The organism is Yoonia sp. I 8.24 (assembly GCF_022096995.1).
Classification (GTDB): domain Bacteria; phylum Pseudomonadota; class Alphaproteobacteria; order Rhodobacterales; family Rhodobacteraceae; genus Yoonia.
This window is the reverse complement of record NZ_JACXGQ010000001.1, coordinates 287044-342310: the sequence shown is the minus strand read 5'-3', so window position 1 is coordinate 342310 and position 55267 is coordinate 287044. Positions and strand designations below refer to the sequence as shown.

The 55267-nt window shown below is 55.3% G+C and carries 58 protein-coding genes and 1 tRNA gene (2 of these 59 running past the window's edge); 35 read left to right on the top strand and 24 right to left on the bottom strand.

What is annotated here, in order from left to right; all coding sequences use genetic code 11:
* Both ccmD and Yoon_RS01755 read left to right on the top strand, forming a co-directional pair.
* On the top strand, positions 1 to 10 hold the final stretch of the coding sequence (ccmD, locus tag Yoon_RS01760; protein ID WP_238109599.1) for a heme exporter protein CcmD. It extends 134 nt beyond the left edge of the window; the window shows 10 of its 144 coding nt (coding positions 135-144); the start codon falls outside the window, past its left edge; the stop codon is at positions 8 to 10.
* Complete coding sequence (locus Yoon_RS01755) at positions 3 to 539, top strand: DsbE family thiol:disulfide interchange protein (RefSeq protein WP_238109597.1); 537 nt, start codon at positions 3 to 5, stop codon at positions 537 to 539. The genes ccmD and Yoon_RS01755 overlap by 8 nt, the downstream gene beginning before the upstream one ends.
* A 159-nt stretch (positions 540 to 698) precedes the next feature.
* Here Yoon_RS01755 and acnA read toward each other — a convergent pair whose 3' ends face one another.
* Complete coding sequence (gene acnA, locus Yoon_RS01750) at positions 699 to 3389, bottom strand: aconitate hydratase AcnA (protein ID WP_238109595.1); 2691 nt, start codon at positions 3387 to 3389, stop codon at positions 699 to 701.
* Positions 3390 to 3654: 265 nt separating this feature from the next.
* Between acnA and Yoon_RS01745 the strand changes: the two genes are divergently transcribed.
* Complete coding sequence (locus tag Yoon_RS01745) at positions 3655 to 4308, top strand: thioredoxin family protein (protein WP_238109592.1); 654 nt, start codon at positions 3655 to 3657, stop codon at positions 4306 to 4308.
* Here the strand turns inward: Yoon_RS01745 and Yoon_RS01740 are convergent.
* The 3 genes from Yoon_RS01740 to Yoon_RS01730 all read right to left on the bottom strand — a co-directional run bounded on the left by Yoon_RS01740 (position 4305) and on the right by Yoon_RS01730 (position 6847).
* Positions 4305 to 5192, bottom strand: a complete 888-nt coding sequence (locus tag Yoon_RS01740; RefSeq protein WP_238109590.1) for a lysophospholipid acyltransferase family protein — start codon at positions 5190 to 5192, stop codon at positions 4305 to 4307. The two genes, Yoon_RS01745 and Yoon_RS01740, sit on opposite strands and share 4 nt — an antisense overlap.
* Positions 5193 to 5261: 69 nt before the next feature.
* Positions 5262 to 6311: a FliG C-terminal domain-containing protein gene (locus Yoon_RS01735; protein ID WP_238109588.1), complete on the bottom strand. Its 1050-nt coding sequence runs from the start codon at positions 6309 to 6311 to the stop codon at positions 5262 to 5264.
* Positions 6312 to 6358: 47 nt separating this feature from the next.
* Complete coding sequence (locus Yoon_RS01730) at positions 6359 to 6847, bottom strand: autoinducer binding domain-containing protein (RefSeq protein WP_238109587.1); 489 nt, start codon at positions 6845 to 6847, stop codon at positions 6359 to 6361.
* Positions 6848 to 6986: 139 nt separating this feature from the next.
* Here Yoon_RS01730 and Yoon_RS01725 point away from each other — a divergent pair, with 139 nt between their 5' ends.
* Positions 6987 to 7595, top strand: coding sequence for an autoinducer binding domain-containing protein (locus Yoon_RS01725; protein WP_238109586.1), 609 nt, complete (start codon positions 6987 to 6989; stop codon positions 7593 to 7595).
* 126 nt (positions 7596 to 7721) lie between these two features.
* Positions 7722 to 8393 (top strand): acyl-homoserine-lactone synthase, encoded by a 672-nt coding sequence (locus Yoon_RS01720; RefSeq protein WP_238109585.1) that lies wholly within the window; start codon positions 7722 to 7724, stop codon positions 8391 to 8393.
* Between the two features lie 48 nt (positions 8394 to 8441).
* Here Yoon_RS01720 and purB read toward each other — a convergent pair whose 3' ends face one another.
* Both purB and Yoon_RS01710 read right to left on the bottom strand, forming a co-directional pair.
* Positions 8442 to 9749 carry an adenylosuccinate lyase gene (gene purB, locus Yoon_RS01715; RefSeq protein ID WP_238109584.1) on the bottom strand — a complete coding sequence of 436 codons (1308 nt, stop codon included), beginning with the start codon at positions 9747 to 9749 and terminating at the stop codon, positions 8442 to 8444.
* 736 nt (positions 9750 to 10485) lie between these two features.
* A complete protein-coding gene (locus Yoon_RS01710) occupies positions 10486 to 11700 on the bottom strand; it encodes a bifunctional alpha/beta hydrolase/OsmC family protein (protein WP_238109973.1) in 1215 nt (404 codons plus the stop codon).
* Positions 11701 to 11805: 105 nt separating this feature from the next.
* Between Yoon_RS01710 and Yoon_RS01705 the strand changes: the two genes are divergently transcribed.
* A complete protein-coding gene (locus tag Yoon_RS01705) occupies positions 11806 to 12675 on the top strand; it encodes an endonuclease/exonuclease/phosphatase family protein (RefSeq protein WP_238109583.1) in 870 nt (289 codons plus the stop codon).
* A gap of 60 nt (positions 12676 to 12735) precedes the next feature.
* On the opposite strand, the gene glnA is transcribed toward Yoon_RS01705, so the two are convergent.
* The gene (gene glnA / locus Yoon_RS01700; protein ID WP_238109582.1) at positions 12736 to 14142 is read right to left on the bottom strand and encodes a type I glutamate--ammonia ligase; all 1407 of its coding nucleotides are present in this window, start codon (positions 14140 to 14142) and stop codon (positions 12736 to 12738) included.
* A gap of 64 nt (positions 14143 to 14206) precedes the next feature.
* Positions 14207 to 14545 carry a P-II family nitrogen regulator gene (locus Yoon_RS01695; protein ID WP_238109581.1) on the bottom strand — a complete coding sequence of 113 codons (339 nt, stop codon included), beginning with the start codon at positions 14543 to 14545 and terminating at the stop codon, positions 14207 to 14209.
* 171 nt (positions 14546 to 14716) lie between these two features.
* Here Yoon_RS01695 and Yoon_RS01690 point away from each other — a divergent pair, with 171 nt between their 5' ends.
* From Yoon_RS01690 to Yoon_RS01675, 4 genes are all read left to right on the top strand, one after another.
* Complete coding sequence (locus Yoon_RS01690) at positions 14717 to 16327, top strand: NAD(P)H-hydrate dehydratase (protein ID WP_238109580.1); 1611 nt, start codon at positions 14717 to 14719, stop codon at positions 16325 to 16327.
* A gap of 119 nt (positions 16328 to 16446) precedes the next feature.
* Positions 16447 to 16531, top strand: a tRNA-Leu gene (locus Yoon_RS01685).
* A 22-nt stretch (positions 16532 to 16553) separates the two neighbouring features.
* Positions 16554 to 17885: a trigger factor gene (gene tig, locus Yoon_RS01680; protein WP_238109578.1), complete on the top strand. Its 1332-nt coding sequence runs from the start codon at positions 16554 to 16556 to the stop codon at positions 17883 to 17885.
* Between the two features lie 138 nt (positions 17886 to 18023).
* Positions 18024 to 18500 (top strand): hypothetical protein, encoded by a 477-nt coding sequence (locus Yoon_RS01675; RefSeq protein WP_238109568.1) that lies wholly within the window; start codon positions 18024 to 18026, stop codon positions 18498 to 18500.
* 58 nt (positions 18501 to 18558) lie between these two features.
* Here the strand turns inward: Yoon_RS01675 and Yoon_RS01670 are convergent, their stop codons facing one another.
* The 4 genes from Yoon_RS01670 to rpsF all read right to left on the bottom strand — a co-directional run bounded on the left by Yoon_RS01670 (position 18559) and on the right by rpsF (position 21894).
* Positions 18559 to 20517, bottom strand: a complete 1959-nt coding sequence (locus Yoon_RS01670; protein ID WP_238109566.1) for a bifunctional 2',3'-cyclic-nucleotide 2'-phosphodiesterase/3'-nucleotidase — start codon at positions 20515 to 20517, stop codon at positions 18559 to 18561.
* A gap of 145 nt (positions 20518 to 20662) precedes the next feature.
* Positions 20663 to 21274 carry a 50S ribosomal protein L9 gene (rplI, locus tag Yoon_RS01665; protein ID WP_238109565.1) on the bottom strand — a complete coding sequence of 204 codons (612 nt, stop codon included), beginning with the start codon at positions 21272 to 21274 and terminating at the stop codon, positions 20663 to 20665.
* Positions 21275 to 21286: 12 nt separating this feature from the next.
* The gene (gene rpsR, locus Yoon_RS01660; protein ID WP_045996359.1) at positions 21287 to 21514 is read right to left on the bottom strand and encodes a 30S ribosomal protein S18; all 228 of its coding nucleotides are present in this window, start codon (positions 21512 to 21514) and stop codon (positions 21287 to 21289) included.
* Positions 21515 to 21540: 26 nt separating this feature from the next.
* Positions 21541 to 21894, bottom strand: coding sequence for a 30S ribosomal protein S6 (gene rpsF / locus Yoon_RS01655; protein WP_238109564.1), 354 nt, complete (start codon positions 21892 to 21894; stop codon positions 21541 to 21543).
* Between the two features lie 309 nt (positions 21895 to 22203).
* Here rpsF and Yoon_RS01650 point away from each other — a divergent pair, with 309 nt between their 5' ends.
* Both Yoon_RS01650 and Yoon_RS01645 read left to right on the top strand, forming a co-directional pair.
* Positions 22204 to 22737 carry a hypothetical protein gene (locus Yoon_RS01650; RefSeq protein WP_238109563.1) on the top strand — a complete coding sequence of 178 codons (534 nt, stop codon included), beginning with the start codon at positions 22204 to 22206 and terminating at the stop codon, positions 22735 to 22737.
* Positions 22738 to 22847: 110 nt separating this feature from the next.
* On the top strand, positions 22848 to 23423 hold the full coding sequence (locus tag Yoon_RS01645) for a YceI family protein (protein WP_238109559.1): 576 nt from the start codon (positions 22848 to 22850) through the stop codon (positions 23421 to 23423).
* 62 nt (positions 23424 to 23485) lie between these two features.
* Here Yoon_RS01645 and Yoon_RS01640 read toward each other — a convergent pair whose 3' ends face one another.
* Positions 23486 to 24625, bottom strand: a complete 1140-nt coding sequence (locus Yoon_RS01640) for a cytochrome b/b6 domain-containing protein (protein ID WP_370642072.1) — start codon at positions 24623 to 24625, stop codon at positions 23486 to 23488.
* Between the two features lie 218 nt (positions 24626 to 24843).
* Between Yoon_RS01640 and fabD the strand changes: the two genes are divergently transcribed.
* The 3 genes from fabD (at position 24844) to Yoon_RS01625 (ending at position 26956) form a co-directional block, all read left to right on the top strand.
* A complete protein-coding gene (gene fabD / locus Yoon_RS01635) occupies positions 24844 to 25782 on the top strand; it encodes an ACP S-malonyltransferase (protein ID WP_238109555.1) in 939 nt (312 codons plus the stop codon).
* 10 nt (positions 25783 to 25792) lie between these two features.
* Positions 25793 to 26530 (top strand): 3-oxoacyl-[acyl-carrier-protein] reductase, encoded by a 738-nt coding sequence (gene fabG, locus Yoon_RS01630; RefSeq protein WP_238109554.1) that lies wholly within the window; start codon positions 25793 to 25795, stop codon positions 26528 to 26530.
* Between the two features lie 192 nt (positions 26531 to 26722).
* Positions 26723 to 26956 (top strand): acyl carrier protein, encoded by a 234-nt coding sequence (locus Yoon_RS01625; RefSeq protein ID WP_045996352.1) that lies wholly within the window; start codon positions 26723 to 26725, stop codon positions 26954 to 26956.
* Between the two features lie 17 nt (positions 26957 to 26973).
* On the opposite strand, the gene Yoon_RS01620 is transcribed toward Yoon_RS01625, so the two are convergent.
* Both Yoon_RS01620 and Yoon_RS01615 read right to left on the bottom strand, forming a co-directional pair.
* Positions 26974 to 27846, bottom strand: a complete 873-nt coding sequence (locus Yoon_RS01620) for a PilZ domain-containing protein (RefSeq protein ID WP_238109552.1) — start codon at positions 27844 to 27846, stop codon at positions 26974 to 26976.
* Between the two features lie 85 nt (positions 27847 to 27931).
* Positions 27932 to 28537, bottom strand: coding sequence for a hypothetical protein (locus Yoon_RS01615; protein WP_238109550.1), 606 nt, complete (start codon positions 28535 to 28537; stop codon positions 27932 to 27934).
* Between the two features lie 164 nt (positions 28538 to 28701).
* On the opposite strand from Yoon_RS01615, the gene fabF reads away from it, so the two are divergent.
* From fabF to cysE, 19 genes are all read left to right on the top strand, one after another.
* Positions 28702 to 29964, top strand: a complete 1263-nt coding sequence (gene fabF, locus Yoon_RS01610; protein ID WP_238109548.1) for a beta-ketoacyl-ACP synthase II — start codon at positions 28702 to 28704, stop codon at positions 29962 to 29964.
* Entirely contained in the window at positions 29964 to 31121 is a 1158-nt protein-coding gene (gene mltG / locus Yoon_RS01605) for an endolytic transglycosylase MltG (RefSeq protein WP_238109546.1), read from the top strand. The genes fabF and mltG overlap by 1 nt, the downstream gene beginning before the upstream one ends.
* A 151-nt stretch (positions 31122 to 31272) precedes the next feature.
* Positions 31273 to 31599: a hypothetical protein gene (locus tag Yoon_RS01600; RefSeq protein ID WP_238109544.1), complete on the top strand. Its 327-nt coding sequence runs from the start codon at positions 31273 to 31275 to the stop codon at positions 31597 to 31599.
* On the top strand, positions 31547 to 32890 hold the full coding sequence (locus tag Yoon_RS01595; protein WP_238109972.1) for a DNA-packaging protein: 1344 nt from the start codon (positions 31547 to 31549) through the stop codon (positions 32888 to 32890). The genes Yoon_RS01600 and Yoon_RS01595 overlap by 53 nt, the downstream gene beginning before the upstream one ends.
* A gap of 91 nt (positions 32891 to 32981) precedes the next feature.
* The gene (locus tag Yoon_RS01590) at positions 32982 to 34163 is read left to right on the top strand and encodes a phage portal protein (protein ID WP_238109543.1); all 1182 of its coding nucleotides are present in this window, start codon (positions 32982 to 32984) and stop codon (positions 34161 to 34163) included.
* A 192-nt stretch (positions 34164 to 34355) separates the two neighbouring features.
* A complete protein-coding gene (locus tag Yoon_RS01585; protein WP_238109538.1) occupies positions 34356 to 34886 on the top strand; it encodes an HK97 family phage prohead protease in 531 nt (176 codons plus the stop codon).
* A gap of 31 nt (positions 34887 to 34917) precedes the next feature.
* A complete protein-coding gene (locus Yoon_RS01580) occupies positions 34918 to 36099 on the top strand; it encodes a phage major capsid protein (protein ID WP_238109536.1) in 1182 nt (393 codons plus the stop codon).
* Between the two features lie 163 nt (positions 36100 to 36262).
* The gene (locus Yoon_RS01575) at positions 36263 to 36856 is read left to right on the top strand and encodes a head-tail connector protein (RefSeq protein ID WP_238109535.1); all 594 of its coding nucleotides are present in this window, start codon (positions 36263 to 36265) and stop codon (positions 36854 to 36856) included.
* Complete coding sequence (locus Yoon_RS01570) at positions 36853 to 37191, top strand: phage head closure protein (RefSeq protein WP_238109534.1); 339 nt, start codon at positions 36853 to 36855, stop codon at positions 37189 to 37191. Before Yoon_RS01575 ends, Yoon_RS01570 begins: the two co-directional genes overlap by 4 nt.
* Positions 37188 to 37601: a DUF3168 domain-containing protein gene (locus Yoon_RS01565; protein ID WP_113776406.1), complete on the top strand. Its 414-nt coding sequence runs from the start codon at positions 37188 to 37190 to the stop codon at positions 37599 to 37601. The genes Yoon_RS01570 and Yoon_RS01565 overlap by 4 nt, the downstream gene beginning before the upstream one ends.
* Positions 37602 to 37622: 21 nt before the next feature.
* Positions 37623 to 38039, top strand: coding sequence for a phage major tail protein, TP901-1 family (locus Yoon_RS01560; protein WP_238109533.1), 417 nt, complete (start codon positions 37623 to 37625; stop codon positions 38037 to 38039).
* A complete protein-coding gene (locus Yoon_RS01555) occupies positions 38039 to 38353 on the top strand; it encodes a gene transfer agent family protein (protein WP_238109532.1) in 315 nt (104 codons plus the stop codon). Before Yoon_RS01560 ends, Yoon_RS01555 begins: the two co-directional genes overlap by 1 nt.
* Positions 38350 to 38553 carry a rcc01693 family protein gene (locus Yoon_RS01550; protein ID WP_238109531.1) on the top strand — a complete coding sequence of 68 codons (204 nt, stop codon included), beginning with the start codon at positions 38350 to 38352 and terminating at the stop codon, positions 38551 to 38553. The genes Yoon_RS01555 and Yoon_RS01550 overlap by 4 nt, the downstream gene beginning before the upstream one ends.
* The gene (locus tag Yoon_RS01545; RefSeq protein WP_238109530.1) at positions 38546 to 39205 is read left to right on the top strand and encodes a phage tail tape measure protein; all 660 of its coding nucleotides are present in this window, start codon (positions 38546 to 38548) and stop codon (positions 39203 to 39205) included. Before Yoon_RS01550 ends, Yoon_RS01545 begins: the two co-directional genes overlap by 8 nt.
* Before the next feature lie 11 nt (positions 39206 to 39216).
* On the top strand, positions 39217 to 39849 hold the full coding sequence (locus tag Yoon_RS01540; protein WP_238109529.1) for a DUF2460 domain-containing protein: 633 nt from the start codon (positions 39217 to 39219) through the stop codon (positions 39847 to 39849).
* A complete protein-coding gene (locus Yoon_RS01535) occupies positions 39846 to 40727 on the top strand; it encodes a DUF2163 domain-containing protein (RefSeq protein ID WP_238109527.1) in 882 nt (293 codons plus the stop codon). Before Yoon_RS01540 ends, Yoon_RS01535 begins: the two co-directional genes overlap by 4 nt.
* Complete coding sequence (locus Yoon_RS01530) at positions 40724 to 41155, top strand: peptidase (RefSeq protein WP_238109525.1); 432 nt, start codon at positions 40724 to 40726, stop codon at positions 41153 to 41155. The genes Yoon_RS01535 and Yoon_RS01530 overlap by 4 nt, the downstream gene beginning before the upstream one ends.
* A gap of 6 nt (positions 41156 to 41161) precedes the next feature.
* Positions 41162 to 45052, top strand: coding sequence for a glycoside hydrolase/phage tail family protein (locus Yoon_RS01525; protein WP_238109523.1), 3891 nt, complete (start codon positions 41162 to 41164; stop codon positions 45050 to 45052).
* A gap of 361 nt (positions 45053 to 45413) precedes the next feature.
* Positions 45414 to 46223: a serine O-acetyltransferase gene (gene cysE / locus Yoon_RS01520; RefSeq protein WP_238109521.1), complete on the top strand. Its 810-nt coding sequence runs from the start codon at positions 45414 to 45416 to the stop codon at positions 46221 to 46223.
* Between the two features lie 60 nt (positions 46224 to 46283).
* Here the strand turns inward: cysE and Yoon_RS01515 are convergent, their stop codons facing one another.
* The 4 genes from Yoon_RS01515 to pdhA form a co-directional block, all read right to left on the bottom strand.
* Positions 46284 to 46622, bottom strand: a complete 339-nt coding sequence (locus tag Yoon_RS01515) for a carboxymuconolactone decarboxylase family protein (RefSeq protein ID WP_238109519.1) — start codon at positions 46620 to 46622, stop codon at positions 46284 to 46286.
* A gap of 105 nt (positions 46623 to 46727) precedes the next feature.
* Positions 46728 to 48014 carry a pyruvate dehydrogenase complex dihydrolipoamide acetyltransferase gene (locus Yoon_RS01510; RefSeq protein ID WP_238109517.1) on the bottom strand — a complete coding sequence of 429 codons (1287 nt, stop codon included), beginning with the start codon at positions 48012 to 48014 and terminating at the stop codon, positions 46728 to 46730.
* 12 nt (positions 48015 to 48026) lie between these two features.
* Positions 48027 to 49388 (bottom strand): pyruvate dehydrogenase complex E1 component subunit beta, encoded by a 1362-nt coding sequence (locus Yoon_RS01505; protein ID WP_238109515.1) that lies wholly within the window; start codon positions 49386 to 49388, stop codon positions 48027 to 48029.
* Positions 49389 to 49392: 4 nt separating this feature from the next.
* Positions 49393 to 50394, bottom strand: coding sequence for a pyruvate dehydrogenase (acetyl-transferring) E1 component subunit alpha (gene pdhA / locus Yoon_RS01500; RefSeq protein ID WP_238109513.1), 1002 nt, complete (start codon positions 50392 to 50394; stop codon positions 49393 to 49395).
* Positions 50395 to 50647: 253 nt separating this feature from the next.
* Here pdhA and Yoon_RS01495 point away from each other — a divergent pair, with 253 nt between their 5' ends.
* Complete coding sequence (locus Yoon_RS01495; protein ID WP_238109512.1) at positions 50648 to 51073, top strand: heme-binding protein; 426 nt, start codon at positions 50648 to 50650, stop codon at positions 51071 to 51073.
* A gap of 41 nt (positions 51074 to 51114) precedes the next feature.
* Here Yoon_RS01495 and Yoon_RS01490 read toward each other — a convergent pair whose 3' ends face one another.
* The 5 genes from Yoon_RS01490 to pgk all read right to left on the bottom strand — a co-directional run.
* Positions 51115 to 51414, bottom strand: a complete 300-nt coding sequence (locus Yoon_RS01490; protein ID WP_238109510.1) for a septum formation initiator family protein — start codon at positions 51412 to 51414, stop codon at positions 51115 to 51117.
* 118 nt (positions 51415 to 51532) lie between these two features.
* A complete protein-coding gene (locus Yoon_RS01485) occupies positions 51533 to 52462 on the bottom strand; it encodes a class I fructose-bisphosphate aldolase (RefSeq protein ID WP_238109509.1) in 930 nt (309 codons plus the stop codon).
* Between the two features lie 181 nt (positions 52463 to 52643).
* Positions 52644 to 54254 (bottom strand): hypothetical protein, encoded by a 1611-nt coding sequence (locus tag Yoon_RS01480; protein WP_238109508.1) that lies wholly within the window; start codon positions 54252 to 54254, stop codon positions 52644 to 52646.
* Positions 54255 to 54493: 239 nt separating this feature from the next.
* Positions 54494 to 54838: a hypothetical protein gene (locus Yoon_RS01475; protein WP_238109507.1), complete on the bottom strand. Its 345-nt coding sequence runs from the start codon at positions 54836 to 54838 to the stop codon at positions 54494 to 54496.
* Positions 54839 to 54961: 123 nt separating this feature from the next.
* Positions 54962 to 55267, bottom strand: partial view of a phosphoglycerate kinase gene (pgk, locus tag Yoon_RS01470; RefSeq protein WP_238109506.1) — the 3' portion only. The gene runs 873 nt beyond the window's last position; the window shows 306 of its 1179 coding nt (coding positions 874-1179); the start codon falls outside the window, past its right edge — the gene reads right to left on this strand; the stop codon is at positions 54962 to 54964.

Here is a 55267-nt window from a genome sequence, read left to right as displayed (position 1 = left end):
CAATGGCTAAAATATCGCCGCTTGTAATTTTACCGCCGGTCATCTTTGCGGGGCTTGCGGGTATGTTTGCCGTCAGCATGATGCAGGGGAATTCTGACGAGTTGCCATCGACTTTCATCGGGCAGCAAGCGCCTGCCGTCCCATTGGAGGCGGTATCAGGCACCACGCAACTCACCGATGCGGACCTGCGGGCTGGTGAGATCACAATCGTGAATTTCTGGGCCAGCTGGTGCCCACCGTGCCGTGCTGAGCACCCAAAACTGCTAGAACTGGCCGAAGAAGGCTACCGTATCGCAGGCGTCAATTTTCGCGACCAACAGGATCACGCGTCGACATATCTGACCGATTACGAAGACCCGTTTTTCGCCACAGGGTTTGACCTGCGGGGCCGGATCGCAATTGACTGGGGCGTCACCGCGCCGCCGGAAACCTTCATCGTCGATGGGGATGGAACGGTTTTGTTCCGCTTTGTCGGGCCGCTGGTCGGGTCAGATTATGAGCAGCGGTTTTTGCCGGCGTTGATGGACGCGGTGGAGTAGACTTCCTGATCTCCATTTGGAACGTCCCACCCGGACGATAGGCCGGGTAGCGCCCGAACCGCCCCAACGGGCGGGCGCTCTGCTGCCCACCATTCGGTTCTGGCGTTACCGGTCGTGGCTGCATGGCAAGCAAGAAACCACACCCGCTTTTGTGCGTGGTTACGTCGCTTTCGCCAAGTTGCGCAGCACATAGTGCAACACGCCGCCGTTTTCGACGTACTCAATTTCGACCGCCGTATCGATCCGGCATTTGACGGTGATGTCTTTGGTTGAACCGTCGGCCATTGTGATGTTGGCGGTCAATTCTTGCAGCGGTTTAACTGTATCAAGGCCCGTGATAGTGACGGTTTCTTCGCCGGTCAGACCCAGTGTTTTGCGGGTGTCGCCGCCGGTGAATTCAAAAGGTACGACGCCCATGCCAACAAGGTTCGACCGGTGAATGCGTTCAAAGCTTTCGCAAATCACAGCCTTCACGCCGAGCAACGATGTACCTTTTGCCGCCCAATCACGGGACGACCCCGCGCCATACTGTTCACCCCCAAAGATCACGAGCGGTGTGCCAGTCGCCTGATGCGCCATTGCGGCATCAAAGATAGAGGTTTGCGCGCCGTCGGGCCCTTTTGTGTAGCCGCCTTCAACGCCGTCGAGCATTTCGTTTTTGATGCGAATATTAGCAAATGTGCCGCGCATCATGACTTCGTGGTTGCCCCGACGCGAGCCGTAAGAGTTGAATTCACGCACAGGCACCTGACGGTCGATCAGATATTGCCCTGCAGGGGTGGTGTCTTTGAACGATCCGGCGGGGCTGATGTGGTCGGTCGTGACCATATCACCCAACACCGCGAGCACTTTGGCGTTTTCAACATCGGCGATCTTGCCTGCGTCCTTAGACATGCCTTGGAAATAGGGCGGGTTTTGCACATAGGTTGAAGCAGCGGGCCAATCGTAGGTCTCTGACCCGGTTGTTTCCACGGCCTGCCATTTATCGTCGCCTTTGAAGACGTCCGCGTATTTGCTGATAAAGGCTTCGCGAGTGACTGTTTTTTCGACAATCTCGTTGATTTCGGCTGAGCTGGGCCAGATATCTTTGAGGTAAACATCATTGCCGTTTTTGTCTTGCGCGATGGGGTCTTTGGCCAGGTCGATATCCATTGTGCCTGCCAATGCATAGGCGACGACAAGCGGCGGTGACGCCAGATAGTTGGCGCGTACGTCTGGCGAAATGCGCCCTTCAAAGTTCCGGTTGCCTGACAGCACAGATGTCGCGACCAGATCGCCTGTCGCGATGGCATCCGACAGTTCTTTTTGGATCGGGCCAGAGTTGCCGATACAGGTCGTGCAGCCATATCCGACAAGGTTAAAGCCAATTTTATCAAGATCCTCTTGCAGGCCTGCGGCCTCTAGGTATTCAGACACAACTTGGCTGCCGGGGGCGAGCGATGTCTTGACCCATGGCTTACGGTCAAGCCCAAGTGCTGCGGCCTTACGAGCGACCAGCCCCGCGCCAATCATGACATATGGGTTGGATGTATTGGTGCAAGATGTGATTGACGCAATCACAACGTCGCCAGATGAAAGCGTATAATCTTCACCTGCGACAGCGACCTCTTTGTCCATCGGGCGCTGAAAGGTTTCTGCCATTTCTTTTTGGAAAGCCGTTTTTGCGTCAGTCAGGGCGACGTAATCCTGCGGCCGTTTCGGGCCGGAAATCGCAGGAACGATTGTCCCCATATCGAGATGCAATTTATCTGTGTAGATCGGGCTATAATCCGCATCGCGCCAAAATCCGTTTTCTTTGGCGTAAGCTTCGACCAAGGCGATCCGGTCTTCGTCGCGCCCAGTGTTGCGCAGGTAACGCAGCGTTTCACTATCGATTGGGAAAAAGCCACATGTCGCGCCATATTCAGGCGCCATATTGGCGATAGTCGCGCGATCCGCCAACGGCAAACGGTCCAGACCCTCGCCGAAGAATTCAACGAATTTGCCAACGACGCCCAGTTCACGCAACATTTCCACGACCTTGAGAACCAAATCGGTGCCCGTGGTGCCTTCGACCATCTCGCCGGTCAGCTCAAAACCGACGACTTCTGGGATCAGCATTGAAACCGGCTGACCAAGCATGGCCGCCTCGGCTTCGATCCCGCCGACGCCCCAACCTAGAACGGCAAGGCCGTTGACCATAGTCGTGTGCGAATCTGTCCCGACAAGCGTATCTGGATAGGCGACTTCGACGCCGTCTTGGTCGGTATCTGTCCAAACCGTCTGCGCCAGGTATTCAAGGTTAACTTGGTGACAGATCCCTGTGCCCGGCGGCACCACGCGAAAGTTGCTAAACGCGCTTTGACCCCATTTCAGGAACTGATACCGTTCCATATTGCGTTCATATTCGCGGTCGACGTTCATTTGAAACGCACGTGGGTTGCCAAATTCATCAATCATAACAGAGTGATCAATGACCAAATCCACAGGGTTGAGCGGGTTAATCTGCTGGGCGTCCCCCCCAAGTGCCACAATTCCATCGCGCATCGCGGCAAGATCAACAACAGCGGGCACGCCCGTGAAATCTTGCATCAGGACACGGGCAGGGCGGTAGGCGATTTCACGCGGGTTTTTCCCGCCATTGTCGGCCCATTCAGAAAACGCTTTGATGTCATCGACGGATACAGAAAACCCACCGTCTTCAAAACGTAGCAGGTTTTCGAGCACGACTTTCAACGCCGCCGGAAGTTTCGAAAAATCGCCTAAACCCGCGGCTTGTGCCGCTGGAATTGAGTAATAAGCAACGGATTGATCCCCAACGGTAAGGGTTTTACGGGTTTTGGCTGTATCTGCGCCGACTGTGATCGTCATGGCTATCCCTTTCATGGCGGAAGCTGTGTAAGGCTATGAAGATGATTTATGCATCATGGTGTGCTGCGATCAAGAGGGGGGCAGCGGTGATTTTTAGGCGTATACAACCATAGCGTTTTTCGGTTGTTGCAACTGAAACATACATAACAAACTGTTCGCAATTCATTGATTGGTCATTACAGCCGGGCCGGGCTACACCAAATTGCAGATAGTATCGGGATGTAGAATGTTTAGAACTTTATCGGGAATTGCGGTTTGTGGATTCATGTTGGCAGCACCAATTGCTGCGCAGGCGGAACCCGTTGTCATTGAACTCTACACGTCGCAGGGCTGTTCATCTTGCCCGCCAGCTGATGCATTGCTTCATGATTTGGCTAAGCGTAGCGATGTCATCGCATTAGCGTTGCATGTTGATTATTGGGATTACATTGGCTGGGCTGATAGCTTTGCAAACCCCGAATACACCGCGCGCCAACATGCGTATGCGCGCGCTGCACATGCCGCCACTGTCTATACCCCTCAAATGATTGTTGGCGGCGTAGACCACGTGATAGGGTCGCGGCCGATGCAGGTGATGGATCTCATACAAGCGCATAGTCAGAAAGAGTATCCGGTTTCTGTGACGCTCACGCGGGCTGATGATTATATCGAAATTTCTGCGACGGCCAGTCAAGAGGGCGATTATGTCTTTGAAATCGTGCGATATACGCCGCAGGCAAGTGTCGATATTCGTCGGGGCGAAAACGCGGGTAGACAATTGACCTATTCAAATATCGTGACGGATTTTGATCAGGTCGCGGAATGGGACGGGGCGGGCGTGATGACCATTCGTGCGGCAGCCCCAGGCGACGATCCGGTCGCAGTGTTGGTTCAGCGGGCCGGGTATGGGCCGATCGTGGGTGCAGCGCAGCTGCGCTAGGATTTCCCACGCGCTTTCCAACGCCGATGCACCCAAAACCATTGTGCCGGATCTCGTGCGATCTGCGCCTCTAGCCGTGCGGTCATTTCCGTCATCATTTGTTCGGGGCTTGCAAGGGTGATCGGGGCTTCGACCTCAACCGCGAAAGAAAGCCCGTCGGGTTGGCGAATGCCGAAATAGGGGATAACGACTGCGTTCATACGCAGCGCAATATCAGCGGCCGAGGTGGCCGTATGTGCGGGGTGCCCCAGAAACGGCAGGCTGATCCCTTTGGCTGAAACGTCAAACAGCAAAGTTCCCATTCCGCCGGATTTCAGGTGCCGCGCGAACCCCATCGTGCCGCGCCGCCCTTGTTCGAAAACGGGCCCGCCCCATGAGGTCATGGTTTTCGCGTAATGGGAGTTAAAATAGGGGTTTAGCATCGGACGGTAAAGCCCGCCAATCGTGTAGCCCATGTTGGTTAGTACCTGACGCGGGGCTTCGTGGTTGCCATAATGGGCGGTGACAAACATCACTGGGCGTTGATCGGATGCGGCCTTTTCAACCGCTGCCAAGCCCGCTCCAGTGGGTGTTGTTCCCGCCAAACGATCGGAAAACTCTTTCCATGCATAGTTTTCGATCAGCGTGCGCCCAAAATTGTCGCAGCAATCTCGTGCAATCTGTTGGCGCTGACTGACCGTCATTTCGGGGTAAATCATCGCAAGGTTTGCTTCTGCACGTTTACGGTATCCCGCGAGCGGGGCGATTGCACCGCTTAGCGCGCGCCCCATCGCAGGCACCCGTGTTTCATAGGGCAGTCGCAGCAACGTACCGATCAACCCTCGCAGAACACGGTCTGCGACCCAATCGACATTGGTGCCTTGGGAGGATTTGCGCCGAGTCATTTGCGGCCTATAAACGCGTGAGGAATCATCGGGCAAGAATAGGGCTAATCCCTAGGGCCTGTCCACGCGCTATTCATCCTCGTCGTCATCCTCGTCCGGGTCAATCAAGGTAATAACGCCGCTTTCCGCCATTTCGCGGATCGCCGTGGTGATGGCTGACATCGCTGCCTCTGCATCTGCTTTTTTGATGCGCCCCATCTCTTCGGCGTCTTCGCGCATTTGTCCGGCCATACGTTGTGACACGCTGCCAAGAATAAATTCGGCCGAGGCCACGATCGGCGCATCCCCGGCAAGGCCGGCAGCAATGGCGCGCGTCAAGACTTCGGCATCGACAGAACGAATGCAGCTGGGGATATCGGTGGGTTTGACGCGCGGCGCGATGTCTTTAAATGTAAAGATCGCTTTGCGGACATCGCTTGCGAAATCAGGGTCCGTTTCGCCCAGTGAGGTCAGCACATCTTCGCGCGTGTCCGTGATGGTCGAATTCAAGATCGCGCCCAATCGTTGCACGGGGGGTTTTTCAAACGCAGGTTTTGCAGGTTGCCCATAGTCTTGGGCCAGTGATGCGCCAATACGGCGGACGGCATCCGGCGAGATTTCAGATGTCAGCGACATTGCGTAAGTGATCCGCCTTGCCCGTTCACCCGGCGTTTGCGTTAAGACCTCTGCTGCTTTGCCAACCTGTAGTTTTGATAGGGCGATGGCGCAAATTTCGATGCTTTCGCGGGTCATGATATCCACCAGCCGTTCAATCGAAAGTTCGGCGACCGTGGGCCAATGATCACCGTTGCGTACGCTTTCCATCTGAGCGCGCAACCGTTCCGCCAAAGAGGGGCTGAGGTGATCAGACAGGGCTGCAATGGCCCCGTCGCGCGAACCCGGGGCCGACAGACCGATGGCGTCGAGCTGTGCGGTGAATTCAGCCGCGACATCCGCGACCGTATCACGATCAACCAGTTTTATGGCGCCCAACTCGTTCGTTAAAACTTCTTGAAGTGATTCGGGTAGCTGAGACAACGACAGGTTGCCCCCGTCGCTGATCATCATTTGAACGATCATTGCGGCCTTACGTCGGCGGGTTAGTGCCGAAGCGGCAGGGGTATCAAAATGCATACTCATTCCCACACTCTATGGAGTGGGGGTAAATGAAAGGTTAGAAACCCAGCTTACGATCCCGGGTGTGTGAACGAAATCGACATGTTTTTTAGGTCCTGAATGGTCTCTGGCGTTAGATGTGCTTGGTCTGCTGTCGATTTGTGTAAATAGTTGACTTTACTTTGAATAATTTCGATTTCGGCGTCGGAAAATTCCCGGTCTGCGCGTGCGCAGCCACAAATACTGATGCTATCATCAAATTTTACAGCACAAACGAGGCCATATGGCATGCCATGTTCTGAGGCTTTCTTTAGAACACCAGAAGGGTCATCAAGTTCTGACCAGCGACAGCTTCCAGTATTTTCGAATCCCCATGCAACCATTGGATCCGACATGACCAGACCGTTTTGCGAATAGTAGTCCAACCATGCTTTTGGATATGTTTGGAACATAAATTTGGGTGTTGTGTAGGCGATATGAAAACCGAGTGCATAACCAGCAGGCGCGAGTTCACCAAGTTCTTCCAGAACTTCGCTAATTTCATATTGTGTTTGCGACATGATTTAACTCGCTTTCCAGTTGCCAAGGGCTACAATATCGCAATACTACTATACGAAGTACCGCATTTTAGCATTCTACAGATAACAGTGGTGCAGCAACAAGACCTTAAAAAAATAGTTTGAGGCTCGGGGAATAAGAATGTCGACGTTGATGGGGCCAGACGAAATAGAGCAGCTTGCTCCGTCTGGGTATTATATCGCACTTCGGATTGGCTTTGCCTTTCCGATGGAGGAGGTGAATGCATTTCCTGCCGAGTGGGTGCATCACTACACAACCCAAAGGTTTATGCTTTTTGATCCGGCTGTTAGGTGGGCATTCGGCAATACCGGGATATGCCGCTGGAGCGATTTGCCGCTCGATGACCCCAAGCGTATTATTGCGCAGGCTAAGACATTTGGAATGCGTTTCGGAGTCACCGTATCCGTCTTTGATGGGAACATAGATGCCCAACGTTCGTTCGCTTCTTTTACCCGTGGGGACCGTGAGTATAGCGATCTCGAGGCGAAATTGCTCAAGGCGCTGCTTGCCCGCCGGCACAATGAGACCGCCCCACCAACGAATTTGACTCGTGCAGAACTTGAAGCATTGGGCATGGTCAAGGACGGCAAGCGGCTCAAGGAAATCGCCTTTGAGTTGAGTGTGAGCGAGGGCGCCGTGAAGCAGCGTCTTAAAAATGCAAAGCTGAAATTGGGTGCCAAAACAGGCACGCAAGCAGCGGCACTTGCGAACCAGTACGGGCTTATCTGAGTACTACCTGTCGTTTTTTTCTTACTTATATAAAATTTGACGCTAATTTGAAATAGGCACGGCCTTCGTGACAATTAGCAGATGTAATTTGGCGACTAGATCGCTTATCGGTAGAGAGAAAACACCATGGAAAATATTTCGTTCAGTTTCGCGCAGCTTCACCAGTACGGCACAGCATTTTATGAATTTCTTGCGCTGCGCAAGCAATTCTTCGTAGACCAGCTTGGCTGGCAGATTCCACACGATGACACTGTTGAGATGGATCAATATGACAACCCAAATGCACATTATTCACTGGTTTTGCGTGACGGTAAAGTCATCGGCGGGATGCGAGCGATGTCGACGACGGCTCAATGGGGTTCACATACCTATATGTTGGGCGATGCAGTTGCGGGCAAATTGATTGGTATTCCAGAAGATATTATCGACATCTCAACTGTGACACCCGATGTATGGGAAGCGACGCGCGTGGTTATTTCCGATGAGGTCACAACGCAAGCCGAGCGGGCAGAATGCTTGGGGTTGGTGCTGGATGGAGTCGTCAAACAGACAAAAGCGCACGGTGGGACCGAGATTATCGCACTGTGCCCGCCGGTATTTTCCAGAACGTTACGTCAACTTGGTTATGATGTGGAGCTTATTGGTGACTCGTATGTGAATTGCCACGATGAACGCCGCTATGTCGCGATGAGCATGCCAGCCAAACCGCGTCGTCAAAAAGCAGCCGTTGTTGCGCGCCCAGCCAAGGCGACAAGCGGTGCGCCGGTCGCCGCGGTTCATGCGCCATCTGTGAGTTAGGTATTTGTTGCGGCCGGAAAGGATGATTTCCTAACCGACCGCAAAGGCTTAGCTGTCGCCAAAGACCCGCTTAAAGATCGTTTCGACGTGTTTGGTGTGATAGCCGAGGTCGAATTTTTCTTTGATTTCATCGGCAGATAGCGCAGCAAGCACATCTGCGTCGCCTAACAGCTCGGTTTGGAAGTCTTTGCCTTGCTCCCAGACTTTCATCGCGTTGCGTTGCACTAGCTTATAGGCATCTTCGCGGCTGACACCTGCTTGGGTCAGTGCAAGAAGGACGCGCTGTGACATTACGAGCCCACGGAATTTGTTCATGTTGGCCAACATGTTGTCTGGGTAGATCACCAGCTTTTCGATGACGCCTGCTAAACGGTGCAGGGCGAAATCCAATGTGACCGTTGTGTCGGGGCCAATTGCGCGTTCCACGGACGAATGGCTGATGTCGCGTTCATGCCATAGGGCCACGTTTTCCATAGCTGGGACAACTGACATGCGCACCAAACGGGCAAGCCCTGTCAGGTTTTCGGTAAGAACAGGGTTGCGTTTGTGTGGCATCGCGGAAGATCCCTTTTGGCCCTTTGAGAAAAACTCTTCGGCTTCAAGGACTTCGGTGCGTTGCATGTGGCGCACTTCGGTTGCGATGTTTTCAATGGATGATGCGATTACGCCCAGCGTGGCAAAGAACATGGCGTGGCGGTCACGCGGGATGACTTGTGTGCTGATCGGCTCTGGGGAGAGGCCCAGTTTTTCACACACATGTTCTTCGACGGATGGGTCAATATTGGCGAATGTGCCGACCGCGCCCGAAATAGCACCCGTTGCGATTTCCGCGCGTGCGGCAACCAGACGCGCGCGGCCCCGGTCCATTTCCGCGTAGAAACGTGCAAAGGTTAGCCCCATTGTGGTTGGTTCTGCATGGATACCGTGGCTGCGGCCAATGCGGACGGTTTCTTTGTGCTCAATGGCGCGGGTTTTCAACGCAGTAAGAACGCGATCCATGCCAGACAAAAGCAGATCGGCGGCGCGTACAAGCTGCACGTTGAATGTCGTGTCAAGAACATCAGAAGATGTCATGCCTTGGTGCACAAAGCGCGCTTCGGTCGATCCGATATGTTCGGCCAGATGCGTCAGGAACGCGATCACGTCGTGCTTGGTGACGGCTTCGATTTCGTCGATGCGGGCCACATCAAATTCCACGTCCTTGGCTTTCCAAACGGCGGCAGCGCTTTCGGCAGGGATCACGCCGATCGCAGCTTGGGCGTCGCAGGCATAGGCCTCGATCTCGTACCAGATTTTGAATTTTGTGGCAGGGTCCCAGATGGCGGTCATTTCTGGGCGGGAATAGCGTGGAATCATGGGTGGCACCTTTCTTGGGGTGAGCAGCTATATTCCCCTGCGTCATAAGGGGCAGGGGACCAAGGCTCAAGGGGCAGTGTGTCGCGAACGGCATCTATGGGATGATATTGCGTAAACTCTGTATTCAGCGAACGGGCGCGGCATAGGGTGCCGATACGATTTCGACTTTCTGTGAACCGTGCTCGAAGTCTACTGTACAGGCTTAGCAACCTTAGGATGGTTAGCGTAGTACAATGCCACAAGACGACACAACCTAGGCTCGTTCGAGCCCCACAAATTTGAGAGCGAACGGCAACAACACTAAGTTTAGCCCAAACGCAAAACCGGTCCCTAAAATTTGAGAAACAATGAACGCAGGCAGTATATACACTGCACCCAACCTAATTACGTGATCCCACCGATTACCTCTAGCTTTGATTTCTCTGTCGCATTCACCGCACTTAATCGTACCAAGTGGCACGCTTACTGTCTCGTCTCCAAGCAATGTTGAAGTCGTCGAAAAAGGCAAAGGCGCTTTGCAGTTAGGGCACTGTAAGCCAGTTAACCTATGAAAGAAGCCCATTTTTTAATTTCCTTGTCGGTCGTGGATGCTCAAAGCTCCCACAAACCAAACCACATTTCGAACGTGGAGCAAACACGCTTTCATGAATTCCTTATATAAGCGACAGGTTCGAAGGAGACTTTCGCGAAGGTCCAGTTTCGGAGGCGGTAGCCGTAAGGTGGATTTAAATCCACCTTACGCGGGCGGTGCGAGCTGTGTGGTGATCACATTGGTGCGCTCAAGGCTGCGGTGGACCGGGCATTTGTCTGCGATTTCAAGCAGGCGCGCGCGCTGATCCTCTGACAGGTCGCCGGTGAGCGTGATGTGCCGATCAAAGTGATCGATTTTCGCGCCCGGCTCTGCGGCATCTGCAGCGTGTTCTTTGGCGTGGCTGACATCGACGCGCACCCCGTCCAGCGGCCATTTTTTACGCCGGGCATACATGCGGATCGTCATGGATGTGCAAGCCCCGAGCCCTGCCGCCACAAAGCCGTAGGGTGTGAACCCTTTATCGGTGCCGCCATATTTCTTTGGCTCGTCGGCAAGTGCGTGATGCGTGCCGCTTTGCACATCTTGCAAGAACCCGTCGGGGGCGGCCTCGGTGACGCGGGTGATCCCTTCGGGGGTGGCATCCAGCTGTTTGATTTCAGGGACGGGCAGGTAGCGTTTTGACCATGCGGTGATCACATCAGCGGCGTATTCAGCATCTTGATGTTTGCTAATCAGATGATCCGCATCGTCCAAAGTAACAAAGCTTTTGGGGTGTTTCGCGGCCATGAAGATATCAGCAGCGTTGTCGATGCTGACAATGCTGTCGCGCGGCGCATGTAGGACCAAAAGGGCCGTGTGGAGCTGCGCAATTGCCGGGGCAAGTTCCGCTGTGCTGATATCATCCACAAAGGCCTTACCGATCGTAAAGGGGCGTCCGCCAAGCGAGACTTGTGCCGCGCCTTGCGCCTGAATTTCAGGTAATGCCCCTGCAAAATGATGGGTGACATGCGCGGGGTCAAAAGGAGCGCCGATGGTCACGACGGCTTTGGCGGATGGGATCGCACGCGCCGCCTTTAAGATCGCAGCGCCACCTAGAGAATGGCCGATGAGCAAACTGGGCGGGAGCCCGCGTTCCGCAAGCGTTTGAGCCGCCGCAATCAAATCTGATACGTTCGATGAAAAACTGGTGTCCTCAAACGCGCCTTCCGATTGGCCGAGCCCTGTAAAGTCGAACCGCAGCACGGCCACCCCCGTCGCCGCAAGCCGAGCGGAAATGCGCCGCGCCGCGATGCTGTCTTTGGAACAGGTAAAACAATGCGCAAAAAGTGCTGTCGCGCGCGGTGTCCCTTGGGGGAGATCCAAACGCGCCGACAGCGTATCGCCTGCATGGCCCGTAAAAGTGATCCGTTCTGTGTGCATCGTCAAATCCTCGTTCCTGCGCAAACCCTGCACATTATATGGTCATCCTTTGCAATCAAAACAATTGGAATGGGTCGCAATCGCAATCAGGTGAATGAGGTTACAATGAGACAGATATGCCGGGGATTGGGCGTAGTGACGCTTTTGGCGCTATGTGTCGGGATTTTGCTTGGATTTGGAGGGCACGTGCATCCGCTGGGGGATAGTCTCGCATTGGTTCGGATGCCTCTGGGCATTGTCTGTGCGGCGGGATTAGCATTTCAAATGCCGAGGGTTTTGCGGATTTTTAGCGTTGCGGCTGCTACTCTTGCGCTGGGGACGACGGCGCCGCTGCTGGTTGCGTCGGGGGCAGAGGGTCCACTGCTGCTATATACGAAGAACCTGCTTTACCGGAATTCTGATCTACCCGCGCTGGCCGATGACATTCGCGCAAGCGCGGCGGATGTTGTGACGTTACAAGAAGTATCGCGGACAAACGGGGCGATTCTAGGTATGTTGGCGAATGACTACCCATATCAACATTTGTGCCGGTTTTCAGGTTGGAGCGGCGTCGCGGTGCTGTCAAAGACACCATTCGCGGGCACGCCGCTATGTTCAACGCATCGAGGTGTCGCTGCGGCGCGTATCGTTAAGGAGCGGCAAGCTGTCTGGGTCGCGTCCGTGCATTTGCCATGGCCTTATCCTTACGATCACGCGCGTTCGGCAACGTCCGCTTCGGATTTGCTTGCACAGCTTGAGGGGGCCATTGTGATGGGCGGCGACTTTAACATATTTCCTTGGGCGGCGTCCGTTCGCCAGTTGCGGCAGGTATCTCAGACACGATTGGCACGTCCAATACGTCCAACCTATAACTTGTACGGAGCGCCGCTTTTTCTTGACTATGTGTCCGCACCCGGCGGCGGGCGTGTGACCTATCGTGATCGGTTGGGGTCGGATCATATGGGGGTTCTGGCTGCGCTGCATCTGTCAGGCTAAAGCGCAACGAAAAAGGCACCGCCGTAGCAGTGCCTTTTCTAATCGCGTATTCTGCAGAAATTAGCAGCTGTAGTACAGCTTGTATTCCATTGGGTGTGGTGTGTGCTCGTATGCGTACACTTCTTCCCATTTCAGTTCCATGTAACCTTCGAGTTGGTCTTTGGTGAACACGTCACCTTGGATCAAGAAGTCATGGTCTGCTTCAAGGGCTTCGAGCGCTTCGCGCAAAGAGCCACAAACAGTTGGGATACCTGCGAGCTCTTCTGGTGGCAGATCGTAAAGATCTTTGTCAGATGAGGGGCCGGGATCGATTTTGTTTTTGATGCCGTCAAGGCCAGCCATCAGAAGTGCTGCGAAGCACAGGTATGGGTTGGCTGCTGGATCAGGGAAACGGGCTTCGACGCGCTTTGCTTTGGGGTTTTCCGCCCAAGGAATACGCACACAACCAGACCGGTTCGACGCAGAGTAGGCGCGCAGAACGGGGGCTTCAAAACCTGGGATCAGGCGTTTGTAGCTGTTTGTTGATGGGTTAGTGATCGCGTTCAGCGCTTTGGCGTGCTTAAGGATACCACCGATGAAGTACAGAGCTTCTTGGGACAGATCCGCGTATTTGTCGCCAGCGAAGAGCGGCTTGCCCTCTTTGAAGATCGACATGTTTACGTGCATACCCGTGCCGTTATCGCCAGCGATTGGCTTAGGCATGAATGTCGCCGATTTACCGTAAGCTTGGGCGACGTTGTGGACAACGTATTTGTACTTTTGGATTTCGTCAGCTTGATGTGTCAGCGTGCCAAAAATCAGGCCCAATTCGTGCTGGCAAGACGCCACTTCGTGGTGGTGCTTGTCAACCTTCATGCCCATGCGTTTCATGGTGGACAGCATTTCGGAGCGCATCTCTTGTGCGTCGTCCACTGGGTTTACAGGGAAATAGCCGCCCTTAATGCCCGGACGGTGACCTGTGTTGCCCATTTCATATTCGGTGTCAGAGTTCCAAGCGCCGTCGATGGCGTCAACTTGGTAGGACACTTTGTTCATGGACACTTGGAAGCGCACATCGTCGAATACAAAGAATTCAGCTTCTGGACCAAAGTAGGCCGCGTCACCGATGCCTGTTGATTTCAGGTATTCTTCGGCTTTGGCAGCGGTACCGCGTGGGTCGCGGTCGTAGGCTTCCATTGTGTCTGGTTCGACAACATCGCAGTGGATACAGATTGTTTTTTCCGCATAAAACGGATCAACATATGCGCTGCCTGCCTGTGGCATCAGTTTCATGTCTGATTTATCGATAGATTTCCAACCGGCGATGGATGAACCGTCGAACATAAAGCCTTCTTCGAGGAAGTCTTCGTCAACCAGATCAGAAACAACGGTTACGTGCTGGAGTTTCCCGCGTGGATCAGTGAAGCGGATATCGACATAGTCGGCCTCTTCATCTTTGATCAGCTTGATGACATCTTTGTTGTCCATTTTGGTACCTTTCTAAGAGTCTTTTGGTAGGTGTACGTCCGCGGGGCAGGCCCGCAGTGTGGTATTAGAGAGCTTCGTCGCCGGTTTCACCGGTGCGAATGCGAATTGCCTGTTCAATCGGCGAGACAAAAATCTTGCCATCACCAATTTTGTCGGTTTTTGCGGCGCCAACGATCGCTTCGACAGCGGCATCAACCTGATCGTCGGCAAGGACGATCTCGATTTTCACCTTTGGCAAGAAGTCCACAACATATTCTGCACCGCGGTACAGTTCTGTATGACCCTTTTGACGGCCAAAGCCTTTGACCTCGACGACGGAAAGACCTTGCACGCCGACTTCTTGCAGCGCTTCTTTCACTTCATCAAGTTTGAATGGTTTAATGATCGCTTCGATCTTTTTCATAGGCCGCGACTCCCCTAACGGTGTTTCATAGTGGTCAGAACATTTCTGTTGCATCGGGACAATTCGTGGCGAACCATAAGGTGTGTTGCAAGAGGGTAAAGAATATTAAGTGATTAAAAATTATGCAACTGTCCTGAAATTCATGCGAAATGTAAACTGGATGCCTATTCTATGACCGAAGTTTTGACCGCCGCCCAAATGCGCGCCATTGAGGCTGCTGCGATTGCCTCTGGCGACGTCACCGGGCTTGAACTGATGGAGCGCGCCGGGCGTGGCGTTGTGGCCGCCATTTTTGAAGAATGGCCAGAGCTGGCGCCGTCATGGGGGCCAACCCCCAAACCCCCGGAGTATTTTTTGCAAGATGATGAGAAGGGCAAGCAAAGGGCGGTTGTCTTATGTGGGCCCGGCAATAATGGCGGTGATGGGTTCGTTGTTGCGCGATTGTTGTTTGAGGCGGGCTGGGATGTTGAGGTGTTTTTGTATGGCGATGCTGAGAGGCTGCCGCCGGATGCGAAGGTAAATTATGAGCGGTGGTGTGAGATTGGTGAATGCGCCTGGTGGGATGATCACAAAATCGAAGACGAGTTAGATGTAGGAGACTTTGAGCTTGTGGTGGACGCGTTGTTCGGTATCGGGCTAACGCGCTCGATGCCCGCCGACACCGAAAGAACCTGGCATGCGTTTATGCCTCGGGTCTTCACTGAGCGCGTACGTCGCTATGTCGCGGTTGACACACCAAGCGGCATTTGTAGTGATAGTGGGCGCAATCTCGAGGGTGCATTCCCAACAAACCTAACGGTTACCTTCCATAGACCCAAAATCTGCCACGTACTACAGCCGTCAGCCGAGCCGATTGGAGGAGCGGTGTGGTGTGGAACGTTACGAATTGTTGATATAGGTCTGTCACAACTTAGCCCAAGTCGTTCCCTTAAATTGATTGATGCCCCTTCATTTAGCGACAAGTTACAGGGTCACAAATACTCGCACGGCCACGCATTCATCCTGTCTGGCGGTATCGGCAAGGGCGGTGCTGCCCGGCTTGCGGCGCGGGGGGCTTTGCGGATTGGAGCGGGGGCTGTGACAGTTGGCTGTCCTGAGGTGGCGTTGGTTGAGAATGCGGCGCAGTTGAATGCTGTGATGTTGACGTCTGTGAATGATGCCGCCGCGTTAGAGGTTGCTCTGGGGGATGCGCGCATCAACGCGCTTTGTGTTGGGCCGGGATTGGGGCTGGGCGCGCGGGAGGCGGCTTTGGTTGCCTCAATATTAGCAAGCGGACGTACAGCGGTTTTGGATGCGGATGCGTTGACCTTGCTTGCGCGTGACGCGGCTTTATTTGCAAAGCTGCATAAAGCATGTGTGCTGACGCCCCATGCGGGCGAATTTGCGCGGTTGTTCCCGGATATTGCAGACAAGTTGAACGCGCCGGGGACCAAGGGCCCAGCCTATTCTAAGGTGGATGCCACGCGTGACGCGGCCAAGCGGGCAGGGTGTGTGGTTCTGTTTAAGGGGCCGGATACCGTGATCGCTGATCCAACAGGCCGGTGCAGCATTAATGCATCGGTGTATGAGCGCGCCGCACCGTGGTTGGCTACCGCCGGATCGGGGGATGTTTTAGCCGGGTTCATCACGGGGCTTTTAGCACGCGGTTTTCGCCCAATGCAGGCGGCCGAAACTGGCGCATGGTTGCACACAGAATGCGCGTTGAAATTCGGGCCGGGGCTGATTGCAGAGGACCTGCCAGAGCAGCTGCCAGCAGTTCTACGCGCATTAGATGTGCCCTGATCCAAAGTTTCTGCGAAATCGTATCAAGAAAGCGCATTTTTCCTCTCGCTTCCCGGTAATAGCTTTGCTAGTAAGCGGCCAACCTTGGGGTGGCCTTGAAAACTGCCCCTAATAATCATGCGGGTGTGGCGGAATTGGTAGACGCACCAGATTTAGGTTCTGGCGCCGCGAGGCGTGGGGGTTCGAGTCCCTTCACCCGCACCATTAGTTTTATGAAGGACAGCACATGAACGTCACTGAGACCCTGAACGAAGGCCTCAAGCGCGGCTATGCGATCACCGTTACGGCGGCTGAACTCGACGCGAAGGTTGAAGAAAAGCTGAAAGAAGCGCAGCCAACCGTTGAAATGAAGGGTTTTCGTAAGGGCAAGGTACCTATGGCACTTCTGCGCAAGCAGTATGGTCAGCGTATCATGGGCGAAGCGATGCAAGAATCCATCGACGGCGCGATGAGCAAGCACCTTGAAGAAACAGGTGACCGTCCCGCGGCGCAGCCAGAAATGAAAATGGCTGATGCGGATTGGAAAGAAGGCGATGATGTTGCTGTTGACGTTTCCTACGAAAAACTGCCTGACATTGCCGACACAGATTTTGCATCTATCAAGCTAGAGCGCATGGTCGTCAAAGCGGATGAAGATTCGATTAAAGAAGCCTTGGACAACCTTGCGGCGTCTCCACAGGCTGTTTCTTACGAGCCAAAGAAAACCCAAGCGAAAAAAGACGACCAAGTCGTTCTTGATTTCGTGGGTAAAGTTGACGGCGAAGCCTTTGAAGGTGGCGCAGCCGAAGATTACCCGCTGGTGATCGGTTCCAACTCTTTCATCCCCGGCTTCGAAGACGGCCTGCTAAAGGTCAAAGCTGGCGAAGAAAAAGACATCGAAGTGACCTTCCCAGAAGATTACCAAGCGGAAAATCTTGCGGGCAAGAAAGCTGTCTTCAGCTGCACCATCAAAGAAGTGAAAGCGCCAAAAGCGCCTGAGTTGGATGATGAGCTGGCGAAGAAATTTGGTGCCGAAGATCTTGATGGTTTGAAAACTCAAATCACAGAGCGTCTCGAAGCAGAATACACTGGCGCGTCACGTGCTGTTGCAAAACGCGCGTTGCTGGATGCTTTGGATACGGCTGTTTCATTCGACTTGCCGGAATCGCTGGTCACTGCCGAAGCAAACCAAATTGCGCATCAGTTGTGGCACGAAGAAAACCCTGAGGTCGAAGGCCACGATCACCCTGAGATCGAAGCCACTGACGAGCACAAGAAACTGGCAGAGCGCCGCGTAAAACTGGGCCTGTTGTTGGCTGATATCGGTCAAAAGGCCGAAGTTCAGGTGACAGATCAGGAAATGACCCAAGCGATCATGAACCAAGCCCGCCAATACCCGGGTCAAGAACGTCAGTTCTTTGAGTTCGTGCAGCAAAACGCGCAGTTCCGTCAGCAGCTTCAAGCGCCAATGTTTGAAGATAAGGTCGTTGATCACATCTTTGAAAAGGCCGCTGTGACAGACAAAGAAGTCAGCAAAGATGATTTGCAGGCCGCTGTTGAGAAGCTCGAAGAAGAGTAAATTTCAGAACAAACTGTTTACGAAAAGGCGCCCTTTTGGGGCGTCTTTTTTTTGACTGCTCGATAGAATAATGTAACGATACCGTGAGCTGGTTGGGTTTTTACTGGCTGCAAAGATAGCTATTTCTTGGAGATTTTGATGAAAGCTTCTATTTTGGCCGCTGCTGTAACATTTTGTCTGTCTGGGGCGGCAATGGCCTGCCCAGATTATAACGCGCCACCTGCAGCCTCCTATCAAGCCACAGGAAAGCAAATGTACCAAGAGCGTACTTTTGACGTGGTTGCAGGTGGTGAAAACTATATCTGGAACTGTTCGAACGTGCGCCCGGCAACGGATACTGGTGCTGGGTATTTTACCACCGGGCCTGATTTCTCATTCCAGGTTTCAGGCATGGCTAGGTATCAATTGGTCATCAGCATGGTCAGCGAATGCGATTCTGCCCTGTTGATCAACACATCTACTGGCGGCTGGTATTACGACGATGACGACAACGGTAACCTTGACCCGCGTATCGTTTTGACGCGCCCTGTCGACGGGCGTATCGATATTTGGGCGGGCACCTATGACGGCGAATACTGCAATGCGCGTCTGTCGATGGAAACATATAACCGCTAAGGCTGTCGCATAGAATAGAAAGGCCCGGCACCCGTGATGGACGCCGGGCCTTTTTTGTTTAAAGTGCGATGCGGAACAGGGCGAAACCTGTGTCGCTATTGCCTACGGGGCTAATATCCATACCCGCAACACTATCCGCGTATTGTTCGCCAGCAGGACCAGATTCAAACATGACTGTCGTGGCGGGCATTGCCATAAACGACCAGTTTGCATCGGCGCGTGGGCTGACGGTGCCTTGGTCGACGATGTACCGCACGATAACATCGCGGTTGGTGTCTGGTCCTTCGAACACGACCGTTGACCCGTCTGCACCGGGAAAATGACCGCCACCAGAGGCCCGGTAGTTGTTCGTTGCCACGATGAAATCTTGTGCCGGATCGATCGGGGCGCCATTGAAGGAAAGGTTCACAATCCGGTTGGTGTCGGCATTGATCACTACACCTTCGCGGTCGAACATCGCTGGTTGCGACAGATCAATTTCATATGTGACCCCATCCATCACATCAAAGTTGTAGCTGGGGAAGTCAGGGTTTAGCAGGATCGCATCAGATGATCCCGGCGTGATCTGATTGAACATGCCCGCAGAGCGTTCCAACCACAGTTTCACCTGCGCCCCAGGGATTTTCACAGCGCGCACTGTATTTGGATACAGATATAGGTCTGCCACGTTCTTGATCGCTACGTCGCCGACTGGGACGTCTGTAAAATATTCTGGACCACCGCGACCGCCTGCTTTGAATGGGGCTGCCGCAGACAAAATGGGAAGCCCTTCGTAAACTGTCCCGACTATTTGTTCGCTGATGTACCATGTTTGCGCATTGGAAACGATTTGCACCGATGGATCATCCGCGACCAACGCAAAATAGCTGTGCAGGGCCGCATCGGTTTTGCCAACGGCTGTGCGCACATAAGCGAGGGTTTCGTCGTGGATGTCTTGGATTGACGCCATCACGGGGGTGAAATCTTCGGCAAGCGGGGTGATGCTGCGGTCTTCTTCGCGGCGCGAAATGGGCCGCGCCTCGGATGTATGGGAAAGCACACGCCAACCGTTTCCGTCGCGCTCTAACAAGAGATCAACTAGCCCCATATGGCTGCCCCAGAACCCGCCCATGACGCCGGGTTTGCCGTTGATGGTGCCTGCTGCCACATCGACACCCGCCCAATCATCATAATTGGATGAAGGGAACACAAGGTGGCTATGCCCGGTCAGGATCGCGTCAATTCCGTCGATGCCGGCCAATGGAATGGCTGCATTTTCCATCCCGTCGGTCTCGTCCGCTGCACCAATGCCTGAATGGCAAAGCGCGACAATGATATCGGCCCCTTGTTCTTTCATTTGGGGCACATAGGCGCGGGCGGTGGCGACGATATCACGGGCCTGTACGTTGCCCTCAAGGTGCTTACGGTCCCAGTTCATGATTTGCGGCGGTACAAACCCGATCAACCCGATTTTAATCGGATGCGCCGTGCCTGTGCCATCGGTCAAGGTGCGTTCCAGAATGGTGTAGGGGGGCAGCAATGTTGTGTCGGCGGTCGGGGTTGCGCCCATTTCTTTGACCACGTTGGCCGAAACAACGGGGAAGGCGGCGCCTGCGACAGATTTCATCAAGAAGGGTACGCCGTAGTTGAATTCATGGTTGCCCAAGGTGGACGCGTCATAGCCCAATGTGTTCATTGCTGTGATCACCGGATGCATGTCGCCTTCGGCCATGCCACGTTCATAGGCGATGTAATCGCCCATCGGGTTCCCTTGCAAGAAATCACCGTTGTCGAGCAAGAGTGAGTTCGTCGATTCTGCACGCACGCCTGCGATGATGGATGCGGTCCGCGCGAGACCGACAGTATCAACAGCCTTATCGGCATAATAATCATATGGAAAAACATGCACATGCAGGTCGGTCGTTTCCATCAAGCGCAAGTGGGCTTGGCCCGTGGCCGCATTGACTGAAAACGGATGCATCGCGATCAGCCCTGCAGAGCCTGCGAGAAAGTGACGACGATTAAGACGAAGTGTCATAAGATAATCCCCCGGATTTCTAGATGTATGATCAGTAGACATCTGCAGAGGATTCGTAACAAGGGTGTATACTGCGGCGGCCAAAACGAAAAAGGCCGCCCCATTTCTGGAGCGGCCCAATTCAATGCAAATTAGCGGGGATGACTTATGCGTCGTCTTCGCTTGCTGCTGGTGCTTCTTCGTCGTCGCCGAATTCGTCAGCGGCTGAACCGATATCGTCGAACAGTTCCTGAATTTCAAATTCAGCAGCTGCTTCTTCTTCGGCGGCCAGTTCTGCGATAGATTTACCGGCTGCTTGCAGCTCGGCTTCTTCGGCAGAACGTGCAACGTTCAGTGAAATCGTTGCAGCAACTTCTGGGTGCAGGTTGACGGTGACGTCGTGCAGCCCCAGGTATTTGATTGTTGCAGACAGAACGACTTGTTTCTTGTCGACAGTAAAGCCAGCTTCAGTTGCAACTTCGGCAGCGTCACGTGTTGTGACAGAGCCGTAAAGCGCACCCGCATCAGACGCAGAGCGAATGATGATGAAGGTTTCGCCGTCCAGCTTTTCAGCCAGCGCTTCTGCTTCTTTTTTGCTTTCAAGGTTGCGTGTTTCAAGCTGTGCTTTTTCAGCTTCGAAACGCGCAAGGTTGGCCGCGTTTACGCGCAGCGCTTTGCCTTGTGGCAGCAAAAAGTTACGTGCGTAGCCTTCTTTAACAGAAACAACTTCGCCCATCTGACCCAGTTTGGCCACGCGCTCCAGTAGAATGATATCCATGTGTCGGTGTCCTTACTTTACTGCGTATGGCAGCAGGGCAAGGAAACGCGCGCGTTTGATCGCCTGGGCGAGCTTACGCTGGTTCTTGGCGCCAACAGCTGTGATACGGGCTGGAACGATTTTGCCGCGCTCAGAGATGTAGCGCTGCAAAAGGCGAGTGTCTTTGTAGTCGATCTTTGGCGCGTTTTCGCCTTCAAACGGATCGGACTTACGACGACGGAAAAATGGTTTAGTAGCCATGATTGTGGTCCTTATCTAAGATCTGATTAGCGGCGCTCGCGGCGTTCGCCACGTTCTTCGCGTTTCTGCATCTGAACAGATGGGCCTTCTTCATGTGCGTCGACTTTGATTGTCAGCACACGCATGACATCATCATGCAGACGCATCAGGCGTTCCATTTCTTGGATCGCAGCAACCGGCGCATCGGTGCGCAGCAGGGCGTAGTGACCCTTGCGGTTTTTGTTGATCTTATAGGCCATCGTTTTGACGCCCCAATATTCGTTTTCCAGCAACTTGCCGTCGTTGTCAGCAAGAACAGAACCGAAGTGTTCGATAAGGGCTTCTGCTTGCGAGTTGGAAAGATCCTGACGCGCAATCATGACATGCTCGTATAGCGGCATGCGTTCTCCATTCATTTATCAGCGCATTTCAAAGTATGGGGCAGTGACCCTTTCTGCACCCCATCCACGAGAGACTGCGCAGTTCAATATCCACAGAAAGGTTGCGGCCTTATACAGGGGTGGGCCCATGATGCAAGCCGCATATCCCTGTTTTTCTTGGGCTGCCGTCTGTTTTTGGATTTTTGCTGTTCTGCCATGCGATGGCCGCTTTTTTGCCCTGATCACTTTCTATTTATTTTGTGAAAACAGTATTCACGTCGCGTCACCGCGGCTATCTTCGTGAGAAAACGCAAAGACGGGCAGAGACAAATGACAAAATCACCGCAATTTTCAGTTGAAGACACGTTTTGGGGCTATCAAATTCAATCTGGCCGCGCGCCAGCCATGGGTCTCGTGATGGCGCAGTCGTTTTCGTATTTTTTCGGCGCATGCTTTATGATTGCCGCCGTCAGTATTGTTGGGGCGCCTATTTTGTTCTCAGGCGAGGGCGTGGGTGTTATGCGTATCGTCGCCGCGGTCCTATTTGCCGCAGCGGCATTTTATTTGCTGTGGTTCGCGAGCCGTGGATCGCAAACGGAGATTCACGTTGACACGAGCGTTGGTGAAATCCGTCAGGTGATCAGCAACCGCGCAGGCAAGCCGACCACAGTCGGGGCCTACGGGTTTGATACAATTGGCGGCGTGCATATCATTGATGGGCTTGACCCAATGTCGCTTTTGGTACTGCAATATCGCGATACTGATAAACAGGTTAGCGTGGCTGAAGGGCTCGAGGCGCAGCTTATCCCGCTGCGTGACAGGTTGGCCCATGACCTAATGGTTGGCGCAGGTGTAGCTGCGTAGGGATAGCTTGCGTGTATTGCTGAACACAATTTGTTCAGAATTGCCGGATTGCTTTGTGCGGCAATTCGCCGTCAGTTGTGTGGGTATCAAACCTTCAACTGGAGCCACCAATGAAAAACCTTCTTTGCGCGACTGCGTTACTTATGGCCGCTGCGGCACCTGCACTGGCCGCCCCTGAAACCTATGTTCTGGACGCAAGTCATAGCCAGATCGTGTTTACCTATAATCACCTTGGCTATTCGACCGGGATGGGCATGTTTTCGGGTTTCGAAGGCGAGATCGCTTTTGACCAAGAAGACCCCGCTGCATCCAGCGTCAACGTTTCATTTCCTGTGCGCAGCATGTTGACGGGCTGGGAAGCCCGCTTTGATCACTTCATGGCGGGTGATTTTTTCGATGCTGCAGATGATGAAATGGTGACATTTACCTCAACAGGTATCGAAGTTACTGGTGACAACACTGCCCTGATCATAGGTGATCTGACATTAAATGATGTGACAAAATCCGTCGTCCTTGACGCGACGTTGAACCAAGTGGGTACACACCCGATGGCCAATAAAGCATGGGCCGGGTTTGACGCGACAACGACATTGCTGCGTTCAGACTTTGGTGTTGGTGCCTTTGCACCGCACGTCAGTGACGAAGTGTCTGTCACGCTCTCTATCGAGGCAATGAAAGCGGAATAAACCCCGCCTTTTTGTACCCATGTAACCCGCGTCCTGTTTTCAGGGCGCGGGTTTCTTTTTGTCTAGCGTGTCGCAGTCAGCATGATTGTGACCGCGACATCAAAGCCAAGATTGCTTTCGTCCGCCATGCTTTGACCAATCGCAAAGTCACGCCGATCAAGCGCCAGCGATCCAGCCATTTCCGCAGTGTCCCCCTGCAGGTCCAACGCAAAGGGCATGCTGACGGGAAGGGTGATGTCTTTGATCGTCAAGGTGCCGGTCGCCAAATATGTTGGACCATCAGCGGTGATGTCCGCATCAAATGTCGCTGTCGGGAACACATCGGCATCAAAGAAATCAGCACCCATGGCTTGGCCGCTGACCGACCCCAGATTGAGCGAGCCAATCGCAATTGTTGTCGTCACTGTGCCGAGCGTGCCGGTCGCGCTTTCATCGAACTGAATCGCGGCGGTCCACTCGTCAAATTGTCCCTGAACTGGATTGCCAAGCTGCGTGATACCGATCCCAAGCGTGCCCTGTGTCACGACCCATTCTGACGCGACCTCTGTCAGGGCCTCGCCATTGCTGTGGCTCTCGTGCGACATAAGCCCGCCCATCGCAGCCCCACCTGCGCCAAGCAGATAAATTGCAACCGCGATGAAAGGGGCGGCGCGCTGCGGATCTGGGGCACCCGTGTCAGGCAATTGGACATTGCCGAACCACATCCGTTTTAGGGTGACATCTTTGTCGATGATCTGATGTTTTAGCGCGCCTGCGACATGCAAGAGGATCGAGAGCACCAAGACTTTGCTCCAGACCCAATGCAGCCCGGCAAACACTTCGGCAAGAGATTCGTCCTTTGGAATAAAGGGTAAGTCTTGGCCAATGGGCAGCCAAATAGGCGCGAATCCAGTGGTCGCCGCATGGTGCAGCCAGCCAGACAGGGGCATCACTACCAAAGCGATATACAGCATCCAATGCACGATATGCGCGATCGATGTTTCCACCCGCCGTTCGGGGTGCAGGTCACCGGGTTTCTTTTGGGTCAACGCCCAAAGAATACGGCATAGCGCCACGATAAATATGAGGATGCCGAGCGTCTTATGCGCGGAAAACAGCGGCACCTTTAATGATGCATCAAGCGCCAGCCGATCCGCAATCAGCCCAAGGGGGATCACCGTGATGATCAGCAAGGCGGTTATCCAATGAAAGACTTTGCTCACAGCTCCATAAGCGTTGTGCGAATTTGTTGCCGCCATCGTAACCCCCTTCAATGTAGTTCCGGGAAGGCTAGCAGGGAGAAAGATTCGCGCAAACTGCGGATTCTGTGTGCCTACGCATGATCCCATGTGCATCTGCTATCATGTGACGGGTTGCTTGTGCGTCCGCGCGCCGCAGGGTAAGCCTACCCGCCAATGGGAATGAATTATGGAGAGGTCTCATGCGCGCATTCGTATTTCCGGGCCAAGGGGCACAGACAATCGGGATGGGGAAGGCATTAGCCGATGCCTATCCGGCCGCGAAAGCGATTTTCGACGAGGTCGACGATGCCTTGGGCGAAAACCTGTCGGGGATGATCTGGGAAGGCGATATCGCTGATTTGACCCTGACTGCAAATGCGCAGCCCGCACTGATGGCAACGTCACTGGCGGCCATGCGTGCGCTTGAAGCCGAAGGTGTTGAGATCACAGCCGCGCAATTCGTCGCAGGGCATTCATTGGGTGAATATTCAGCGCTTGCTGCCGCTGGGGCTTTTTCGGTGGCGGATACGGCGCGCCTGTTGCGCTTGCGCGGCACAGCCATGCAAGAGGCGGTGCCTGTGGGGGTTGGCGCGATGGCGGCGATCCTTGGGTTGGATTTTGATGCAGTTGCCGCAATCGCCGCAGAAGCGTCCCAAGGCGAAGTTTGTCAGGCCGCCAACGATAACGATCCGGGGCAGGTAGTGGTATCTGGCCATAAGGCTGCTGTTGAACGTGCGACTGTATTGGCCAAAGAAAAGGGCGCGAAGCGCGCGCTTTTGCTCCCGGTGAGCGCGCCATTCCACTGTGCATTGATGGCACCAGCCGCGGAAAAAATGGCGCAGGCATTGGCGGACGTAACAATCAATGCCCCGGCTGTGCCATTGGTCGCCAATGTGATCGCAAGCAGTGCGACTGATCCTGATTCAATTCGGGCGCTTTTGGTGGATCAGGTTACCGGCTCTGTGCGTTGGCGCGAAAGCGTGGGCTATATGGCTGCGCAGGGTGTCACAGAAATCTTTGAAATTGGTGCTGGTAAAGCGCTGTGTGGCATGGTGAAACGTGTTGACAGAAGCCTGACGGCGACAGCGGTTGGGACGCCCGAAAATGTGACCGCTGCGGTCGCTGCAATGACTGCGTGAAGGAAAAGAAATGTTTGATTTGAACGGAAAGAATGTCCTGATCACAGGGGCTTCAGGTGGTATCGGTGGCGCAATTGCAAAAACATTGCATGCGGCTGGCGCAACCGTTGCTTTGTCTGGCACGCGGGTTGCCCCGCTTGAAGCCTTGGCTGCAGAACTAGGCGCGCGCGCCCATGTACTGCCCTGTAACCTGAGCGATGCAGAAGCCGTGACAGCCCTGCCCAAACAGGCGGCGGACGCGATGGGATCCGTTGATATTTTGGTCAACAATGCAGGAATCACCCGCGACAACATCTTTATGCGGATGTCGGACGACGAATGGTCTTCTGTGCTTGATGTGAACCTGACGTCGACTATGCGTCTGTGCAAAGGCGTGATCCGTGGTATGATGAAATCTCGCTGGGGGCGCATTGTGAACATCTCATCCGTTGTCGGCGCGACAGGGAACCCGGGGCAGGCCAATTATGCCGCGTCAAAAGCGGGTGTTGTCGGCATGTCGAAGTCAATCGCCTATGAGGTCGCGAGCCGCGGGATCACCGTGAACTGCGTGGCACCCGGTTTTATTACCACAGCGATGACCGATAAGCTGACAGATGATCAAAAAACGGGCATTCTGACACAGGTGCCCGCGGGCCGGATGGGCGACGCAGACGAGATCGCAGCGGCGGTTTTGTATCTTTCTAGCCAAGAAGCCGCTTATGTGACCGGGACAACCTTGCATGTGAACGGCGGGATGGCCATGCTCTAGGGGCGGGTATGAAACCGTTTGCGAAAGCGGAATTCTCTGCTATAGGCCACCCAGATTTGCCGAAAAGCGCATGTGACGTCACGTCGGATGTTTGTGGCGCAGATCGGTGAAACCCCGTAAGGGGAAAGTATAAGTCGGGCGTCAGCCCAAATTAGAACGGGCATAAGCCCAGAAAGACATGAGGAATTTGACATGAGCGACGTTGCAGACCGCGTACGCAAGATCGTAGTAGAGCATCTTGGTGTTGAAGAAGATAAAGTAACAGAAACAGCGTCTTTCATCGACGATCTTGGCGCAGACAGCCTTGATACGGTTGAGCTGGTTATGGCTTTTGAAGAAGAATTCGGGATCGAAATCCCTGATGATGCAGCCGAAACGATCCAAACCTTTGGTGACGCGGTAAAATTCATCAACGGCGCACAGTAACTTAACTGTTGTTTGCGTTAAACGGCGTCCCTTTGGGGCGCCGTTTTCGTTTTTGCGCTTTGCTGCGTGCGGACGAATTTGTTCACCTGACGCGCGTGCATTGGCGGGCTCAGAAGAATGCCGCTAAAGTTCGGATTGGTCCATTGGATGGTGCCACTGACCCGTTGATCTCCAATATCCACTATGATTTTTGTCCCTAGCATGGGCGGTTGCGATGGATCGTGCTGTAGCTTTATGCCAGCGCCGCTAATATCAAGTAAAACACCGAAATGTTTGCCATCGTTCACCTGATATTGGGTCTGATAGTGGATGCGGTACCGCTTCGTACGCCGTTGATTGCGCGCCTGCCATCGCATCGCAAAGAACGTTGCAATCATAAATGCGATCAGCCCCAAAACAGCGAGCAAGACCCGATCGCGCGAGAGCGTGAAGTTGAGAGGCACACCTGATAGGTTTGTGCCATCGTCGTCGCTGGGCGGCCCTTGTAATATCTGTTGAGGCGGGGCGCAGCGCAATTCGGGCAAGCGATTGGCAATATCATTTAATTGACGAATGGCGTTGCGTGATTTGAGAAAAGTCATAGCGGTGGGCAGGCTTTGCCGTTCAAAAACGTGCAGAAATTCCTGCGTTTGATCAAGAAACCCCTCAAAGGCGGCGGCGTTTTGCGGCCCAACGATTGCCAGCATATCATAGGTCGATGTGCGGGCTATGCCACGCGACAAAAACTGGATTTCTACTCCCAAATTCGTGTCGTTTTCGGCCTGAGATATCCGGTGCTCAACACTGTGCATCATGTCGAGTAGCGCAATCACCTCGCAATTCGCGTAGGCGGGCTGTACGCACCACACAGGCGCAATGACACGAATAAATATGCGAAAACCGCGAACCATTAAAACTTCCAATGCTGGATTTAATGAGGTTAAGCGATAGAGCGTTAATAAAGGTTAAAGCAAAACGGCGGCGTATTTCGCACGTTCATGAGCGGTTTGAGCGCGGGTTGGCAGCCCTATGCGGATTTCGGAACTGTAGCCAAACTAAAAGGGCAGCTGACAGAGCGATTGCGATTAAGATGTGGCGCAGCGTGAATACGGATGTGACGACGGAACGCGCGACAAGAAATTCGATGTCAATTTGATCAGAGGTAACAATTGGGAAGGGGGCGGCACCTGCAATTTCGGCTGCCGAACACCGCATGTCGCCCAAATAGACGCCAACGCTGGTATGGTTTGCACTGACTGCAGGGTGTTGCAGAATGCGTGTCGCGGTGGCGGGTTCGTCAATGCTGACTTCAAGCGCGAGCTTTTTGGCGTAGTAGATAAAATAAAGAAACGCGGCACCTTTGTCTGTCGATGGGCCCGCTTGTAGCCCATCTGTCACTGATGCCCCACTGAGTTGACGTGCTTGGTTGGACAAATACCGAATCTCAGAACTATAAAGCGGCGAATTCGGATTTCGCATCAGCCGTGTTTCGACGCTGTGTAGTTTATCAAGCGTATCGATCACACCGCAGTTAGCGTGGGCCGCAAAAGCAGCCCAGATCAAGACGGATGCAAGCATCCACCGATGAAAAAATGCGTTCATTTCACGTTCACCGCTTGGAAACCCAGCAATTCTATGTCGGACTTCGTTAACTTGACGTGAACATCTGGCGCGTCACCGCTTGATTCCGCGCATGCTCTTGCCCCTGCACGACTGGCTGGGTTATCACTGCACCAAATACGCCAATCAGGTGAGGGCAGAATAATATGCGTCGCGTCGTAGTTACAGGGCTGGGGTTGGTCACACCCCTAGCAGATGGTGTCGAAAAATCATGGGAACGTATCCTTGCGGGCCAATCAGGTGCGGGAACAATTACGGGGTTCGATCCCAGTAAATTGACCACCCAATACGCCTGCGAAGTGCCGCTGGGCGATGGCACAGATGGCACGTTTAATGCCGATAAATACATGGAACCAAAGGAACAGCGGAAAGTTGATACCTTTATTCTGTTCGGGATGGCCGCCGCGCAGCAGGCGATCGAGGATTCAGGCTGGATGCCCGAAGACCGTGAAGGTCAAGAGCGTACAGGCGTGATGATGGGCTCTGGGATTGGCGGGTTGAACTCAATCGCTAATACCGCCGTGATGATGGCGGAAAAAGGCCCACGTCGCGTGTCGCCGTTCTTTGTGCCCGGTGCGCTGATCAACCTGATTTCGGGTCAGGTGTCGATAAAATACGGGTTCCGCGGTCCAAACCACGCTGTTGTGACGGCTTGTTCAACGGGTGCGCACGCGATTGGTGATGCGTCACGTCTGATCCAGCATGGTGATGCGGATGTGATGGTTGCTGGTGGTGCAGAGGCCGCGATTTGTGAAATCGGTATGGCGGGTTTTAACGCCTGTAAGGCACTGAGCACAAAGCATAATGATGATCCACAAAATGCCAGCCGCCCGTGGGACGAAGACCGCGATGGGTTTGTCATGGGCGAGGGTGCCGGGATGGTCGTTCTTGAAGAATACGAACACGCCGTGGCGCGTGGTGCGCATATCTATGCCGAAGTGCTGGGTTACGGGCTGAGCGGCGACGCGCATCACATCACAGCCCCGCCACCCGACCACGAAGGTGCAGAGCGTGCGATGCGCGCGGCTTGTCGCAATGCGGGGATTGACCCTGCACAAATCGACTACGTCAACGCGCACGGCACGTCGACAATGGCCGACACCATTGAATTGGGCGCTGTTGAGCGGCTTGTGGGGCCAGAGGCCGCAGCAAAGCTAACCATGTCTTCGACAAAATCCGCTACCGGGCACCTTTTGGGCGCTGCGGGCGCGATTGAGGCTATTTTCTCGATTCTTGCGATCCGGGATCAAGTGGCCCCGCCAACGATCAATTTGGACAATCCGGCGGTTGAAACGGCGGTTGACCTTTGTGCCAATTCAAAACGCGAACGGAAAATTGACATTGCTTTGTCGAACTCGTTCGGATTTGGCGGCACGAATGCCAGTGTTGTGTTCGGAAAGGTCAGCTAATGTGGCGCCATATTGCGTCTAACTTTATGACGCTGATCATCGTCGGCCTGTTTCTTTTGGTCGGTGGGATCGGCTGGGGTGTGACGCAATATACGGCACCCGGCCCATTGGTGCAGCCAATCTGTTTTGAGGTCAGTAGCGGATCCAACATGTCGCGTGTTGCACGCGAATTGTCAGAACGCGATGCGATTTCATCCACATTTATCTTTGAAACGGGTGCGGATTATTCGGATAAAGCAGGTTTGCTGAAGGCAGGCCGTTTCTTGGTGCCAGAAGCCGCACCAATGGAAGAAATTGTCGATATTGTCACGCGTGGCGGGGCCAATACATGTGGGGTGGGCATCGTTTACCGCATTGGTATCAACCGGATGCAAATTCAGGTGCGTGAACTCGATCCTGAAACGAGTAGTTTTGTTGATCTCGTTAGCTTTAATCCAGATGAGGTAGAAACGCCCGCGCAATACGTTGAAGCGCGCGACGCGACCGGAACCGAATTTAGTGTTGTCGTTGCCGAGGGTGTGACCAGTTGGCAAATTGTGAATGAACTGAGCGCGATTGATGTTTTGACCGCTGACGTGCGCGAAGCGCCCGCCGAAGGGTCGCTTGCCCCCGGCAGCTATCCAATCGTCACAGAGATGCGCGCATCTGAAATCGTCGCGCAGATGACTGAGCGCCAGACCGAAATTCTCGCGACGGCTTGGGCGGAACGTGCGGAAGGGCTGCCATTAGCCTCGCCTGAAGAAGCGTTGATCTTGGCAAGTATTGTTGAAAAAGAAACAGGTGTTGCCGCAGAACGCCGGCAGGTTGCCAGTGTCTTTATCAACCGTCTAAATCAAGGCATGAAACTGCAAACAGACCCGACCGTGATTTATGGGATCACGCAGGGCGAAGGCATCTTGGGCCGTGGTCTGCGGCAAAGCGAACTGCGGGGCGAGACGCCTTGGAACACTTATGTGATCCCCGCCTTGCCGCCGACCCCAATTGCCAACCCGGGCCGCGCCAGTATTGAAGCGGCGCTCAACCCCGATAGCACGCCGTTCATTTTCTTTGTGGCGGATGGTACCGGCGGGCACGCATTTGCGACGACATTGGACGAACATAACAGCAATGTTGCGCGCTGGCGCGAAATCGAGGCAGAGCAGGGCGCGGACAATTAAAGCCTTGTAAAGGTTAACTATTTATCAGTCGAGGGTGCGTCTTAGCACCTTCGGCTGATTGACTTATGGGGCTTTGCATGCCTATAGTCATCTTGCTAGAAGGTGCACGCACCTCTCGGTGACACGGAAGCCTAACTTAGGCAAAACCATCATGAACAATTTAGACGATCAGGGGCAGGATGCCCTTGATACCGCCTCGGCCCGCGTGGCCGAGATTGCAGAGTTGTATTTATCAGTCCGAAATCTACTGCGGCAAATGATTGCGGAAATTGAAACCGCGACCGCCACCCCCCCCAAAGCCATTGTGACCAAGCTCAGTGATTTACAATCCGCGCACCTCAAGGTGCTCGCGGCAGAGGAGGCGTTTCATGCCCAACAACAAGCCAGCCAACCTGACGCCACCATCGATTATGACGCCTTGCGCGATGACATCGGGGGCCAGCTTGATCGCATCCGCGCCACGCTTGACGCAGATTGAGTTTATCGATGGGCTGACCGAGGCGCAGGTCGCAGCGCTGCCCTATATGTTTGCGTTTTGGGCCTTGCCGCATCAATTGCCGCCTAGTGGTGATTGGCGCACTTGGGTGATTTTGGGCGGGCGCGGGGCAGGTAAAACCCGTGCAGGCGCTGAATGGGTCCGCAGCATGGTCGAAGGGCCGCGCCCAACGGTCCCCGGCCGCGCGCGCCGTCTGGCGATTGTCGCGGAAACCATGGATCAGGCGCGTGAGGTCATGGTGTTTGGCGAAAGCGGTATCATGGCGGTCTGCCCGCCGGACCGCCGCCCCGATTGGGTCGCCACCCGGCGATTGTTGGTGTGGCCCAATGGCGCGCAGGCACAGTTGTTTTCGGCGCATGAACCTGAATCCTTGCGCGGTCCGCAGTTTGATGCCGTTTGGGCCGATGAATTGGCGAAATGGCGCAAAGCGGGCGACACATGGGATATGTTGCAGTTTGGGTTACGCCTAGGGGATCACCCGCAAGCCTGCGTGACCACAACACCGCGCCGCACGGCCGCGCTGCGCGATTTACTGGCGCTAGAATCCACGGTGCAAACCCATGCGCCCACCCAAGCCAATCGCGCGAACCTTGCGCAAAGCTTTATCGCCGAGATCGAAGCGCGTTATGCGGGCACCGCATTGGGGCGCCAAGAAATCGACGGTGCGCTGCTGGAAGATGTCGAAGGCGCGCTTTGGCGGGCGGATCAACTTGCGGGGCGACAGGTGGATCAACATCCGACATGTACCCGCGTTGTGGTGGCGATTGATCCGCCGGGGACGTCGCATAAGGGATCGGATGAATGCGGGATCGTCGTGGCGGGTGTCGTGACAGATGGTCCGCCGCAGGATTGGCGGGCCTATGTTCTTGCCGATCTGTCAATGTCAGCGGCGCGGCCAACAGATTGGGCCCGCGCGGCGATTGATGCGATGGATCGTTTCGGCGCGGATCGCCTTGTGGCTGAGGTGAACCAAGGTGGCGATATGGTTGAAGCGGTGATCCGGCAGGTTGACCCGCTAGTGTCGTATCGGTCGGTGCATGCGTCTAAGGGCAAGGTCGCAAGGGCCGAACCTATTGCGGCACTTTATGAACAGGGCCGCGTGCACCACCTGCGCGGGTTGGCGCAGCTTGAAGATCAGATGTGCCAGATGACCACCCAAGGATTCGCCGGGCGCGGGTCGCCTGACCGGGTCGATGCGCTCGTTTGGGCGCTATATGACCTGATGGTGGAACCAGCCCAAAAATGGCGAAACCCCACTATACGTGGGCTTTGACCCCGTTGCGTAGGGGTGCGTACGCGCCCCTACCAATTTCACAATCAATTCAGCGCAAATTGTTTTCAACGATTGCACCAAGGAGATTTGGATGTTCGAATTCTTTAACCGCACCACGTCAGATGACACAGTTCCCGAAGCGAAAGCGTCGGCAACTGGCCGTGTCATGGCGATGTCGGGTGCGGGGCGTGTGGCATGGAGCCCGCGTGACGCTGTCTCGCTCACCCGCACCGGGTTTACCAATAATCCAATTGGATTTCGCGCGGTCAAAATGATCGCAGAGGCCGCGGCGGCCATTCCGCTGGTCTTGCAAGACGCAGAGCGCCGTTATGACACACACCCGGTCCTAACACTGCTGAACCGCCCAAATGGGGCGCAGGGGCGTGCGGAATTGTTCGAGGCCGCAGTGGGGCAGCTTTTGCTGACCGGCAATGGCTATCTTGAGGCCGTGGGCGACGAAGGTCTGCCGCTTGAACTGCATGTGTTGCGTTCTGATCGAATGTCGATTGTGCCGGGCGCTGATGGCTGGCCGGTGGGTTATGAATATGCGGTCAACGGGCGCAAGCATCGCTTTGCGATGGCTGACGGGCAGGGCCCGATTTGCCACCTCAAAAGCTTTCACCCGCAAGATGATCATTACGGTCTATCTGCGTTGCAGGCGGCGGCCAACGCGGTGGATGTGCACAATGCCGCGTCGCGTTGGTCCAAGGCATTGCTTGATAATGCGGCCCGCCCGTCTGGTGCGATTGTGTATCGCGGTGCGGATGGCCAAGCGTCACTGTCGGCAGATCAATATGACCGGTTGCTGGTTGAAATGGAAACCCAGCACCAAGGCGCGCGCAATGCGGGCCGTCCGATGTTGCTTGAAGGGGGCTTGGATTGGAAGCCGATGGGGTTTTCGCCATCCGACATGGAATTCCAGAAAACCAAAGAGGCTGCTGCGCGTGAAATTGCGATTGCGTTTGGTGTGCCGCCGATGCTGCTGGGAATTCCGGGCGATGCGACCTATGCAAATTACCAAGAATCGAACCGGGCGTTTTACCGGTTGACCGTGTTGCCCTTGGTGACGCGTGTGACCAGTACAATTGCCGATTGGCTGACTGATTTCACAGGCGAACAGTTTGAACTACGCCCGGATTTAGATCAAATCCCAGCGCTGTCGGTTGAGCGTGACGCGCAGTGGCGCCGTGTGGGCGAGGCGGCGTTTTTGACCGATGCCGAGAAACGCGCGCTTTTGGGATTGCCTGCGCTTGAGGTCGGCGATGGATCATAATGTTGTCGACCTAAAGGGCCAGCCGCACAACAGCCCGCCCGTATCAGATTTTTGGTTTGCGCAGGTGGATCTGCGGCTTGGGCGTATTGAAACAATGATCACCCGTCTGGAATGGCAAATTTGGTTGATCGTATGCAGCTGCTTTGGGCTGTTGGTTTTTGAGATCGTAAAAGCACTCAGCGGGAGAACGCTATGAGTTTGGAACATAAATTTTGTACCGTGGGCGCGGATGTTACCGTGACCGATGGATCGGTGATCAGTGGTTACGCGTCACTATTTGGGCAGGCGGATCAGGGCGGTGATACGGTTCTGCCGGGGGCCTATGCCGGGTCGCTGGCGCAAGGCCGCCAGATCAAAATGCTCTGGCAGCATGATCCGGCCCAGCCGATTGGGGTTTGGGACGAGGTCCGCGAAGACGACAACGGGCTTTGGGTCAAAGGCCGATTGCTCACCGATGTCGCCAAAGGGCGCGAAGCCGCGTCGCTTGTGACGGCGGGGGCGATTGATGGCTTGTCCATCGGCTACCGCACGGTGAAGTCCCAAAAGAACGACAAAGGTGGACGCCTTTTGTCTCAGCTAGAGTTGTGGGAGGTGTCATTGGTGACATTCCCCATGCTGCACGATGCGCGTGTTGCGGCCAAGGGTGATGACCCTGCTGCTGCTACGATGCGCGGTTTGGCGCAGGCATTTGACGATGCCCGCCGTCTTATGGCGCGGGACTAACCCGCCCAGATCACGATCAAAGGACAGAGTGATGAGCAAAACTGAGAGCCATTCTCGGGTCGGAGAAGACGTGTCTCCGGCGCAAGAACTGAACGCGGCAATTTCCGGGTTCATGAATGAATTCAAAGACTTTTCCCACGGCATTAATGCCAAACTTCAAAAACAGGATGACCGGATGAACAAGCTGGATCGTAAAACGATGATGACATCACGTGCCGCATTGGCAAACACGGCGGTACAAGATGCACCGCATCAAAAGGCCTTTGCCGCTTATCTGCGTTCAGGTGATGATGATGCGCTGCGCGGACTGGAGCTAGACGGCAAATCGCTGAACACATCCGTGGCTGCGGATGGCGGTTACTTGGTAGATCCGCAAACCTCGGAGACGATCAAAGGGACGCTGTCATCGACTGCATCAATCCGCGCTGTGGCCAATGTGGTCAGCGTGGACGCAACATCATATGACGTGCTGGTGGATCACACGGAAATGGGCGCAGGCTGGGCGACCGAAGCCGGATCAACCGTTGAAACCGACACACCGCAGATCGACCGGATCACAATCCCGCTGCACGAATTATCAGCGTTGCCCAAAGCATCACAGCGTCTGCTGGATGATAGTGCATTTGACATCGAAGGTTGGCTGGCCGGGCGTATTGCCGATAAATTCGCACGTTCCGAAGCGGGTGCCTTTATCGATGGCGACGGCGTGGACAAACCGATGGGTGTTCTGACCTATCCAACTGTCGACAATGACGTCTGGGCCTGGGGCAACATAGGCTATGTGCCCACTGGCACTGCTGGCGGTATTGATGGCGGCGATGCGATTGTTGATCTGGTCTATGCGCTGGGTGCGGAATACCGCGCCAACGGCACATTTGTGATGAATTCCAAGACAGCAGGCACTATCCGCAAGCTCAAAGATAACGACGGCCGTTTCTTGTGGTCTGATGGTCTGGCTGCGGGCGAGCCTGCACGTCTGATGGGCTATCCTGTGCTGATTGCCGAAGACATGCCCGACATCGCGGCAGATGCGATGGCGATTGCCTTTGGTGATTTTGGCGCAGGCTACACCGTTGCCGAACGCCCTGATCTGCGCGTGCTGCGCGATCCGTTCTCTGCCAAACCGCATGTGCTTTTTTACGCCACCAAGCGCGTTGGCGGTGCCGTGAGCGACTTTGGCGCGATCAAACTGTTGAAGTTCGCGACCAGCTAAAACTGGCGTGAAAGCCAAGGGCGTCCGCGCCCTTGGTCCCCGGACGCATAGGCAATCTCGCATTGTCTAGCTGCTTGCTTCCGTCCGAGTGATGCGAGGGGGTCGCGCGTCCGGGGGATTTGATCACAACGGTCGCAAGATCAGATATTTTCGGAGTAAATCCATGATGTTAGTCGAAGAGACCACCGTGCCGCAATTGGCGCTGCCGGTCGCACAATTCAAAGACCATATGCGCCTTGGTTCGGGTTTCTCGGATGATGGGCTTCAGGATGGGGTGCTGGAAAGCTATCTGCGCGCCGCAATGGCCGCGATCGAAGCCCGCACCGGGAAAATCTTGATTGAGCGCAGTTTCAGCTGGACCCTGACCGGCTGGCGCGATGCACGGCGGCAACCGCTGCCCGTGGCCCCGGTCAGCGCCATTTCTGAGGTGGCGTTGATTACGTTGGAAGGCGCTGAGACCGCCGCCGATAGTTGGTATCTTGAACCTGATATGCAGCGGCCCAGCCTTAAGGCCAGTGGCACAAGCCTGCCCGCGATCCCAACCAATGGCCGTGTCCGCATTGGGCTGCTGGCGGGTTACGGGCCAGAATGGTCTGATCTGCCTGCCGATTTGGCGCAGGCCGTGCTGATGCTTGCTGCGCATTACTATGAATACCGCCATGATGTGACCCATGGCACCCCGTCGATGCCATTTGGCGTGAGCGCGCTGATTGAACAATACCGGACCGTCCGCCTGTTCATGGGTGGCCCGCTATGAGAATGCCGCAATTGACCCGCGCGCTGGTGCTTGAGGCGCCGCAGCAGATCAGCGATGGCGCGGGCGGCTATATTCGTCAGTGGGAACCGCTAGGCACGCTCTGGGCAGAACTCAAAGCGGGGTCCGGGCGTGAAACGGCGGCTTTTGCGGCGACGGTGTCGCGTGTGCCTTACCGGATTACGGTGCGCGCGGCCCCTGAAGGCGCGCCATCGCGCCCAATCGCGGGGCAGCGGTTTCGTAATGGCACCCGCATTTTCAACATTACTGCCGTGGCTGAAAAAGACACCGATGCGCGGTTTCTGACCTGTCACGCAACCGAGGAGACAGCATCATGAGCTATGGCGTTGCTTCGGCACTTCAAACGGCTGTTTACGGGCAGTTGACGGCTGATCCGGACCTGACGGCGCTTGTTGGCACGGCGATTTATGATGCGCTGCCCAGCGGTACATTGCCTGCGCTTTACGTGGTGCTTGGATCAGAAGACGTGCGCGATGCATCCGATAAGACGGGTGGCGGGGCTTTGCATGAATTCACGGTCACTGTGGTGACGGAAACGGCTGGGTTTTCAACGGCGAAGACCGCTGCTGCCGCCGTGTCAGATGCATTGGTGGATGCGGATTTGACCCTGACACGCGGCGCGCTGGTGTCGCTGAATTTCTACAAGGCAAAGGCCGCCCGCGTTGGCACGGGTGATGTCCGCCAGATCAATTTGATTTTCCGCGCGCGTGTCGCGGATGACGCTTAATTTCATAACGGAGTATCAGCAATGGTAGCGCAAAACGGAAAAGACCTGTTGGTCAAGATCGACATGACGGGCGGTGGCTTGTTTGAAACGGCTGCGGGGCTGCGGGCCACGCGGATTAGTTTCAATGCGGAAACGGTTGATGTCACCAGTCTAGAAAGCACAGGTGGCTGGCGCGAAATTCTGGGTGGGGCAGGTGTAAAAACCGCGTCAATCTCGGGTTCAGGCGTGTTCAAGGATGAAGCGACCGATGAACGTGCGCGCCAGATTTTCTTTGACGGTGAAACTCCAGATTTTCAGGTGATCATCCCTGATTTTGGCACCGTCGAAGGCCCGTTTCAAATCACGTCAATCGAATATGCCGGGTCGCATAATGGCGAAGCGACTTACGAGCTATCGCTGGCCTCTGCGGGTGCGCTGACCTTTACGGCGTTGATCTAATGGCGAACCCTTGGACGGGAGAGGCAGAAGTGCGCATCGATGATGTGTCTTATGTCTGCAAGCTGACACTTGGCGCATTGGCCGAGTTGGAGGGGGGCCTTGGCGAAGGGTCATTGATCGATTTGATCCGCCGTTTTGAAGGTGGCGCATTTTCAAGCCGCGATGTGATGGCGGTGGTTGTGGCTGGCTTGCGCGGTGGCGGCTGGCAAGGCACGGCGGATGATCTGATGTCGGCTGAAATTGCGGGTGGCCCGGTCGGGGCCGCGCAATTGGCTGCCACATTGCTCGCGCGGGCCTTCGCGCCGCCCGCATGATCTGGTTGGATTGGCGCGGGCTGATGCAGGCGGGTCTGCACGGGCTGCGTCTGACCCCCGCGCAGTTTTGGGGGCTTACCCCGCTAGAGCTGCAAGTGATGTTGGGGCTGGCCCAAATATCGACCCCAATGGCGCGCAGCCGGCTTGCAGAGCTCGAAGCGCGGTTCCCGGATGCGCTTAAGGAGAATGAAAATGGATGATGTAGATAAGATTGACCAGCTCGACAGCAATGTCACCGCGCTTGAACAAAGCATCGGCGACGCGGCGCAAGTGACCGCCGCCTTTGATAGTCAATTGCGCGGCGTGCAAGGATCCTTGGCTGAAACCACCCGCGATTTGGGAAATCTAGAGCGCGGGTTTTCGGGCGGGTTGCGGCGCGCCTTTGATGGGCTGGTACTGGATGGCGCGAAACTATCTGACGTACTGGGTGGCTTGGCGCAATCGATGGTCAACACGGCCTATTCGGCGGCGGTGAACCCCGTGATGAACCACTTTGGTGGGATGCTGTCCGACGGGATCAACGCCGCCGTATCCAGCATGATGCCCTATGCAGATGGTGCACCGTTTTCGCAAGGCCGCGTGATGCCCTTTGCCAAAGGCGGGGTGGTGAGCAGCCCTGTTGCCTTTCCCATGCGTGGGGGCACCGGATTGATGGGCGAAGCAGGCCCCGAAGCCATCATGCCGTTGTCGCGGGGCGCAGATGGGCGGTTGGGCGTGCGTACCCAAGGGGGCAGCGCCGTGACCGTCAATATGAACATTACAACCCCGGATGCGCAAAGTTTTCAGCGATCAAACGGGCAGGTTGCCTCGCAGGTGGCGCGCGCCTTGGGCCGCAGCCAACGTAACAGGTAGGAGCATCAACAATGGCATTTCACGACATTCGCTTTCCAGCCTCGCTGAGCCTTGGATCCGTCGGTGGTCCCGAACGACGCACGGATATTGTTACGCTTGCGAACGGGTTTGAAGAACGTAACACGCCGTGGGCGCATGCACGTCGTCGTTATGACGCAGGCATGGGGCTACGGTCACTTGACGATATTGAAACGCTCATCGCGTTCTTTGAGGCCCGCCAAGGGCAGCTCATTGGATTTCGCTGGAAGGATTGGAGCGACTTTAAATCTTGCACCCCTTCGGCGGACACAGATGCAGAGGACCAGTTGATTGGGATAGGGGATGAGGTCACGGACGTGTTCCAAATCACCAAAACCTACCGTTCGGGCGACACGACATATCTGCGGCCGATTGCGAAGCCCGTGCCGGGGTCGGTGCGCGTGGCGATTGGCGGCGTGCTTCAGCTTGAGGGGGCAGATTACGCGATTGATCACGATACCGGGGTACTGACGTTCACCCACCCGCCAGACATCGGTGCAGATGTGACGGCAGGATATGAATTTGATGTGCCGGTGCGCTTTGATACGGATGCGATCAAAACATCTGTGTCGCATTTTCAGGCGGGCGAAATCCCGAATGTACCAGTTGTAGAGGTGCGGGTATGACCACAGCTTTACAGACACATCTCGACACCAAGGCCACGCATCTTTGCTATTGCTGGGCGGTGACACGCAGCGACGGGGTGACGCTTGGATTTACCGACCATGACCAATCCATTCAATTTGATGGCGTTGATTTCACGCCTGAATCTGGGTTGAGCGCACGCGCGCTTGCCAGCACTACGGGGCTGTCGGTCAATAACACCGAAGCCATTGGGGTGCTCTCCGCCGATGCGATCACCGAGGTCGATATCAATGCAGGCCGCTATGATGGGGCAGAGGTGACGACCTGGCTGGTGCAATGGGATGACCCAAGCGCGCGCAAGGTCCGGTTCTATGGCACCATCGGTGAAATCACCCGTGCGAGCGGCGGCTTTCAGGCGGAATTGCGCGGCTTGACCGAGGCGCTGAACCAACCGCAGGGGCGGTCGTATTTGAAAACCTGTAGTGCGTTGCTTGGCGATGGGCGGTGCGGCGTTGATGTGAGCGACCCGACATTTACGACAGATGTCGTTCTTGCCGGTGATACGGGCGGGCAGGTCTTTACGCTGTCTGATGTTCCCGCGTTCAACGACCGGTGGTTTGAGCAGGGGCAGTTGATTGTCTTGTCCGGCGCAGCCGAAAGCCTGCGCGGCGTTATTAAATCTGACGCGGTCATCGGCGACCTCCGCGAAATTACTTTATGGGAATCGATCAAAGCGCCTATCGTGGCAGGTGACAGTCTTCGTTTGATTGCCGGTTGTGATAGGCGCGCAGAAACCTGCCGCGAGAAATTCAGCAACTTTGTTAATTTTCAAGGCTTTCCCGATATTCCGGGCAGTGATTGGTTGCTGAGCGTGCCGCGCAGCGATGGGTCCAATTCTGGCGGAAGCCTGTTCCGATGACTGTGGCGATCGTCACTGCCGCGCGGGCGTGGATTGGCACGCCCTATCTCCATCAGGCCTCGGTTAAGGGCGTTGGCTGTGACTGTCTTGGGCTGTTGCGTGGGGTCTGGCGCGAGCTTTACGGGCAAGAACCTGAACACGTGCCCAACTATACTGCCGATTGGTCTGAACCCCAAGGCGATGAGGTCCTGCATGCTGCCGCACTGCGCCACATGCACGCAGTAACGGGCACGGATTTGGCGCCGGGTCAGGTGTTGCTGTTTCGCATGCGCACGGGTGCGGTGGCCAAACATATCGGTATTCTCAGCCGGGCAGGTGCAACCCCTTCTTTCATCCATTCATATGCGGGTCACGGTGTGGTCGAAAGTCCACTGTCGACCCCGTGGCGCAGGCGCATCGCTGCGCGTTTCGAGATTTCAAAAGGATAACAGGTCATGGCGACAATCGTTCTTTCCGCAGCGGGTATGGCGCTGGGCGGGTCTATCGGCGGCTCTGTCTTGGGGCTTTCTATGGCAACAATTGGTCGCGCCGCAGGGGCTGCGATTGGACGCCAGATTGACCAAAAAATCATGGGCGCGGGCAGCGACCCGGTTGAAACAGGCCGTGTCGACCGTCTGCGCCTCACCGGTGCGGATGAAGGCGCCGACATTCAGCAAATTTACGGGCGCATGCGCGTGCCGGGTCAGGTGATCTGGGCATCGGAGTTTAAAGAACGCAGCAAGACCTCTGGCGGCGGCAAAGGTGCGCCCGCGACCCCCGAAGTGACCGAGTTTTCATATTCCGTAAGTCTTGCGATTGCGCTGTGCGAAGGTGAGATCGGCCGCGTTGGCCGCATCTGGGCAGACGGCACCGAGGTCGCGCAAGATGATTTGAATATGCGGGTCTATACGGGGGCGCTTGATCAGCAGGCCGATCCCAAAATTGCGGCGGTTGAAGGCATTGAAAATACGCCCGCCTACCGTGGCACCGCCTACGTCGTGTTCGAAGATATGCCCTTGGCCCAATTCGGCAACCGTATCCCGCAACTGACGTTTGAGGTAACGCGCCCAGGCACCGATGAACTGGGTGATCTGGTCACAGGTGTGGCTTTGATCCCAGGGACTGGGGAATATGCGCTGGCCACAACACAGGTCTATATGTCGCAAAGTTTTGGCGAAGAGACAGCGGTGAATACCAATACACCTATGGGGAAAAGTGATTTTAGCGCATCAATGGAAGCGCTCGAAGGAGAGATCCCCGCCTGTCAATCGGTGATGTTGGTGGTGTCTTGGTTTGGCAATGACCTGCGCTGTGGTGAATGCGACATCATTCCAAAGGTGGAACAAGACGAAGCTGACGCGCAGGGGATGCGCTGGCGTGTGTCGGGGCTGACCCGCAGCACTGCGCAAATATCGCCTGAACTTGATGGCGACCCTGTTTATGGCGGGACGCCCTCTGATGCGGCAGTGGTCGAGGCGCTACAAGATATGAATGCGCGTGGCCTGTCTGCGGTGTTCTACCCGTTTATTTTGATGGAACAGCTCTCGGGGAACAGCCTGCCTAATCCGTGGACAGCGGATGTCGGTCAGCCTGTACTGCCTTGGCGTGGACGGATTACAACCGCGCTTGCCCCGAACATGGATGGCACCAGTGATGGCACTGCCGCCGCAGCAGCAGAGGTGGCGGCCTTTATGGGGGATGCGCAGGCCAGCGATTTCGATGTCAGCGGCACGCGGGTGTCCTATACTGGCCCAACCGATTGGGGATACCGGCGGTTTATTCTGCACTATGCACATCTTTGTGCTGCCGCAGGGGGCGTATCTGCGTTTTGTATTGGGTCTGAGATGCGCGCTTTGACGCAAATTCGCGGGGCGGGGAATAGTTTTCCCGCTGTGGATGCGCTGATCCAACTGGCTGCGGATGTCCGGGCGATCCTTGGGCCAAGCTGCAAAATAAGCTATGCGGCCGATTGGTCTGAATACCACGGGTATCAACCCGCAGGAACGGCAGATAAGCTATTTCACCTTGATCCGCTTTGGGCGGATGCAAATATCGATTTCATCGGGGTGGATAACTATATGCCGCTTGCGGATTGGCGTGATGGTGAAGACCACGCTGATATTGACGCAGGGGCGATCTACAATCTGGACTATCTGCGTAGCAATGTTGCGGGCGGTGAAGGCTATGATTGGTATTACCCCAGCCCCGAAGCACGCGAGGCCCAGCTGCGCACCCCGATCACTGACGGGTTGGGAGAGCCATGGCTGTGGCGCTATAAGGATTTTCAGGGATGGTGGGAAAATCCGCACCATAACCGCATAAATGGGGTGCGCGCCACAACGCCGACGGCTTGGGTGCCACAAAGCAAACCAATCTGGTTTACTGAATTTGGCTGTGCTGCATTAGACAAAGCGGCGAACCAACCCAATAAATTCATCGACCCGAAATCTTCAGAATCGCAACTGCCGTATTATTCGAACGGGAACCGGGATGATTTTATGCAGATGCAATATCTGCGGGCCATCTATGGGCATTTTGGTGAACTGGCCAATAACCCGGTATCCGCCGTCTATGGGGCGCCGATGGTCGACACCGGACGGATGCATGTCTGGGCGTGGGATGCACGACCCTATCCATTCTTTCCGGGGAACCGCACACTTTGGTCTGACGGCGCAAACTATGCACGTGGGCATTGGCTGAACGGGCGGGCAAGCAACCGCGCGCTTGCCTCTGTCGTGGCCGAGATTTGCACCCGCTCTGGTGTGACCCGGTTTGACGTCTCAAGGCTTTACGGTGTGGTGCGGGGCTATTCGGTCAGCGATATCGGCTCGGGGCGGGCGGCGTTACAGCCGCTGATGATCACCTATGGGTTTGATGCAATGGAACGCGACGGGGTGTTGGTCTTTGAAAACCGCGCTGGGCGGGCGGATCATCTATTGACGGCTAGTGACCTGGCGATTGACCTTGAAAAGGATCAATCCATCGCGCTGACCCGGACCCCTGCCGCAGAAACTGCCGCACGCATCCAATTGGTACATCTCGATAATGATGCTGATTACGCCGCCATCGCCGCCGAGGCCGTACATCCCGATAGTATGACCTACGGCGTCAATAAAACCGAAGTGCCGCTTGCGCTGACGCGGTCAGAGGCGACCAACACGGTGACACGTTGGCTTCAAGAGGCGCGTATCGCGCGTGATCAGGCAAGCTTTGCGCTGCCGCCGTCATTGTTGGGCGTGGGGGCGGGTGACGTTGTCGAACTCGATATTGTCGATCACATGGGGCGTTACCGGGTAGACCGGATCGAAGAATCCGGCCTGCGGTTGATCGAGGCCACACGTATTGATGCTGAAATCTACCGCGCGGCCAGTGATGATGGTGATGGGCCTGTACTGCAACCCTATGTTGGGCCCGTGCCGGTGACAGCGCTGTTTATGGACCTGCCACTGCTGACAGGGGATGAACAGCCCACCGCGCCCTATGTCGCCTTGGGCGGGCGACCTTGGCCCGGCACGATTGCGGTTTATGGGGCGCCGCAAGACAGCGATTATACGTTGCAATCACTGATCGAAAGCGCCGCCTCAATTGGAACCACGCAATCTGCGCTTGGCGCCGGGCCTGTCGGAATTTGGGATAGACAAACCGGGCTTGAAGTCACGCTCGTCAATGGAGAACTGAGTTCTGCGACAAAAGCAGCCCTTTTATCAGGGGCGAACACAATCGCGATTGGGGATGGTACGCCAAACAAATGGGAAATTCTTCAATTTCAGACCGCGACACCTATTGGCGATCGCAGTTATCGTTTGACGGGTCTGTTACGCGGACAAGCAGGCAGTCGCGGACTGATGCCTGATATGTGGCCCGTCGGGGCGCGTGTGGTGGTCATGGATGGGGTACCGACACAGATCACCATTCCTTCGGCGCTGCGTGGCTTACCACGTCATCTGCGCTACGGGCCGGCCAAACGCCCGTTGACAGACGCAAGCTTTCGGTATGCTGTGCATACGTTCCAAGGCAACGGGCTGCGGCCCTATCCGGTGGCGCATCTGCGCGCGCAGGCTGGGACAACCGGGACCGATCTGTCATGGATCCGCTGTAGCCGGATCGATGGCGATATCTGGGCGGATGGTGAAATTCCCTTGGGGGAAGATACCGAAAGCTATCAAATCCGTGTCATCCAAGACGGGATTGTCAAACGCACAGAAACAACCACGGTGCCGACATGGGCCTATTCAGATGCAAACAGGCTCGCCGAGGTGGGGGCATTACCCTACCGGATTGAGGTCGCGCAAATCTCTGCACGGTTCGGCGCAGGGCCGTTTATGGGCGTGAATTTGCAGGTTTAACCATGCGCCCCGTGCAACTTGCAGACTTAGAAACAGCCGCGCGGGTGGTGGCAATTTCGCCCGCGCGGCAAGCAATGATCGCAATGCTTTGCACGCAGGCGGAGCAAGCTGATGTATATCGCATGGCGCACGGAAAGCCGCACCCGCAATTTGGCAATGGAACGCTTATGTCGGCGGCCTTAAAATACGATGGGCCGATTGCGCGCGGCCCCTGCAACAAGGGTTTTCTCTGCAGCCTCGCAGCGCTTTGCACATATTTGGCCGATAATCACATAAGTTGATGCGTGAAATCACAGCTTTGTTCTTGGCCCTTGGTCGGGTTATACTCTAGACAAAGGGTCTGACGGCAAAGGAAACCCAGATGGCACATTTGAACCCAAGCTTGCGCGAAGTTGATCCCGTTTGGCAGCGCCTCCGCACGGAGGCAGAAGCGGCAATCGAAGCAGAACCGCTGATCGGCGGGATGATCCACGCCTGTATATTGCACCATAATAGCTTTGAGGGCGCGCTGGCTTACCGTTTGTCAATGAAGCTCGCCTCGCCCGAGATGTCAGAACAGATCATCCGCGAAATCGCCGATGCGGCCTATGCCGAAAATGCGGCGCTTTGTGCTGCGGCGCGTGCTGATATCGTCGCAATCGTGGACCGCGACCCGGCGTGCCACCGCTTTCTACAACCTTTGATGTTCTTTAAGGGGTTTCAGGCCGTACAAGCTTACCGGCTTGGCCATTGGCTGTGGGAGCAAGGGCGGCGCGATTTGGCCTATTTCGTACAAATGCGGGTTAGTGAAATTTTCGGTGTCGATATCCACCCGGCAGCAACCATCGGGCAGGGGATCATGATCGACCACGCCCATTCCATCGTTGTTGGTGAAACAGCCGTGATTGGTGACAATGTGTCGATGCTGCATTCCGTGACCCTTGGCGGGACAGGCAAAGAAGACGACGACCGGCACCCTAAAATTGGCAATGGCGTGCTGATCGGGGCCGGGGCCAAAGTCCTGGGAAACATCAACGTGGGCCATTGCAGCCGGATCGCGGCTGGGTCAGTTGTTTTGGAAGATGTGCCACCCATGAAAACCGTCGCAGGCGTACCCGCAAGGATCGTCGGCGAAGCAGGCTGTTCGCAGCCCGCCATGTCGATGAACCAGCTCTTGCCCAATGGGAGCTAACGCCAATCTCGCGAAACGGCCGCATTCATAAAATGAAATGCGGCCGTTTCGTGTGCGTGCTTAATCGGCGGTGAGCTGATCAAAGGCTTCGAGAGCTTTGACGCCGTACATATAAGCTGGCCCGCCGCCCATCATCATAGATACTGAAATCACTTCAGCAATCTCATCGCGCGTCGCACCGACCTTAATCGCGGCTTGGACATGAAAACCGATGCAGTCGATGCATTGCTTTGAAATACCGATGGCCAACGCAATCAGTTCCTTTTGTTTCGTATCCAAAGCCCCCAAGGCCAAAGCCGCGCGGTGCATCGCCGTAAAACCATCGCTGGCGGCGCTTTGTGCGGTGCGGAAGTTTTCGATATTGCTGCCAGCCTCGGCAAGTTCGCTTTTCCAGTCCATGTCAGATGCCTTTATTGTCTAAGTTGACTCATGCATGACTTGAAATACAAAACGGCACCTTGATTTAGCGCAAGGTGCCGTTTTTTATCAGATTTTGATTGGCTGTTAAGCCAGCATTGTCATGGGGTTTTCAAGGTTGTCTTTGATCGCGTTCAGCAGGTTGGCGCCTAGAACGCCGTCAATCACCCGGTGATCAACGGACAATGTGCATGACATGACAGTGCCGACGGTCAGTTCGCCATCTGCGCCGACGATTGGTTTTTTGACGCCCGCGCCCACGGCCAAAATGGCCGAATGCGGCGGGTTGATGATTGCGTCAAAATTGTCGATGCCGAACATGCCAAGGTTGGAAATTGCGAAAGAGCCGCCTTGGTATTCATGTGGCGCAAGTTTGCGATCACGCGCACGGGTGGCAAGGTCTTTCATCTGTGCCGAAAGCGCAGAAAGCGATTTACTATCAGCGTCTTGCAGGACAGGTGTGAACAAACCACCGTCAATCGCAACAGCCACGGCCACATCAGATTTTTCGAACTTCAATGTCCGATCACCTGCCCAAACAGCATTGGCTTCGGGCACTTGTTGCAGCGCCAGCGCGCAGGCTTTGATGATGAAGTCATTGACCGACAGTTTCACGCCACGTGGTTCCAGCTGTTTGTTCAACTGACTGCGGAATTTGAGCAAAGCATCAAGCTGAATATCACGGCGCAGATAGAAGTGCGGCACCGATTGTTTTGCTTCGGTCAGGCGGGCGGCGATTGTTTTACGCATCCCGTCCAGTTTGACCTCTTCAAAGGGGCGATCCGCATAGGTCTTAAGCACCACGTCCGTTGAAGGACCTGTTGCAATTGCAGCGGCCGCAGGCGCGTCGGCCTTAGCAGCAGGTGCAGCAGCTTTCGGCGCAGCGGTAGCGTTTTCGACATCGGCTTTCACGATACGACCATGTGGGCCAGAGCCCGCGATCGCCGCCAGATCCAAACCTTTGTCCGCCGCGATACGGCGGGCAAGTGGCGTTGCGAAAATACGGTTACCGTCTTTCGCCGGTGCTGCAGGGGCAGGGGCTGCTACGGCAATTGGGGCCGCGTCCGCGGAGACTGGGGCTGGGGCCGCTGGGCTGGCAGCGGGTGTTGCGCTAATGTCATCCGCGCTTTCACCATCTTCGAGCAGCACGGCGATCACATCATTGACCTTCACACCTTCGGTGCCTTCGGCGATCAGGATTTTGCCCATCACACCTTCATCGACGGCTTCGAATTCCATCGTCGCTTTGTCAGTTTCAATCTCAGCCATGATGTCACCAGAAGAGACAGTGTCGCCTTCTTTGACGTGCCATTTGGCCAATGTGCCCTCTTCCATTGTCGGTGACAGGGCGGGCATCAGGATTTCTGTTGGCATCGCTTTATCTCCTTAACGGTAAGTCACTGATTTACAGGCATCGACAACTTCGTCGACTGTAATCAGCGCATGTTTTTCAAGGTTCGCCGCATAGGGCATCGGAACGTCTTTGCCAGTGCAATTGATGACGGGTGCATCAAGATAATCAAAGGCCTCTTGCATGATGACGTTGCTGATGTAGCCGCCAACAGAACCTTGCGGCCAGCCTTCTTCGACGGTGACGCAGCGGTTTGTCTTGCGCACAGATGCAAGGATAGTTTCAGTATCCATCGGACGCAGGGTACGTAGGTTGATCACTTCGGCGTTGACGCCTTCGGCCGCCAATTTTTCTGCTGCTTCGAGCGCGTAGCCTACGCCAATGCCAAAGGAAACGATTGTGACGTCATCGCCGTTGCGTTCAATCTTGGCCTTGCCAAAGGGAATGGTGAAATCATCCATGTCAGGCACATCAAAAGACTTGCCATACATGATTTCATTTTCAAGGAAGATGACCGGGTTGGGGTCACGGATCGCGGTTTTCATCAGACCTTTGGCGTCGGCGGCAGAATAGGGCATCACGACCTTGAGGCCGGGCACCTGCATGTACCATGCGGCATAACACTGCGAGTGCTGGGCACCTACGCGCGCAGCAGCGCCGTTTGGCCCACGAAACACCATCGGCGCACCCATCTGACCACCGGACATATACAATGTTTTGGCAGCAGAGTTGATAAGATGATCAATGGCTTGCATGGCAAAGTTAAATGTCATGAATTCGACGATGGGCTTCAGCCCACCAAAGGCGGCACCCGTTGCGATCCCGGCAAATCCATGTTCCGTGATCGGTGTGTCGATGACGCGCTTAGCGGTGAATTCATCCAGCAGACCTTGCGAAATCTTATAGGCACCTTGGTATTCGGCGACCTCTTCACCCATCAAGAACACATCGTCGTCGCGACGCATTTCTTCGGCCATCGCATCGCGTAGGGCGGTGCGGACGGTGGTCAATGTCACAGGCGTATCTGTTGGCCAGTCAGGCGCGGCATCCACGACTGGCGCGGCAGGGGCCGCCGTCGCGACGGGTGCTGGCGCCGCCGTTTGTGCGACTGCAGGGGCTGCCACAGGGGCGGCGCCGACTTCGGGAACCGCTTCGCCGTCTTCGACCAAGATCGCGATCACGTCGTTGACTTTGACGTTTTCGGTCCCTTCGGCGATGACAATCTTGCCAACGATGCCTTCATCGACAGCTTCGAATTCCATCGTGGCTTTGTCAGTTTCAATCTCGGCCATGATGTCGCCGGATGAAACAGTGTCACCCTCTTTGACAAGCCATTTGGCTAGGGTGCCTTCTTCCATTGTGGGCGAGAGGGCGGGCATTAGGATTTCAGTTGCCATTGGCTTACGCCTCCACTTCTGCGTAAATATCTGTCCAAAGCTCTTCTAATGCGGGCTCGGGGCTTTCTTTTGAAAACTCTGCGGCCGCATTCACGGTGGCTTTGATTTCCTTATCGATGGCCTTGAGGTCTTCCTCAGTTGCGTGTTTGCCGGTCAGCAGCATGTCGCGGACCTGTTCGATCGGGTCACGTTCATCACGCATTTTCTGGACTTCTTCGCGGGTCCGGTATTTTGCCGGATCAGACATGGAATGGCCGCGGTAACGGTATGTTTTCACTTCAAGGATATAAGGTCCTTTGCCCGCGCGGCAGTGCGCTACAGCGCGTTCGCCAGCTTCTTTGACAGAAAGAACGTTCATGCCGTCCACTTCTTCCCCTTTGATCCCATAAGCCGCGCCACGTTCCCAAAGCGATGGGGATTTAGTTGAACGCGTAACGGAGGTACCCATCGCGTAGCCATTGTTTTCAATGACAAAAACAACCGGAAGGTCCCAAAGTTCAGCCATGTTGTAGGTCTCGTAGACCTGACCTTGGTTCGCAGCGCCATCACCAAAATAGGCGAATGTTACGCGATCATTGCCTTTGTATTTGTCCGAAAACGCCAGACCCGCACCCAGTGGGACTTGTGCGCCAACGATGCCGTGACCACCGTAGAAATGTTTCTCCTTAGAGAACATATGCATCGAGCCGCCTTTACCCTTTGAAAAACCGCCTTCGCGGCCGGTCAGTTCGGCCATGATCCCGTTAGGGTCCATGCCGCAGGCCAACATATGACCGTGGTCGCGGTAAGATGTAACGCGCTTGTCGCCTTCTTCTGCTGCGGCTTCGAGGCCGACAACAACGGCCTCTTGGCCGATGTAAAGGTGACAGAACCCGCCGATCAGGCCCATGCCATAAAGCTGGCCCGCCTTTTCTTCAAATCGCCGGATCAGCAGCATTTCACGGTAATGGCCCAGCAATTCTTCGGCTGAGACGTTTGGTTTCGCGGCGGCCTTTTTGGGCGGCATGGGTGCTCCTCCAGCGTTTTTCACAATATAGTTTAACGTTAAACTATCTTATAGTGGAGTTGAAGGGAGATTACGAGAGGGAAAGTGAAAGGGCGGAAGTCGCAGGCTACGCAGCCGTGGTGCTTGGGCGGCGTCGTGCCGTGTGGCGTTGTGTTTTGACCCCAATTGCTATTTGAGAACGTCTCATGTGGAAATAGATGCGCGCGCAAGGCCTATGCGTTCTGGACGAAAATGAAATCTGTAGGAGAAGACAATGCTAACCATCAACCGACTAAGTATAGATGATGCCTATGTGTTGATTGCAGGCGCACGCGCCAAGGCGCAAGAAATTGATGTGCCGATGTGTATCGCGATCACGGACGAGGGCGGCAATCTTATTGCCTTTGAACGGATGGATGGCGGCAAAGTCACGGCCATTACGCTTGCCATCGACAAAAGTTTTACTGCAATCGGGATACGCAAAGGCACGCATGCGCTTGGCGAAGCCAACCAGCCGGGCCAGCCCGCGCACGGCATTTCATCCGCTTTGGGTGGGCGCATGGTTGCGATTGGCGGCGGGCTTCCTGTTTTTTCAGGCGAAGACGTCGTTGGTGGTATCGGCGTCAGTTCCGGATCGCCTGCACAGGATCTGCTGGTCGCCGAAGCTGGGGTTCAAGCATTCGCTAAGAGCCAAAAATAGCAGACTGTTGGGAAAGTAGGAGAGGTGGTTTTGCGAGGCGTTTACCGAATAACCACTTCATCCGCCCGGATCAGCCCCAGCACGTCGCGTGCTTGTTGGTCGAGCAGGTCAAGGTCAAGGTAATCGTCCGACAGGCGAGAGGTGAGGTTTTCCATGCGCCCCACCTCTGCCTGAAGGATTGCCAGTTCTTGTTCTAACGCTGCGCCCTCCGCACGGATCTCGATACGTTTGAACAGGCCGTAATCACCCTGCACAGCGGCAAAGGTAAAATACAGCCCAAGCATCAAAGCGCCGAGGAAATACAAAAGGGTGCCCATTTGGGGGCGGTGACGTCGGAACATGTGCTTGCCTCAGGTGCCATCTCTTGGGGGATAGCTGCGGGCAGAATCGCACATCTGATTCGCAATGTGAATCCCCTATTTTTCACAAATAGGGGATAATCACAGGGTTTGGGCAGATTTATGCCTTGCCGCGATAGATATCCATCAGCTTGGCCAGCATGGCGAGCGCATCTTTGCGGTCGCGTTGGAACGAATTGCGTCCAATGATGGACCCGTTACCGCCGCCATCGCGGATCGCACGTGCATCATCATTGACCGCATCCGCCCCTTTGGCCGCACCGCCTGAGAACACCATCAAACGACGTCCGGCCAATGCGCTATCGACGCAATGTTTGACCCGTGCTGCTTGGGTGGAGATATCAATGCCTTCCGCCTCATAGACCTTTTTGGCCTCTGGCAGGGACAGGTGATCCGTCGATAGTTTGATCTTGATAATGTGCGCACCCAATAGCCCAGCGATTTGTGCGGCATAGGCGGCGATATCAATGGCGGTTTCGCCGTCTTTATCCAAGGATTCTCCGCGGGGATATGACCAGATCACCGTAGCGATGCCTTTGGCGGCAGCTTCCTTGCGCATTTCGGCGATGTCGCTGAACATGTTCAGCGCAGCGGATGATCCGGGGTAGATGGTGAACCCGATGGCCGACGCGCCAAGGCGTAGCGCGTCATCAACCGACGCGGTGATCGCTTGGGTTTTGGGGGCAGGGTCAGGGATCAGGGAATTGGCAGAATTTACCTTGAGGATTGTTGGGATTTGCCCCGCAAAGGTGTCAGCGCCAGCCTCGAGCATCCCCAATGGCGCCGCATAGGCGTTTAGCCCGGCGTCAATCGCCAGTTGGTAGTGGTAATGCGGGTCATAGGCGGCCGGGTTTGGCGCAAAAGAGCGCGCAGGCCCGTGTTCAAACCCTTGGTCCACGGGCAAGATGATCATCTTACCGGTCCCACCCAATTTCCCGGCCATCATGATACGCGCAAGGTTCGCCTTCACGCCGGGTGTTTCACCCTCGTAGTTGGCAAGAATACGTTGGACGGCTTTGGTGGTTTTCATGGTGCAGACCCCTATGTTGCTATTCGCTAAAGGGGCTTTAACACCTAGAATGTGGGGGGCAATGACGGTTGCGCTAACATACCAGATGTTTGCGTTAACATCATGTGGATAGTCAGTATTTTCCGAAATCAATCGAATTTTGGTGAAATGTTGGCCCGCAGAAACCCGCGGGCCAACTTGCTTATTCCGTAACTAGATAGCGCCCCGGAAGGTCGGCGCTGATCCAATCTGTGACCGCCTGTTCTTCGACTTGGGCCGAAAGCGCATGCCAAGCCTGCGCCACTTCCGGTCCCCGTGCGCCAAAACGTGCGATGATTTCATTGCGCAGCGATGCCGCCGCGATATCGCCTGCGGCCTCCGCCAACAGCGCATAGTAATAGGCGCGCGCATAAGACCGGGCTTGGCCCGTGCCCGTAAGATAAGCCAATGACAGCGCCCGCAAATCACGCGGGTCATCACCGGTTACCATTTCCAGTGGCGCCACAGCACCCACTGATGTCAGGTACCGATCTTGCGCTGCCAGCACGGATTGCGTGGTCATCCGCGATTCAAGCTTGTCGAGCAGCCCAATCGCGCCCGGCTCCGCAGCGGCGGCCGCAATCAGCGCGTGGCGGTAGGCATTTGGCACGTCGCTGTCTTGTTCTGCGCGCGCAAGCAGCGCCGCCGCCGCACCTGCCGTTTCAGGGGTATCAAGTAGTGGTTCCAAAAGCCCCGCAACCATTGACGTGCTACGCGGTACGCCGTTTCCGTCAAGCAACGCAGTCGCAAGCGCAATCCTTGCGTCGGGTGAGAGGCTGTCGGGTGTTTGGATTGCGGCCAGTGCATCAAGGCTCAGAATTTGCGAGCGTGCCATTGGTGCAGCACGGACCTGCAACCCAAGCCCCGCAATCAGATCAAGCGGGTCGGCGTACATTTCAGGTTCAAGCGTGATGCCGTTATCGGGTAGGGTGGCTTCAATGGTGATTTCGCCAGGATCGGTGACATAGGCCTCGACCTGGGTCATCAGATCCGCGACGAAACGACGTTCAACCGCCCCAAGCGGGCGCAGCCCGTCTTGGCTCAGCGCTGAGGATATGGCTTGCGTGCCCATTTCGCGGATCATCACCGGATCGCGCAGGTTTTCGGGCAGTACTTGCGAAACCGCCGCCCAGCCGCCGTCATCCTTGAGCGTCGCAACCGCGCGGGTCACACGCACGGCAGGTTCAGCAGGGATGCCGTATTGGCCCAACCGGGGCAAGATCGTGCCCGATGCGGAGTAATCCAAAATGCCAAACCCGTTGATCGCAATCGTGCTGTCCACCGCTGTGGCCCCGGTCGCATAGGTATAAGAGGCGCGCATTTTGAACTGGTCAATCGGCATATCACGGTAGCCAGCCGTGCGCAGGGCAACCGCCACGTCTCGCTCAAAACAAGCCAGCGTTGCATGGGCGCCGATCAGGTTCATGTCGATCTCTGCCTCGGTTTGGAACGGGCTGGTGAAATCGCTGGACAGTGTGACCCGGTCGATCAGAATCTCGCATTGCCCAGCTTGGTCATAGGCCAACTGGGGGCGCGCGACGATCCCCGAAAGCGAGACAATCCCGCGCATCGGGTCAACCGTCATATGGTCGTACTGCAATTCCATCTGTGTGCGCAGCGCGGAAATACCTGTGTGCGCAATCGCAGTCGCGATCCGGTCAGGGCTAAAGAATTCGCCAAACGTGACCTGCGGATCACGGTCTTGGGCGGCAGCGGGCGCTACGGCCAATAGTGCAAGCGCCGCTGTTGTTGACAATGGTGTAAATTTTTTCATGGTTATCTCCTATGTAGATGTATGTAATTGAACGATGTTCACAAATCAAGTGATTTATTCACCGTAAGTGGAGCAATGCGCGCAAGGTGACCTTTTCAATACAAATTGGAACGTGCTGGGTAAGCGCATCAGTACGCAGCTAGCCAGGCGGCATAGCATACACGCATCGCCGAAAGGTCGAAAATCAACACGTTAAGCGGTGACACAGGAATTTTTGTGTGGATGTCCGCATTGCGGACTTAGTTGCCGTTCCCGATTGTGCGCGGTCTCAAGCAAAAATGGCCATCGACAACACCCAAAAGAAGATTTTGCTCTGGCTCCCACCTCCCATCTTGAATGACGAAGTTGCGCCCACCCATCTCCCAAATCGCTGCTGAAGGCACATCAGACTTCCAATGTGCTCCCCAACTGAAGAAGTTGCGTTTCTCAGACAAAACCGTTCCATCCGAAGCTTTTGAGGTGGACTTGATCACGTAGAGAAGAACCGTGATTTGAGTTGGACTAGGCGATGTCAAAAAGTCCGCAAGAATTTTACTCTTTGCGGCGTTCGACATTTTTACGTTGTTTCGGGGCAGAAAAGTCATGGTAGAGCTTCTCTATTCAGGACACCGAAGACAAGTCAAATGCTAAAGCAGTGATAGACACAATGGGCTCGTAGCCGCCGTTCGCTTACATTTGCGTAACGGCAGCTACGCGGCTTGTGATGTTCAGACCCCAAGTGCCGCAACGCCGGGTAGGGTTTTGCCTTCCATCCATTCAAGGAACGCGCCGCCTGCGGTTGAGATATAGGTGAAATCATCCGCGTGATCTGAGGCGTTGATTGCTGCGACCGTATCGCCGCCGCCGCCGACTGAAATCAATGCGCCTGCGTTGGTTTGTGCGGCGATCACGTCAAGAATACCAAAGGTCCCAGCATGGAAAGGTGTGAGTTCAAACACCCCCAACGGTCCGTTCATGATCAAGGTCTTGGCGCTTTTCACGACGTCATTGATATAGGTAACCGTTTGTGGGCC

Bases quoted from the DNA above. Each gene is read 5' to 3' on its own strand.
- Yoon_RS01695 (WP_238109581.1), bottom strand. From the start codon at position 14,545: ATGAAAAAGATCGAAGCGATCATTAAACCATTCAAACTTGATGAAGTG.
- Yoon_RS01740 (WP_238109590.1), bottom strand. From the start codon at position 5,192: ATGACTCGGCGCAAATCCTCCCAAGGCACCAATGTCGATTGGGTCGCA.
- Yoon_RS01490 (WP_238109510.1), bottom strand. From the start codon at position 51,414: ATGTTCCGACGTCACCGCCCCCAAATGGGCACCCTTTTGTATTTCCTC.
- Yoon_RS01480 (WP_238109508.1), bottom strand. From the start codon at position 54,254: ATGAAAAAATTTACACCATTGTCAACAACAGCGGCGCTTGCACTATTG.
- Yoon_RS01565 (WP_113776406.1), top strand. From the start codon at position 37,188: ATGAGCTATGGCGTTGCTTCGGCACTTCAAACGGCTGTTTACGGGCAG.
- Yoon_RS01730 (WP_238109587.1), bottom strand. From the start codon at position 6,847: ATGTCGCAAACACAATATGAAATTAGCGAAGTTCTGGAAGAACTTGGT.
- Yoon_RS01745 (WP_238109592.1), top strand. From the start codon at position 3,655: ATGTTGGCAGCACCAATTGCTGCGCAGGCGGAACCCGTTGTCATTGAA.
- Yoon_RS01510 (WP_238109517.1), bottom strand. From the start codon at position 48,014: ATGCCAACAGAAATCCTGATGCCCGCCCTGTCACCGACAATGGAAGAG.
- Yoon_RS01495 (WP_238109512.1), top strand. From the start codon at position 50,648: ATGCTAACCATCAACCGACTAAGTATAGATGATGCCTATGTGTTGATT.
- Yoon_RS01540 (WP_238109529.1), top strand. From the start codon at position 39,217: ATGGCATTTCACGACATTCGCTTTCCAGCCTCGCTGAGCCTTGGATCC.
- rpsR (WP_045996359.1), bottom strand. From the start codon at position 21,514: ATGGCTACTAAACCATTTTTCCGTCGTCGTAAGTCCGATCCGTTTGAA.
- Yoon_RS01535 (WP_238109527.1), top strand. From the start codon at position 39,846: ATGACCACAGCTTTACAGACACATCTCGACACCAAGGCCACGCATCTT.
- purB (WP_238109584.1), bottom strand. From the start codon at position 9,749: ATGATTCCACGCTATTCCCGCCCAGAAATGACCGCCATCTGGGACCCT.
- tig (WP_238109578.1), top strand. From the start codon at position 16,554: ATGAACGTCACTGAGACCCTGAACGAAGGCCTCAAGCGCGGCTATGCG.
- Yoon_RS01485 (WP_238109509.1), bottom strand. From the start codon at position 52,462: ATGAAAACCACCAAAGCCGTCCAACGTATTCTTGCCAACTACGAGGGT.
- Yoon_RS01620 (WP_238109552.1), bottom strand. From the start codon at position 27,846: ATGGTTCGCGGTTTTCGCATATTTATTCGTGTCATTGCGCCTGTGTGG.
- Yoon_RS01550 (WP_238109531.1), top strand. From the start codon at position 38,350: ATGATCTGGTTGGATTGGCGCGGGCTGATGCAGGCGGGTCTGCACGGG.
- Yoon_RS01505 (WP_238109515.1), bottom strand. From the start codon at position 49,388: ATGGCAACTGAAATCCTAATGCCCGCCCTCTCGCCCACAATGGAAGAA.
- Yoon_RS01650 (WP_238109563.1), top strand. From the start codon at position 22,204: ATGACAAAATCACCGCAATTTTCAGTTGAAGACACGTTTTGGGGCTAT.
- fabG (WP_238109554.1), top strand. From the start codon at position 25,793: ATGTTTGATTTGAACGGAAAGAATGTCCTGATCACAGGGGCTTCAGGT.
- pdhA (WP_238109513.1), bottom strand. From the start codon at position 50,394: ATGCCGCCCAAAAAGGCCGCCGCGAAACCAAACGTCTCAGCCGAAGAA.
- Yoon_RS01530 (WP_238109525.1), top strand. From the start codon at position 40,724: ATGACTGTGGCGATCGTCACTGCCGCGCGGGCGTGGATTGGCACGCCC.
- rplI (WP_238109565.1), bottom strand. From the start codon at position 21,274: ATGGATATCATTCTACTGGAGCGCGTGGCCAAACTGGGTCAGATGGGC.
- Yoon_RS01675 (WP_238109568.1), top strand. From the start codon at position 18,024: ATGAAAGCTTCTATTTTGGCCGCTGCTGTAACATTTTGTCTGTCTGGG.
- Yoon_RS01580 (WP_238109536.1), top strand. From the start codon at position 34,918: ATGAGCAAAACTGAGAGCCATTCTCGGGTCGGAGAAGACGTGTCTCCG.
- fabD (WP_238109555.1), top strand. From the start codon at position 24,844: ATGCGCGCATTCGTATTTCCGGGCCAAGGGGCACAGACAATCGGGATG.
- Yoon_RS01710 (WP_238109973.1), bottom strand. From the start codon at position 11,700: ATGCACACAGAACGGATCACTTTTACGGGCCATGCAGGCGATACGCTG.
- rpsF (WP_238109564.1), bottom strand. From the start codon at position 21,894: ATGCCGCTATACGAGCATGTCATGATTGCGCGTCAGGATCTTTCCAAC.
- mltG (WP_238109546.1), top strand. From the start codon at position 29,964: ATGTGGCGCCATATTGCGTCTAACTTTATGACGCTGATCATCGTCGGC.
- fabF (WP_238109548.1), top strand. From the start codon at position 28,702: ATGCGTCGCGTCGTAGTTACAGGGCTGGGGTTGGTCACACCCCTAGCA.
- Yoon_RS01475 (WP_238109507.1), bottom strand. From the start codon at position 54,838: ATGACTTTTCTGCCCCGAAACAACGTAAAAATGTCGAACGCCGCAAAG.
- Yoon_RS01615 (WP_238109550.1), bottom strand. From the start codon at position 28,537: ATGAACGCATTTTTTCATCGGTGGATGCTTGCATCCGTCTTGATCTGG.
- Yoon_RS01575 (WP_238109535.1), top strand. From the start codon at position 36,263: ATGATGTTAGTCGAAGAGACCACCGTGCCGCAATTGGCGCTGCCGGTC.
- Yoon_RS01525 (WP_238109523.1), top strand. From the start codon at position 41,162: ATGGCGACAATCGTTCTTTCCGCAGCGGGTATGGCGCTGGGCGGGTCT.
- Yoon_RS01545 (WP_238109530.1), top strand. From the start codon at position 38,546: ATGGATGATGTAGATAAGATTGACCAGCTCGACAGCAATGTCACCGCG.
- acnA (WP_238109595.1), bottom strand. From the start codon at position 3,389: ATGACGATCACAGTCGGCGCAGATACAGCCAAAACCCGTAAAACCCTT.
- Yoon_RS01585 (WP_238109538.1), top strand. From the start codon at position 34,356: ATGAGTTTGGAACATAAATTTTGTACCGTGGGCGCGGATGTTACCGTG.
- Yoon_RS01560 (WP_238109533.1), top strand. From the start codon at position 37,623: ATGGTAGCGCAAAACGGAAAAGACCTGTTGGTCAAGATCGACATGACG.
- Yoon_RS01670 (WP_238109566.1), bottom strand. From the start codon at position 20,517: ATGACACTTCGTCTTAATCGTCGTCACTTTCTCGCAGGCTCTGCAGGG.
- cysE (WP_238109521.1), top strand. From the start codon at position 45,414: ATGGCACATTTGAACCCAAGCTTGCGCGAAGTTGATCCCGTTTGGCAG.
- Yoon_RS01590 (WP_238109543.1), top strand. From the start codon at position 32,982: ATGTTCGAATTCTTTAACCGCACCACGTCAGATGACACAGTTCCCGAA.
- Yoon_RS01600 (WP_238109544.1), top strand. From the start codon at position 31,273: ATGAACAATTTAGACGATCAGGGGCAGGATGCCCTTGATACCGCCTCG.
- Yoon_RS01645 (WP_238109559.1), top strand. From the start codon at position 22,848: ATGAAAAACCTTCTTTGCGCGACTGCGTTACTTATGGCCGCTGCGGCA.
- Yoon_RS01735 (WP_238109588.1), bottom strand. From the start codon at position 6,311: ATGAGTATGCATTTTGATACCCCTGCCGCTTCGGCACTAACCCGCCGA.
- Yoon_RS01725 (WP_238109586.1), top strand. From the start codon at position 6,987: ATGTCGACGTTGATGGGGCCAGACGAAATAGAGCAGCTTGCTCCGTCT.
- Yoon_RS01690 (WP_238109580.1), top strand. From the start codon at position 14,717: ATGACCGAAGTTTTGACCGCCGCCCAAATGCGCGCCATTGAGGCTGCT.
- Yoon_RS01705 (WP_238109583.1), top strand. From the start codon at position 11,806: ATGAGACAGATATGCCGGGGATTGGGCGTAGTGACGCTTTTGGCGCTA.
- Yoon_RS01755 (WP_238109597.1), top strand. From the start codon at position 3: ATGGCTAAAATATCGCCGCTTGTAATTTTACCGCCGGTCATCTTTGCG.
- Yoon_RS01720 (WP_238109585.1), top strand. From the start codon at position 7,722: ATGGAAAATATTTCGTTCAGTTTCGCGCAGCTTCACCAGTACGGCACA.
- Yoon_RS01595 (WP_238109972.1), top strand. From the start codon at position 31,547: ATGACATCGGGGGCCAGCTTGATCGCATCCGCGCCACGCTTGACGCAG.
- Yoon_RS01555 (WP_238109532.1), top strand. From the start codon at position 38,039: ATGGCGAACCCTTGGACGGGAGAGGCAGAAGTGCGCATCGATGATGTG.
- Yoon_RS01625 (WP_045996352.1), top strand. From the start codon at position 26,723: ATGAGCGACGTTGCAGACCGCGTACGCAAGATCGTAGTAGAGCATCTT.
- Yoon_RS01570 (WP_238109534.1), top strand. From the start codon at position 36,853: ATGAGAATGCCGCAATTGACCCGCGCGCTGGTGCTTGAGGCGCCGCAG.
- Yoon_RS01515 (WP_238109519.1), bottom strand. From the start codon at position 46,622: ATGGACTGGAAAAGCGAACTTGCCGAGGCTGGCAGCAATATCGAAAAC.
- glnA (WP_238109582.1), bottom strand. From the start codon at position 14,142: ATGGACAACAAAGATGTCATCAAGCTGATCAAAGATGAAGAGGCCGAC.